General features: G+C 40.1%; 56 protein-coding genes (1 of these 56 running past the window's edge). 16 read left to right on the top strand and 40 right to left on the bottom strand.

Translation table 11 applies throughout. The features are described 5' to 3' along the window. The 31 genes from BN161_RS13850 to BN161_RS13700 all read right to left on the bottom strand — a co-directional run. Positions 1 to 637, bottom strand: partial view of a YebC/PmpR family DNA-binding transcriptional regulator gene (locus BN161_RS13850; protein ID WP_007217994.1) — the 5' portion only. It extends 101 nt beyond the left edge of the window; only the first 637 of its 738 coding nucleotides appear in the window; its start codon is at positions 635 to 637; its stop codon lies beyond the left edge, outside the window. 46 nt (positions 638 to 683) lie between these two features. After that, positions 684 to 3101: a phenylalanine--tRNA ligase subunit beta gene (pheT, locus tag BN161_RS13845; protein WP_244436499.1), complete on the bottom strand. Its 2418-nt coding sequence runs from the start codon at positions 3099 to 3101 to the stop codon at positions 684 to 686. 209 nt (positions 3102 to 3310) lie between these two features. Beyond that, complete coding sequence (dnaB, locus tag BN161_RS13840; protein ID WP_044267185.1) at positions 3311 to 4870, bottom strand: replicative DNA helicase; 1560 nt, start codon at positions 4868 to 4870, stop codon at positions 3311 to 3313. 166 nt (positions 4871 to 5036) lie between these two features. Then, a complete protein-coding gene (locus BN161_RS13835) occupies positions 5037 to 6203 on the bottom strand; it encodes a DegT/DnrJ/EryC1/StrS family aminotransferase (RefSeq protein WP_044267183.1) in 1167 nt (388 codons plus the stop codon). A 204-nt stretch (positions 6204 to 6407) separates the two neighbouring features. After that, complete coding sequence (locus BN161_RS13830) at positions 6408 to 7028, bottom strand: MBL fold metallo-hydrolase (protein WP_044267180.1); 621 nt, start codon at positions 7026 to 7028, stop codon at positions 6408 to 6410. After that, positions 7029 to 7637, bottom strand: coding sequence for a sugar transferase (locus BN161_RS13825; RefSeq protein WP_044267178.1), 609 nt, complete (start codon positions 7635 to 7637; stop codon positions 7029 to 7031). It lies immediately after the preceding gene. Positions 7638 to 7640: 3 nt separating this feature from the next. Next, complete coding sequence (locus BN161_RS13820) at positions 7641 to 8519, bottom strand: polysaccharide deacetylase family protein (protein ID WP_044267176.1); 879 nt, start codon at positions 8517 to 8519, stop codon at positions 7641 to 7643. Continuing rightward, positions 8516 to 9667, bottom strand: a complete 1152-nt coding sequence (locus BN161_RS13815) for a carboxylate--amine ligase (protein ID WP_044267174.1) — start codon at positions 9665 to 9667, stop codon at positions 8516 to 8518. The genes BN161_RS13820 and BN161_RS13815 overlap by 4 nt, the downstream gene beginning before the upstream one ends. Next, the gene (locus BN161_RS13810; RefSeq protein ID WP_044267172.1) at positions 9668 to 10456 is read right to left on the bottom strand and encodes an adenine nucleotide alpha hydrolase family protein; all 789 of its coding nucleotides are present in this window, start codon (positions 10454 to 10456) and stop codon (positions 9668 to 9670) included. 337 nt (positions 10457 to 10793) lie between these two features. Further along, positions 10794 to 11144: an acyltransferase gene (locus BN161_RS13805; protein ID WP_209441904.1), complete on the bottom strand. Its 351-nt coding sequence runs from the start codon at positions 11142 to 11144 to the stop codon at positions 10794 to 10796. 138 nt (positions 11145 to 11282) lie between these two features. Next, a complete protein-coding gene (locus tag BN161_RS13800) occupies positions 11283 to 12341 on the bottom strand; it encodes a 3-oxoacyl-ACP synthase III family protein (RefSeq protein WP_044267170.1) in 1059 nt (352 codons plus the stop codon). A gap of 11 nt (positions 12342 to 12352) precedes the next feature. Then, positions 12353 to 12592 (bottom strand): acyl carrier protein, encoded by a 240-nt coding sequence (locus tag BN161_RS13795; RefSeq protein WP_044267168.1) that lies wholly within the window; start codon positions 12590 to 12592, stop codon positions 12353 to 12355. Between the two features lie 14 nt (positions 12593 to 12606). Further along, positions 12607 to 14004 (bottom strand): AMP-binding protein, encoded by a 1398-nt coding sequence (locus tag BN161_RS13790; RefSeq protein ID WP_044267165.1) that lies wholly within the window; start codon positions 14002 to 14004, stop codon positions 12607 to 12609. Between the two features lie 15 nt (positions 14005 to 14019). Further along, positions 14020 to 14778 carry an SDR family NAD(P)-dependent oxidoreductase gene (locus BN161_RS13785; RefSeq protein ID WP_044267164.1) on the bottom strand — a complete coding sequence of 253 codons (759 nt, stop codon included), beginning with the start codon at positions 14776 to 14778 and terminating at the stop codon, positions 14020 to 14022. Between the two features lies 1 nt (position 14779). Further along, a complete protein-coding gene (locus tag BN161_RS13780; protein WP_044267162.1) occupies positions 14780 to 15541 on the bottom strand; it encodes an SDR family NAD(P)-dependent oxidoreductase in 762 nt (253 codons plus the stop codon). A 2-nt stretch (positions 15542 to 15543) separates the two neighbouring features. Next, a complete protein-coding gene (locus tag BN161_RS13775) occupies positions 15544 to 16584 on the bottom strand; it encodes a ketoacyl-ACP synthase III (protein WP_044267160.1) in 1041 nt (346 codons plus the stop codon). Continuing rightward, a complete protein-coding gene (locus BN161_RS13770; RefSeq protein WP_044267158.1) occupies positions 16584 to 16811 on the bottom strand; it encodes an acyl carrier protein in 228 nt (75 codons plus the stop codon). Before BN161_RS13770 ends, BN161_RS13775 begins: the two co-directional genes overlap by 1 nt. A 20-nt stretch (positions 16812 to 16831) precedes the next feature. Further along, positions 16832 to 17458, bottom strand: a complete 627-nt coding sequence (locus tag BN161_RS13765) for an acetyltransferase (RefSeq protein ID WP_044267156.1) — start codon at positions 17456 to 17458, stop codon at positions 16832 to 16834. Further along, positions 17455 to 18531, bottom strand: a complete 1077-nt coding sequence (locus BN161_RS13760; RefSeq protein WP_125910830.1) for a hypothetical protein — start codon at positions 18529 to 18531, stop codon at positions 17455 to 17457. The genes BN161_RS13765 and BN161_RS13760 overlap by 4 nt, the downstream gene beginning before the upstream one ends. Positions 18532 to 18872: 341 nt before the next feature. Next, positions 18873 to 20333 (bottom strand): oligosaccharide flippase family protein, encoded by a 1461-nt coding sequence (locus BN161_RS13755; RefSeq protein ID WP_044267152.1) that lies wholly within the window; start codon positions 20331 to 20333, stop codon positions 18873 to 18875. Beyond that, entirely contained in the window at positions 20320 to 21114 is a 795-nt protein-coding gene (locus BN161_RS29460) for a hypothetical protein (protein ID WP_125910828.1), read from the bottom strand. Before BN161_RS29460 ends, BN161_RS13755 begins: the two co-directional genes overlap by 14 nt. A 541-nt stretch (positions 21115 to 21655) precedes the next feature. Further along, positions 21656 to 22534, bottom strand: a complete 879-nt coding sequence (locus BN161_RS13745; protein WP_125910827.1) for a hypothetical protein — start codon at positions 22532 to 22534, stop codon at positions 21656 to 21658. A gap of 157 nt (positions 22535 to 22691) precedes the next feature. Then, positions 22692 to 23747: an exo-alpha-sialidase gene (locus BN161_RS13740; RefSeq protein ID WP_044267146.1), complete on the bottom strand. Its 1056-nt coding sequence runs from the start codon at positions 23745 to 23747 to the stop codon at positions 22692 to 22694. After that, positions 23725 to 24354 carry a hypothetical protein gene (locus tag BN161_RS13735; RefSeq protein ID WP_044267144.1) on the bottom strand — a complete coding sequence of 210 codons (630 nt, stop codon included), beginning with the start codon at positions 24352 to 24354 and terminating at the stop codon, positions 23725 to 23727. The genes BN161_RS13740 and BN161_RS13735 overlap by 23 nt, the downstream gene beginning before the upstream one ends. Then, the gene (locus BN161_RS13730) at positions 24336 to 24920 is read right to left on the bottom strand and encodes a YdcF family protein (RefSeq protein ID WP_044267142.1); all 585 of its coding nucleotides are present in this window, start codon (positions 24918 to 24920) and stop codon (positions 24336 to 24338) included. The genes BN161_RS13735 and BN161_RS13730 overlap by 19 nt, the downstream gene beginning before the upstream one ends. Beyond that, positions 24920 to 25981 carry an N-acetylneuraminate synthase family protein gene (locus BN161_RS13725; protein WP_044267140.1) on the bottom strand — a complete coding sequence of 354 codons (1062 nt, stop codon included), beginning with the start codon at positions 25979 to 25981 and terminating at the stop codon, positions 24920 to 24922. The genes BN161_RS13730 and BN161_RS13725 overlap by 1 nt, the downstream gene beginning before the upstream one ends. Positions 25982 to 25991: 10 nt before the next feature. Then, on the bottom strand, positions 25992 to 27296 hold the full coding sequence (locus tag BN161_RS13720) for an aminotransferase class III-fold pyridoxal phosphate-dependent enzyme (RefSeq protein ID WP_044267139.1): 1305 nt from the start codon (positions 27294 to 27296) through the stop codon (positions 25992 to 25994). 4 nt (positions 27297 to 27300) lie between these two features. Further along, on the bottom strand, positions 27301 to 28056 hold the full coding sequence (locus BN161_RS13715) for a cytidylyltransferase domain-containing protein (RefSeq protein WP_044267137.1): 756 nt from the start codon (positions 28054 to 28056) through the stop codon (positions 27301 to 27303). After that, positions 28053 to 29075 (bottom strand): UDP-N-acetylglucosamine 4,6-dehydratase (inverting), encoded by a 1023-nt coding sequence (gene pseB / locus BN161_RS13710; RefSeq protein ID WP_044267135.1) that lies wholly within the window; start codon positions 29073 to 29075, stop codon positions 28053 to 28055. Before pseB ends, BN161_RS13715 begins: the two co-directional genes overlap by 4 nt. Positions 29076 to 29203: 128 nt before the next feature. Next, entirely contained in the window at positions 29204 to 29692 is a 489-nt protein-coding gene (locus BN161_RS13705) for a UpxZ family transcription anti-terminator antagonist (protein ID WP_044267133.1), read from the bottom strand. A gap of 62 nt (positions 29693 to 29754) precedes the next feature. Then, a complete protein-coding gene (locus BN161_RS13700; protein ID WP_044267131.1) occupies positions 29755 to 30294 on the bottom strand; it encodes a UpxY family transcription antiterminator in 540 nt (179 codons plus the stop codon). Positions 30295 to 30933: 639 nt separating this feature from the next. Here BN161_RS13700 and BN161_RS13695 point away from each other — a divergent pair. From BN161_RS13695 to ispE, 4 genes are all read left to right on the top strand, one after another. Further along, complete coding sequence (locus BN161_RS13695; RefSeq protein ID WP_044267129.1) at positions 30934 to 31293, top strand: hypothetical protein; 360 nt, start codon at positions 30934 to 30936, stop codon at positions 31291 to 31293. A gap of 180 nt (positions 31294 to 31473) precedes the next feature. Further along, entirely contained in the window at positions 31474 to 31836 is a 363-nt protein-coding gene (locus BN161_RS13690) for an SH3 beta-barrel fold-containing protein (protein WP_044267127.1), read from the top strand. A 31-nt stretch (positions 31837 to 31867) separates the two neighbouring features. Beyond that, entirely contained in the window at positions 31868 to 32566 is a 699-nt protein-coding gene (locus BN161_RS13685) for a DUF4373 domain-containing protein (RefSeq protein ID WP_044267125.1), read from the top strand. 163 nt (positions 32567 to 32729) lie between these two features. Continuing rightward, positions 32730 to 33560 carry a 4-(cytidine 5'-diphospho)-2-C-methyl-D-erythritol kinase gene (gene ispE, locus BN161_RS13680; protein ID WP_044267123.1) on the top strand — a complete coding sequence of 277 codons (831 nt, stop codon included), beginning with the start codon at positions 32730 to 32732 and terminating at the stop codon, positions 33558 to 33560. Positions 33561 to 33866: 306 nt separating this feature from the next. On the opposite strand, the gene galE is transcribed toward ispE, so the two are convergent. The 9 genes from galE to BN161_RS13635 all read right to left on the bottom strand — a co-directional run bounded on the left by galE (position 33867) and on the right by BN161_RS13635 (position 42557). Continuing rightward, a complete protein-coding gene (galE, locus tag BN161_RS13675) occupies positions 33867 to 34901 on the bottom strand; it encodes a UDP-glucose 4-epimerase GalE (RefSeq protein ID WP_007213703.1) in 1035 nt (344 codons plus the stop codon). 149 nt (positions 34902 to 35050) lie between these two features. Next, positions 35051 to 35629 carry an electron transport complex subunit RsxA gene (rsxA, locus tag BN161_RS13670; RefSeq protein WP_007213702.1) on the bottom strand — a complete coding sequence of 193 codons (579 nt, stop codon included), beginning with the start codon at positions 35627 to 35629 and terminating at the stop codon, positions 35051 to 35053. A 78-nt stretch (positions 35630 to 35707) separates the two neighbouring features. Further along, complete coding sequence (gene rsxE / locus BN161_RS13665) at positions 35708 to 36292, bottom strand: electron transport complex subunit RsxE (protein WP_007213701.1); 585 nt, start codon at positions 36290 to 36292, stop codon at positions 35708 to 35710. A gap of 17 nt (positions 36293 to 36309) precedes the next feature. Further along, a complete protein-coding gene (locus BN161_RS13660) occupies positions 36310 to 36972 on the bottom strand; it encodes an RnfABCDGE type electron transport complex subunit G (protein WP_044267121.1) in 663 nt (220 codons plus the stop codon). Beyond that, on the bottom strand, positions 36969 to 37961 hold the full coding sequence (locus BN161_RS13655; RefSeq protein WP_007213699.1) for an RnfABCDGE type electron transport complex subunit D: 993 nt from the start codon (positions 37959 to 37961) through the stop codon (positions 36969 to 36971). The genes BN161_RS13660 and BN161_RS13655 overlap by 4 nt, the downstream gene beginning before the upstream one ends. A 9-nt stretch (positions 37962 to 37970) precedes the next feature. Then, positions 37971 to 39305: an electron transport complex subunit RsxC gene (rsxC, locus tag BN161_RS13650; RefSeq protein WP_007217950.1), complete on the bottom strand. Its 1335-nt coding sequence runs from the start codon at positions 39303 to 39305 to the stop codon at positions 37971 to 37973. Between the two features lie 38 nt (positions 39306 to 39343). Then, positions 39344 to 40321: a Fe-S cluster domain-containing protein gene (locus tag BN161_RS13645; RefSeq protein ID WP_044267119.1), complete on the bottom strand. Its 978-nt coding sequence runs from the start codon at positions 40319 to 40321 to the stop codon at positions 39344 to 39346. Between the two features lie 43 nt (positions 40322 to 40364). Next, complete coding sequence (locus BN161_RS13640) at positions 40365 to 40784, bottom strand: SoxR reducing system RseC family protein (protein ID WP_007217948.1); 420 nt, start codon at positions 40782 to 40784, stop codon at positions 40365 to 40367. Between the two features lie 327 nt (positions 40785 to 41111). Further along, on the bottom strand, positions 41112 to 42557 hold the full coding sequence (locus tag BN161_RS13635) for a DUF3078 domain-containing protein (RefSeq protein ID WP_044267116.1): 1446 nt from the start codon (positions 42555 to 42557) through the stop codon (positions 41112 to 41114). Positions 42558 to 42961: 404 nt separating this feature from the next. Between BN161_RS13635 and BN161_RS13630 the strand changes: the two genes are divergently transcribed. The 12 genes from BN161_RS13630 to BN161_RS13575 all read left to right on the top strand — a co-directional run. Next, positions 42962 to 44593, top strand: a complete 1632-nt coding sequence (locus tag BN161_RS13630; RefSeq protein WP_007213692.1) for a CTP synthase — start codon at positions 42962 to 42964, stop codon at positions 44591 to 44593. A 55-nt stretch (positions 44594 to 44648) separates the two neighbouring features. Further along, positions 44649 to 46499, top strand: coding sequence for a membrane protein insertase YidC (yidC, locus tag BN161_RS13625; RefSeq protein ID WP_044267114.1), 1851 nt, complete (start codon positions 44649 to 44651; stop codon positions 46497 to 46499). Positions 46500 to 46640: 141 nt separating this feature from the next. Then, positions 46641 to 47972: an MATE family efflux transporter gene (locus BN161_RS13620; protein WP_044267112.1), complete on the top strand. Its 1332-nt coding sequence runs from the start codon at positions 46641 to 46643 to the stop codon at positions 47970 to 47972. Positions 47973 to 48015: 43 nt separating this feature from the next. Next, positions 48016 to 50127, top strand: a complete 2112-nt coding sequence (locus tag BN161_RS13615; RefSeq protein WP_044267110.1) for a S9 family peptidase — start codon at positions 48016 to 48018, stop codon at positions 50125 to 50127. A gap of 217 nt (positions 50128 to 50344) precedes the next feature. Then, entirely contained in the window at positions 50345 to 50938 is a 594-nt protein-coding gene (locus BN161_RS13610; RefSeq protein WP_044267108.1) for a DUF3575 domain-containing protein, read from the top strand. 3 nt (positions 50939 to 50941) lie between these two features. Next, positions 50942 to 51856 carry a FimB/Mfa2 family fimbrial subunit gene (locus BN161_RS13605; RefSeq protein WP_044267106.1) on the top strand — a complete coding sequence of 305 codons (915 nt, stop codon included), beginning with the start codon at positions 50942 to 50944 and terminating at the stop codon, positions 51854 to 51856. Positions 51857 to 51883: 27 nt separating this feature from the next. Further along, positions 51884 to 53533 carry a fimbrillin family protein gene (locus BN161_RS13600; RefSeq protein ID WP_081743712.1) on the top strand — a complete coding sequence of 550 codons (1650 nt, stop codon included), beginning with the start codon at positions 51884 to 51886 and terminating at the stop codon, positions 53531 to 53533. Positions 53534 to 53564: 31 nt separating this feature from the next. Further along, positions 53565 to 53894 carry a hypothetical protein gene (locus BN161_RS13595; protein WP_044267103.1) on the top strand — a complete coding sequence of 110 codons (330 nt, stop codon included), beginning with the start codon at positions 53565 to 53567 and terminating at the stop codon, positions 53892 to 53894. Further along, positions 53807 to 54601, top strand: coding sequence for a fimbrillin family protein (locus tag BN161_RS13590; RefSeq protein ID WP_081743711.1), 795 nt, complete (start codon positions 53807 to 53809; stop codon positions 54599 to 54601). The genes BN161_RS13595 and BN161_RS13590 overlap by 88 nt, the downstream gene beginning before the upstream one ends. Positions 54602 to 54638: 37 nt before the next feature. Beyond that, positions 54639 to 55547 carry a fimbrillin family protein gene (locus BN161_RS13585; RefSeq protein ID WP_044267099.1) on the top strand — a complete coding sequence of 303 codons (909 nt, stop codon included), beginning with the start codon at positions 54639 to 54641 and terminating at the stop codon, positions 55545 to 55547. Between the two features lie 48 nt (positions 55548 to 55595). Continuing rightward, positions 55596 to 57092, top strand: coding sequence for a fimbrillin family protein (locus BN161_RS13580; RefSeq protein WP_044267097.1), 1497 nt, complete (start codon positions 55596 to 55598; stop codon positions 57090 to 57092). 223 nt (positions 57093 to 57315) lie between these two features. Further along, the coding region (locus BN161_RS13575; protein ID WP_044267095.1) for a DNA-binding domain-containing protein at positions 57316 to 57671 on the top strand (356 nt) is incomplete at its 3' end.

Raw genomic sequence — 57671 nt, 5'->3', positions numbered from 1 at the left:
CGGGAGTCACCTCTTTCGTATCGTTCGGAATATAAGTAAATTCACCACCGACATCCTCAAAGCCACATTCTTCCAGATGTTTCTGGATAGCTGCATAGCTCTTCGGATCGCCATAGATAGTGATTGTTCCTTCTTCTTCATCCTCTTCGAACTCATCATCTACATCGTAGTCAATCAGATCAAGAATGAGTTCTTCCATATCTATGCCGTCCTTCTTCTTGAAAGTAAACATACACTTATGGTCGAACAGGAAAGCTAATGATCCCATAGTACCCAAGTTTCCGCCAAACTTATTGAATACGGAACGTACATCAGCGACTGTGCGGGTAGTATTGTCAGTCAACGTATCTACGAATACAGCAACACCGTGAGGACCGTATCCTTCATAAGTCATTCCTTTGTAATCGCTCTGGTCCTTACCCATTGCATTCTTGATAGCACGGTCAATGTTATCCTTCGGCATATTCTCACGCTTACAAGTAGCGATAACCGAACGCAAAGTCGGATTATTTTCCGGTTCCGGGCCACCAGCCTTTACTGCAATAGCAATTTGTTTACCCAGTCTTGTAAAGGTCTTTGCCATGTGACCCCATCTTTTCAATTTGGCAGCTTTTCTATATTCAAATGCTCTTCCCATTGGAATTATATTTTAATGTTTAATTATTAATTGTTTTAATTATCAATTAGCGAAGCTTTGCATCCAACTTATCTTCCAGATTCTTCACGAGTTTCGACATGATCTTATCGATCATCTTATCGTTCAGTGTCTGTGCCTCATCTTGCAACAGGAAGCTGACTGCATACGACTTTTTGCCGGCTTCCAGATTCTTACCTTCATAAACATCGAAGAGAGATACATCTTTCAGCAATTTCTTCTCTGTCTCATAAGCAATCTTCTCTATTTCGGCAAACTGCACCTTCTTATCAATCAACAAGGCAAGGTCACGCTTCACAGCCGGAAATTTGGAAACTTCCGTATAGCTGATCTTTACAGAACGGATGGCTTTCATCAGCTCTTTCCAATTCAGGTCAGCGTAATATACTTCATTGTCAATGTCGAAAGCTTTCAGAATCTTCTTTGTTACGATGCCGAATGTAGCAAGACGCTTTCCACCCTTAGTCTGTACAGACAAGGCAGCAGCATAAATATCATCCATCAGGTTACCTACAACCAGATTTCTCATATTCAGCCCTAAACGCAGGAAAATATTCTCCACGTAAGCCTTCAACTCATATACAGAGCTTTCTTCATCAGCATGCGCCCATGAATTGGATACTTTTTTACCTGTTACCCACAATCCGAGATGATAATTCTCTGTATAAGCAGCCAGTGACTTTTCGGGGTTCTTCTTTTCTTCATCGAAATAATAGCAATTTCCGAATTCGAAGAATTTCAGGTCGGCATTCTTACGGTTAGCATTGTGAGAGATACTTTCCAATCCACCGAACAACAAAGTCTGACGCATGGCATTCAGGTCTGTACTCAACGGATTCAGTAGCATCACCAGGTTTTTAGAAGGATAAGTTTCCATACCGTCATAATAGCCGGCACGTGTCAGAGAGTTGTTCAGAATTTCATTGAAACCACAACCAACCAATTGTTCAGCCACCAGGTTCTGCAACTTATTAGACTTATCATGTTCGCCCTTCGTAGTCAAGCTAGACTTCAGCGTAGACGGTATTTCTACATTATTATATCCATAAATACGGAGGATATCTTCAATAACATCACAATCGCGTTGCACGTCTACACGATAAGGGGGAACCGCCAAAGTCAAGCCTTCTGCCGTCTCATTGGTTATTTTCATCTCCAGACTGGTAACAATGCTCTTGATTGTCTCCACGGGAATCACTTTACCTACCAACGAGTGCACCTTCTCATAAGATAACTCTACGATGAAATCCTGAGCAGGAGCAGCACAAACATCCTTTACTTCAGAAGAAATAGTACCACCAGCCAGTTCTTTCACCATCATGGCGGCCAATTTCAAACAGTAAATAGTGATATTGGGGTCAATGCCTCTTTCAAAGCGGAAAGAAGCATCTGTATTCAGTCCGTGACGACGAGCTGTCTTACGAACCCATGTCGGATGGAAATAAGCGCTTTCAATGAAAACATCTTTGGTCGTTTCCGTAGAACCGGAATCCAGACCACCGAATACACCGGCAATACACATCGGTTTTTCCGTGTCACAAATCATCAGGTCGCGATCAGATAATTTACGTTCCACGCCATCCAATGTGACGAACGGAGTACCTTCAGGCATTGTCTTCACCACTACTTCGCCACCTTTAATTTGATCTGCATCAAAGCAGTGCAATGGCTGGCCGAATGCATGGACAATGTAATTTGTGATATCCACTACATTATTGATAGGACGCAGTCCGATGATACGGAGTTTATTCTGCAACCATTCCGGACTTTCTTTTACTGTTACGCCCTTCATCGTTACACCGGCATAGCGAGGACAAGCTTCACTGTTTTCAACTGTAACATTGATATCCAGATCATGATTTTCAATGGCAAAAGCATCTACAGACGGTTTCTTCAGGGAAGTCGGTTTGTTATTTTGCACCAGATAAGCATACAAATCACGGGCTACCCCATAGTGAGAACAAGCATCGGCACGATTCGGAGTGATATCCACTTCCAGCACATAGTCGCTCTTGATATTATAATAATCTTTGGCAAGAGTTCCCGGAACAGCATCAGCCGGCAAAACGATGATCCCTGCATGATCCGTACCAATACCGATTTCATCTTCAGCGCAAATCATACCATTGGACTCAACACCACGGAGTTTTGACTTTTTGATCGTAAAACATTCATCTCCGTCATAGAGTTTTGCACCCAAAGTGGCAATTACCACTTTCTGACCGGCAGCCACATTCGGTGCACCGCATACAATCTGCACAGGTTCTCCCTGTCCCAGATTCACAGTAGTCACGTGCATGTGGTCTGAATTCGGATGAGGAATGCATGTCAACACTTCACCGATTACGAGACCTTCCAGTCCTCCTTTAATCGTTTGCACTTCTTCTACACTTCCTGTTTCCAAGCCAATAGAAGTTAATGCAGCGGCAACTTCTTCCGGTGTCAAATCGAAATCGCCTTACTCCTCCAACCAATTATAAGAGATATTCATATCATTAATTTTTTATTGTTTCCAAAAGTGACCCGCAAAATTACAAAGTTTTTTTGGATGACAGGGAATTATCCATCAAGAAAATAATGAAAACAGCCGAAACTACATGATAAAAAGTAATTCCGGCTGCAATATTAAAATGCTTATGTAATTTTACCATTAATTTAGAATGGCAACGGTCCATCCGATCCCACCCCACCAAACGGATTGTCTGTTTGAGGGGCAAACTCAGCCGGAGGCGGCACACTGCCATCACTTACTGCATTCATTTTAGAACCAAAGGTTGCTCCACCACCTTCTGCCGGATGCGGAATCACCATATCATCTTCCGGATTCTGGAAACGGGTGTACTGACCGATAAAACGCAAACGAACATCACCTACCGCACCATTACGATGCTTGGCAATAATAATTTCTGCCATACCACGTAAATCGGTTCCATCTTGTGAGGTATAAATCTTATAATATTCAGGACGGTGAATAAAACATACCATATCGGCATCCTGCTCAATGGCTCCCGACTCACGCAAGTCACTTAACTGCGGGCGTTTACCTTCTTCACCTTCACGACTTTCCACACCACGATTCAACTGCGACAAAGCAACAATAGGAATATTCAACTCTTTCGCCAACCCCTTCAACGAACGTGAAATCGTACTTACCTCTTCCTGACGGCTACCGAATGACATCCCACTCGCATTCATCAACTGAAGGTAGTCGATAATAATAATCCTTACTCCATGTTCGCGTACCAGGCGACGAGCTTTTGTACGAAGTTCAAACACTGACAATGAAGGTGTATCATCTACATACAGCGGAGCATCCAAAAGGTCACGCAACTTATAATCCAGCTGTTGCCATTCGTAATCCGCCAGTTGTCCGCTCTTAATTTTCTCACTCGGAATTTCGCACGCATTGGAGATCAAACGATTCACCAACTGTACGTTACTCATTTCAAGAGAGAACACAGCTACCGGATTACGATAATTCACTGCAATATTCTTTGCCATAGAAAGTACGAATGCCGTCTTTCCCATTGCCGGACGAGCAGCGATAATAATAAGGTCAGACCTTTGCCAACCGGAAGTCATCTTATCAAGTTTGGTAAAACCGCTCTCCAAACCACTTAAACCATCCGTACGGGCAGCCGCTGTCTGAATTAACTGATACGCTTCGGCAATGACAGGATTAATCTGCGTATAATCCTTCTTCATGTTCTGCTGAGAGATCTCAAACAATCTTCCTTCAGCTTCCTGCATCAAATCATCTACGTCCAGAGTTTCATCGAAAGCTTTACTCTGAACATTGCTGGTAAATGTAATCAATTCACGAGCCAATGCCTTCTGTGCAATGATGCGGGCGTGATATTCAATATGCGCTGAAGAGGCAACCTTACTACTTAACTGAGTAATATAAAACGGACCGCCCACTTCCTCCAAATCACCGCGTTTAGCAAGTTGCTCCTTTACCGTAAGGATATCCACCGGCTTCTGATTCACAGCCAGGTCGGTGATAGCGGAATAAATCAACTGGTGCCGGTGCTCATAAAAAGACTCCGGACGAAGAATTTCACTTACTAACGAATAAGCGTCTTTCTCTATCATCAATGCTCCCAATACAGCCTCTTCCAGTTCCGGCGCTTGTGGCTGGATACGTCCGTAGTCATTTACGGGCTGTATTTTTGCCTTACTATTGCTTCGGGGAGCTTTTCTCTGTTCTGCCATTTTTTAATACTATGAATTATTAAAGGGATGGCAAAGATAATGCTTATTAATCAAAATCATCCCTATTCTACCAAACAAAAAAAGAGCTACTCCTGAAATTCAGAAATAGCTCTTTACATTCTATCAAAGTTATTTTTAAATAGTCATTACCTCTAAATAACAACTATCACCCTTTACAACATGCCTTTATTTGCTCTACAATATAAGCCACATCTTCATCCGTCACCCAAGGACCGGCAGGAATACATAAACCCATATTAAACAAACGTTCAGAAACTCCATTCACATAGCAAGGATTAGTTGCATAGACAGGCTGTAGATGCATAGGTTTCCACAAGGGACGAGTCTCAATTCCTCGCTCATCTAATTTCCGACGGACTTCATCATAGTTAGTGCCAGTCTTCACTGGATCTATCAGAATAGTAGACAGCCAATAATTAGCGTTGAAACGACCATCAGGATTAGATTTCAACGTTATACCGTCCACACCTTCAAAAGCCTTCTCGTAAAGAGCATGTACATGGCGATGATGCGCAATATGCTCATCCAATATGGTCATCTGACCACGACCGATACCAGCACAGATATTACTCATACGATAATTGTAACCGATCTTTTCATGCTGGTAATGAGGGAAAGGCTCACGAGCCTGCGTAGCGTAAAACATCGTTTGCTTCTTGGTGCTTTCATCAGGAACAATCAAAGCCCCGCCACCCGAAGTAGTGATCATCTTATTACCATTGAAAGACAACACGCCAAAGGTACCGAAAGTACCGCACTTCTGACCCTTAAACTCAGAACCCAAAGCTTCCGCAGCATCCTCCAGCACTGGAATATCATATTTAGCGGCTATCGCGCAAATCTCATCAATCCTGGCAGGCATGCCGTAAAGATGAACGGGAAGTATAGCTTTCGGCTTCTTACCTGTCTTCAAGATTCTGTCCTTGATGGCTTCTTCCAGCAAAACAGGGTCCATATTCCAGGTATCCTCCTCACTGTCGATAAACACGGGAGTTGCTCCCTGATAAACCACAGGGTTGGCCGACGCACAGAACGTAAACGACTGGCAGATAACCTCATCACCTACCCCAACACCCAATTGGATTAGTCCCAGATGGATGGCTGCCGTACCTGCTGACAAGGCAACCACATGTTTCCTATCATTGTCATTTGTCAATTGTCCATTGTCAATTAAAAAATCTTCCAAAGATTTTTCAAAGGCATTCACGTTGGGACCCAAAGGAACAACCCAGTTAGTATCGAAAGCTTCTTTTATAAAAGCCTGCTCCTTGCCGCTCATGTGAGCAAGGCAAAGATAAATTCTCTTGTCCATAAAATTATGTGATTATAAAACTATAAATCTAAAAAGAGGGATGGCTATTTCCGCCAAATATAATGAGGCACTATCAACCATCGGATAACTCCTCCCACTTTCATAAAAAAGCGGGAAAAAAGCATAAGCCAATTCGTATATATACCGTTAATTCTGCATGCCTTCATAAGTTCAATGCTATTCCAACATGATCGAAGCGTATCTTCAACCGTTGCCTCCCTGTTCAATACAACCGTTATAATGGATATAAGCATCTCCATGTCCGGGGTACAAGTTACGCCCATCCGCCAAGCGGACAATACGCTCTTTTGATTTTACGGCATCCGTTTTATGGCTGTTCGGAAATGAAGCTATTACTTTCACACCGGGAATATATGAATCGCCTGAAAAAACATCATTACCCAATTTATAAGTTAAGCAACTTTTATCATGTCCCGGCGTCTCCAGTACTTCCAAAACATTTCCAGTCGTAATTTCTATTTTATCACCCTCTCCCAGTATGCTGATATTATTTTCAGTCCATACAATGGGATCATTATGATAACGTGAGAAATTTAACTTGTCGGAGCCTAGAGCTTCCTTCCCAAAAGAGGAAGTATAAATGATGCAATCCGGATATGCTTTTATCAGTTCCCTGATCCCATAAATATGATCATAGTGAGTATGGGTCAGGAATACTGCTTTCACAACTTTTCCATCGTTATCCAGCAACTCCTTTACAGGCTGAACATCACCGATGTCTATTAAAAAAGCCGACAGCCCCTCACTGGTAAGAATATACGTATTTGAAGTAAACACACTGTTTATGATCCGATGGATATACATTTAATTATGTCCATTAAATGGTTCTGTAGTTGCACTTCCTTCCATATTTATTCCTTCACGAATAAATACTTTTTTGATTGTAAGGAAGATTATTTTTATATCCAGCCAGAAAGAGATATGATCCACATACCAAACATCCAGTTCAAATTTCTTAGTCCAGGATATGCTATTCCGACCATTCACTTGTGCCCAACCCGTAATTCCCGGACGAACTTCATGACGGCGGTATTGCTCTTCCGAATATAAAGGAAGATACTTGATTAACAAAGGGCGAGGTCCTACTAATGCCATATCTCCCTTTAGAACGTTGATTAACTGCGGCAGTTCATCTATGGAAAGAGAACGAACTATTTTTCCGACCTTTGTCAGACGAACGTCATCCGGCAACAAATTACCTTCTGCGTCCCGTTCATCCGTCATAGTCTTAAATTTAATGGCCTTAAATATCTGGGCATTTTTCCCGGGACGATCCTGGGTAAAGAAGACACCAGCACCTTTATTAGCAAAATAAAGGAAAATGATAATAATAAGTAAGATTGGCCAAATGATAAGTAAGGCACACAATACAATAAGAAAATCTATCGCACGTTTTAATCCGTTCTCATACATAATCTACAGTTCAATTAACGGTTGTTTATTCCAATCTATCGACTCAGCAGCTTGCTGTACATTACAGAATGAATAATTCCCTAGTAAAGTATCCAATTTATTCAACGCTCCTCCTTTACCAATGTTTGTCTTTACATAACGGGTTATACGGTTCTTTAATGTACCAGGTTCTTTATAGTATTCTTCAAATTCCTGCTTAGTCATGAACTTTGAACTCTGTTCGATTAAATCATTGATATGAAAATAGAACATCACATAATCCATGTGACTAATAAGTTCCTTATGCAACCACAATGGCACTAATCTGAAATAGCCGCCACCCGAAAATGGTACCGCTTTTCCCATTAATCTGGCAGGACAGACTGGCAACTCCTTAATCGTATAATCGTTCTTTTTAACCAACGAAGGTATAGTCGAAGTAAACTGGGGAAATCCTCCCAAATCCCGACTAGCTGGAAAAACAGAACAATCATATTCAATCCCATTTTCTGCCAATATTTCAAATGCCCAGTCATTATCTTTCCCTATTGAGAAAGCCGGTGCACGGAAACTGCTTACTTTTTTGCCAATCAAATTCTCGATTTCTTGCACAGCAATACGTGTATCTTCTGCAAATTCCTGTCTAGTCATCTTGTTTATCCACAGATGCCGATTTGAATGACTACCTACTTCGTGACCATTATCAGAAATTCTTTTCAATACCTCTGGAAACTCTACAGCTAATTGACCCACACAGAAGAATGTTGCTTTGGAATTACTTTTATCAAGTGTATTCAAAATCCAATCAAACAACTTATCATACTGACGATATTTCTCTTTTCGTCCACCCTTAAAGTGCTTTTCAATATACCATTCCTCAATATCAAAAGATAATATTTTCATCGTAGACCTGTTTTTTGTTTCCTAAATGAAGGAGATAACTGTTTCTTTATATTCGCCAATGTTCCATAAATAAATGGCAATGGATCTCTCGATGAAAAATCTTGATAATACATTTTATGACCCCAAAAATGAAACCATGAAGGTTTAGTTCTAAACCTTTCTTTACTATGCAAAAACCATAAAATCTCAAAACCAAGATGACGAAGTTTATATCCTGGCAATGAAATATATTCTTGCATAGAGTTGCCCAATGCATAATCTACATATATTCGAGCATAATCAGTTCCCGATTTTATTGCAGATTTCACACACGCCGGAACGCGAGGGTTTATTTCCATGATTTTCAATATACCATCTTTGGGATCTTCTATTAAATCAAAATCTGCAAAACCAACCCAATGAATATTTTGTAATACCTTATGACAGTATTGAACAACTTTTTCATCTAATATTGTTTCATTACAAGAACTACTTCCTCCATTTTCTGGATAATATCGTTGTTTATGTAGTACCGAAAAATAAAGCAATTCACTTTTGTCATTCACAAATAATTGGACTTTTATTTGTTTTCCGCCAGATTGAATAAATTCTTGCAAATGGCAAGCACCATATTGTTCCTTTATTTGAGAAATTTTTTGATTAAATTCTGTTATTGAATGGACTAAAACCATACCTCTACCTCCCGTAGTTATGTTAGGCTTAATCAAAGCCGGAAAAATTGACTCATCTACATTTTCTTTATCATCTAAATCAATCGTACGCGGATGGGGGATATTATTTTCGGCACAAACATGCATCAATGCATTTTTATCATATCCTAAACAAAAAACGTCGTAATCTGGCGTTACAAAATGAAACCGCTCCTTCAATTTTTCTCTATACTTACTAATAATAGCTGCTGTTCTATCACTCATAGGAAAAAGAACATCAATATTGAAGTTTTTTGCATAATCCAAGATATCCTTCACATAATTGTCTTCAGAAGAGTAATAGATTATATTTTTAAACTTTACATAACGACAACCATAACCATAAGACAGTTTGTGATTATAGAAACCATGAAGTATATATCCTTGCCTACATAAAGTTTCCGCTACAGGAAGCATTTGAGTGCCATCTGCATCTAAAATCAAAATGGAATAATTCATCTATCTGAACACTTTTTTAACCAATGGCCTTATTTTATCAGTCCATAATAAAAATACATATGCAAATCTATTTCTCCAAATTGCAGATTGTGGTAATCGATATGACATTTTTGCAGCGACAACTTGTCTACATGGCGAACAAAAGCCACAAGGTTTGCCATTTATTGGATGGTGGCAGAACCATGTATCTTTCATAACATCATACATCCCCATCTTTTTATACTCTTCAACCTCATCTAATTTTGACATATAAAATAATGGTATTGGATAATAGAAATATTGTAATAGAGTTACTAAATACGGATTTGATTTTTCTAAATTCAGCTGGAAATAGGCAATCTCATCATTTTCTACCTTCTGTAATGCTCCGTACTTACTTATAATAGAAAACATCCGATTATGTGGTTCATATTCCATTCCTATTTCGCATTTTACACCTTCTTTTTTACAAAATGAAGCCAAATATAAATATTGGATAGGAAATCTTTTAAGTCCAAACTCAACAACCGAATGTTCTTTTACCCAGTTATAAGCCTCTATAATATCCTTATCATTATCAATTTGATCCATTTCAATAATTTGAAGTGGATGCAAGGTAGCCTTAGTATCTTCTCTTTGACTGATTTTGGTAGTCATTATATTTATTGCTTGCAACTCCTCATTTATATTATGTCTAAAAGGGAATCGAAAATAATAGGGATAGATATCAACATTCAATTTTGACAACTGGCATATACGGTAGGTAGAATCCAGCCCTCCCGTCCAAAACACATTTACTCTATATTTCATAATAATTTTTACTAAGACACTACAATTCTACTTAAAGCAGAATTCATAATTCTATTCTTGAAATTTATTCTTTTACCCTGTTCTTATTCTTAAAATGATATTAACAACAATATTTTCATGAATATAGAAGAATATTATCTATTATAAAAAATGAAGATAGCATAATGAAAATCTTTTTACTTTATATATTCTCCTATATAGAATCTTACTATAGTAAACATACCCATTTATATAAAGCTAATAATATCATTCTATTTGCACTTCATCTTACAATGACACTCATATCCTCTTCTTCAAAATCTTCTTTTTCATTAACAAGTAAACATCATTTATATTATTAGCTGTTTTTTATTACGCCATATTCTCCGCAATGAATATTCTCTTTGATTATTTTTGCAGGGTTTCCCACTACCATACAATTATTCGGAACATCTTTGGTTACTACCGAACCAGCACCTACCACCACTTCATTACCAATTTTTATTCCAGGCATAATAATAGATCTAACACCAATAAAACAATTATCACCAATATATGTGTCAGTTTTAATGCCACGACTAGCATCATGTGCAAGTACGACCACTCCTCCCGTTAACCTTGTCTTTTTACCAATATGTATTCCCATAGGATTAATGCTTTTATCAAGTGAAGCCTTTCGTGATATTGCGGCTCCCTCTCCTATTTCCATACCATAAAGACTTCTATATTTCCAGGCATGGCACTTTATTAGTATCTCATATATCCACACCCTACATTGACTAAGTATCATATTAATAAAAAAATTATAAGCATGTTATACTTCATATACTTATTTGCGAACTCGACCTTAACAGTTAACTATTTTAGGTACAATCATTGGCTTTATCTTCATCCACATAGTCCCCCATGTTAATCCTAAGCCAAACGAAGACATTAACAATGTAGTCTCTTTCGACATCAAATGTTCCCGAAGTCGCGTCACCATTAATGAAGGGATCGAAGCACCTCCCAAATTTCCAAATTCTTCCAAATTATAAGGCACCTTTTCCTTAGGAAGTTTGAGCTTCTTAACGATACGGTCAACGATCATTTTATTAGCCTGGTGAATTAAGAAGTAATCAATATCCGTATCGCGATTAATTTTATAATCTGCCAAAAATTTCTCTACAGATTTGGGAGGACGAGATATTGCGAATGAGAAAACATTCATTCCATTTATCAGAGTATGGATAGGAGCACGAACAATACCATTACCGAAATCCTCGTATTCAAAAGATTCCGGTGTAGCCGGATGACGAAAACCACCGTGAGGGGTCATCAATGCTTCATATCCCTTACCATAAGTATGAAAATCAACAACAATATCATTAGCCGCCTCGTCATATTCTAAAGCTATTGCCGTACCACAGTCACCAAACAATGGTACGCGACTCTTGTCCTTCATCGACCCCATACGCAATGCCGTATCACCAATCAGTAACAAAGCACGCTTTACATTACCAGTCGTCAACAAATTGCCAGCAACCGTTATTGCATACATGCATCCACAGCATCCCATAGGGATATCCATACAGAAACAGTTCTCCGGCAACGCTAATCTGTCTTGCAATATACAAGAAGTGGGCGGAGTACGATAATCACCTGTTACGGATTCAAACAGCAGAACATCAATACTATCCCTCTCCCATCCCAGTTCTTCAAGTAACTTCTCAGCGGCAGCTTGGCACATGTCCGAAGCACACATATTATCCGGAGCAATACGACGTCTTCTTATGCCGACTGTATTATCAAATACTTCCGCCTCTTCCTGAGAAAAAAAATCAAAATCAGATGTCTTCACCACATTCTCAGGAACAGCCATAGCCACTCCCTTCATGCCGACATTCTTAATTTTCCATCTTGCCATAGTGTAACCCGTTAGAGTTCAACATCATACTTTTTCAAGATTTCACGCCCCCTACCATAGGAAGTGAACTCCATAATATCTTCCGGATCGAACATCACATCAAAAGACTCTTCCAACAAAGCAATGATATTCAACTGGTGAACAGAGTCCCATGATTCAACGTTCTCTTTCGAAAAATCATCATTCAGTACAGAACTATCCACACCAAACACTTCAACAAAAGCATCATTGTATTTTTCAATATTCGTCATTACATTCTCTATTTTTATAAATTCAACTTACTGTATAATATCTTTCCGGCTTCATTCTTAGGAATACTATCTATTATTCTCACCTCAAAAGCCGACGCTACAAGTTTGGTCTTTTCTATCAATATTTCCTTTACCGCAGTCACGTATTGATTATTGGTCAGATAAACAATCATTTTTTCATCCGTACCCACACAGGCACATTCTATCGGGCATTTACCTTTAATAATCTGTTCACACTCATCCAATCCGATACGCATTCCATACAGTTTTAAGAAGCGCCCCATACGACCTACAATATAATAACACCCGTCTTTATCACGATAGGCAAGATCACCCGTACGCATAAAACCGTTACGCTCATCACCCAACAGTAAATCCTCGCGTTTACGAGCATACCCCATCGTTACATTTTTACCGCGATAACACATCTCACCCTCCGTGTTTGGCAATTCTATTACAGAGCCATCACCGTCTATCAATGACAATTCTGCATTCGGAACCGCACGTCCTATACTGCCACACTTTGAAATCGCATACTCCGGTGGAAGATAAGCCATACGGGCAGTACCTTCTGACTGTCCATAAGTAGCAATCCAACGTTTCCCGTTATCACGGCAGTATTCTGCGAATTTCAAATTCAACTGACGCGGCATTTTTCCGCCTCCTTGAGTAAGCAGTGTCAAATCAGGTAAGTCCATACGGAAAAAGCGCATCAGATTTAATATCTCAAAACTATAAGGAACACCTGTAAAACTGGTGGCATGCTGTTCTTTCATAAAAATCCAGAAAGCTTTGTCGGTCATACTTTGATTGGTTATCAACACAGTAGCTCCAACATAAAGATGACTGAATACCACTGACAGCCCCATAGTATAATATAATGGAAGGACAAGCAAAGGACGGTCATTGGAAGTCAGGCCAAAGAAAGTAGAGATATTTAAGGCCGCCGCTTCTATATTACCATATTTATGCCGTACCAACTTGGGACTACCTGTTGAGCCGGAAGTAGGCAAAAGATGAGATAGATCAGGATGCATCGCACAATCTTCCATTCCTGAACGCAAGAGAATATAGCCATAATATTCACAAACCATTTCATAATGCAGGTCAACTGCCATCAATGAAGGCACACAAACATAAGAAGGGCGGTAAATATCAAGTAGATTATGAAGAAGTTCCTTTTCAATATGCGCATTCAATATTAAAGGGACATTGCCGGAATTGATACAACCTATACTCCAGGCTATACCCCCGACATTATTTTCCGTCAATAAGAATAATAAGGAACGACTGGGAAGAATGGTAGATATGTTCTCGGAAAAATCCAACAACTCACCATACTTCAAGGTATTCCCCAAAGCATCAACTGCAGCAAACGCATCCTGCGGTTGCTTATTTAAATTCAATATCATTTGATTTGTTTTATTCTAAATGGAAGCACAGCCATCAACTCCCAATATCTGACCTGAAATATAAGAAGAACGGTCTGAAGCAAGAAAAGCACAAGCATTAGCTACATCTTCAGGAGTTCCCAAGCGTCCCAAAGCGATCTTTTGAATACGAGTATCGATTTTTTCACCACTTTCTTCATAAAGCTCTGAAAAGCGTTCCGTTTTGACAATACCCGGTGCAACAGCATTCACACGAATACCCAGAGGAGCCAATTCTTTAGCTGCAGATTTAGTAAAAGCCATGATTGCTCCTTTGGTTGCAGAGTAAGCAGATTGTCCCGGTGAACCTAGTACTGCCGTTACCGATGCTATATTTACAATAGAACCACTGTGATTGCGAGCCATCAAACGAGAAACCAGCTGAATCATTTCAATTACAGCTATTACATTCACACGGAACATCAGTTCTGTTTCCAGGCGCAATATCATACCGATTTTCTTATTAAATACCACACCCGCATTGTTAATCAGTGCATCAATACGACCTTCTTGTTTGAATACGGACATAAAGGCTGATTTTACAGCTGTAGCATCCGTCACATCAAAATACAAAGGAAGCACACGAGTATTATTATCTTCTGAACAAGCTTTCGCCCATTCATCCATAACTCCTTCAGCACGGTCGCAAGCATAAACTATTGCACCATCCGAAGCAAAACGTTCAGCTATAGATTTACCGATACCTTGTGCAGCACCGGTAATAATACAAACTTTATTATATAAACATCTTTCCATATCAGCTTAATGTCATTCCTCCATCTAATTTAAGAGATGTGCCTGTTACCCATGAAGATGCATCAGACAATAAATATATAATAGCCCAAGCGACCTCTTCAGGTTTTCCATATCTTTTAAGCGGATACCTTAACTTATCCGCCTCATACTGTTCAGGTGTCAATTGTCCCCTATCTAAAATTCGAGTTTCAACCATTGCTGGATTAACACTATTACATCTAATCCCCTTCGCTGCAAGTTCCAAAGCCGATGAACGCATATATGCATCAATACCACATTTCGTCATCGAATAAATAGCATTTCCCATAGAAACACGGTAAACCCCCGCAACAGAAGAAGTAAAAACAATAGAAGCCTGAGACTGTATCTTCTTTTGTTTCAGAATTTGCTTAATCAATAAAACAGGAGCTTTTAAATTAATCTGCTGCATTTCTTCCATTTTTCTAGCAGTAACAAATTGAATCGGAGTTAGTCCAACAATCCCTGCATTACTAACACAGCCATCAATAAGAGGAATCTGGCAAACCAAATCTTTTATACCGTCCTCCGTTGACAAATCTGCCACAATTTGCATATGTACTCTATTTTTAGAGACCTCTAATTCTACAAAAGTTTCTTTTAAGCGTTTCTCATCTCGTCCAGTTATAACTAAAGAGGCACCCATTTTAGCACATTCTATGGCTGTTGCTCTTCCTATACCAGAAGATGCACCAGTGACAAGAATTGTTTTACCTTCTAACGAAAACGGATTATACTGACACATATTTATAATTCTATCAAATTTGACAATACAATTTCTTTTGTTGTAAAGGCAACAGTTCCCCAAGAAAGTCCTACACCAAAACCACAAGCAATCCAATTAGTTTTTTCCTTTTCAACTTTTCCTTTTGTTTGAGTTAGTATTGTTAAAGGAATTGATGCAGAAGAAGTATTTCCAAACTCAGTCAAACTATATGGTACTCTTTCTGAATCGAGTTGTAGTTTTTTTCTTATTTTTTCATTCATCATCAAATTAGCCTGATGTAGTATAAAAAAATCATAATCAGACATTTGTTTTTCACTGAATTCAACAACTTTCTTGATGGACTTTGGAGCAACAGAAATCCCAAAAGCGAAAACATCCATTCCCTTCATTCTTGTTTGCAGACGATGCATTTTTTTTCCATCTATATCTTCCATTTCAAACGATCTTAATGTTACTGGATTTCGACTACCTCCATCAGGTATAATAATAGCATCATATCCACTACCATCAGTTCCAAAATGAAATGAAAACTTGTCACTTTCATTTCCTGTATACTCTAAAGCTGTTACAGTTCCAGCATAACCAAACAATGGGTCAAATTCACAAAGTGCTCTTTTTCTCGCATCACCAACTAACAATAATGCTTTCTTTATGCCACCTTGAGATAATATAGCAGCCACCGAGCTCAATCCATATATCCATCCAGAACATCCAAGAGAGATATCCATCGCATAACATTCCTTACTCAAGCCTAATCGCTCTTGCAAAATGCAAGAAGTTGCTGGAAGAATATAATCAGGATGTTGAGATACAAAAAATAAAGCATCAATATCAGTTTTATTCCATTCCAAATCACTAATCAACTTTTCCGCAGCAGAATAACACAAGTCAGATGCTGTATATTCATTAGAAATATGTGCACTTCTTATGCCAGTCTTTTCTGCAAAATTAGAAGAATCATAATCAGCACTTCTTACACTGTCCTCAACACGTATAACTTGTTTTGGAACACATGCTGAGATACCTGCAATGCGAACTTTAGTTATGTTAAATAACGCCATTACTTTCCTCTCACTATATTAAACAGTTCCTCAATAGTCTCTGCTTGACGCATATCATCCCCCTTCAAAGTAACATCATATTCTTCATCAACCATCGCAATAATTGAAAGTGCCATCAATGAGCTCCATTCATCAAGTTCTCTAAATTTAGTAGAAGCGAAAAACTTATCTACATTTGTTTCATCAAATTGTTCTGCAAACTTTGCAATAAAATCTTGTATTTCCATATATATATTAATTTATAAAATTATAAACGTTTTGCCGGATTACCATACACGGTAGTTCCTGCTTTTACTCTTTTTATAACGAAACTACAAGCCCCCACATGAGCCATATCTTCTACAACAACCCCATGATTTATAACAGCCGATGTATAAATATCTATGCCATTACCTATTTTAGTCCCTCCCACACATGTTACATGTGTATCTATCCTGTTCCAATCCCCAATAATAACATCATGGCCAATTACTGTATGGGATTGAATTAAATTATAGCTTCCTAACACGGCATCTACTCCTATGCTTGTAAAAGCCCCGATAACATTTCCTTTACCCATTTTAACATTACGACAAATGCGCGCAGTATTATGAATTAATGATATAAAATCGCCGCCTTTAGATATAAGCTTTTCGATACACCCTTTACGTGATAATCCTCCAATAGAACAAACAAAAACATCATCCTTTTGAGGTATATAATCTGATATTTTTCCTATTATCGGTGGATAATCATCAAAGCCATTAAGTGCGTCTAAGTTATCATCAATAAATCCTTTAATAATAAAATCAGTTCCATATCCAACACAACTTTCCGCCATTCCACAAAGAGTTCTACCTAACCCACCCGCTGCAATTATTATTAAATTCTTCATTTCATTAAAATTTTATTAAAGATATCAATATCAAACTCTGAATAGAAAAAACTCATATCGATTTCACTTGTACTAAATTCATTCGCAAACGTACCAAAATCCTCCGTTTTTTTCATATAAAAAAACATACCTTGAGGCTCATTTTCAAAATGAATTGTATGGAAGCCATTATATTGTAAACGAGCCGCTTTGACTCCAACAGAAACAGCTTCATATAGTACTGTAGCATTTTCTGCGATAACACCTTCATAAGCCATACAAGTTATTGTAGAATTTATAACATTATCAACTAATACAATATTAGAGAGTTTATTTAATACTTCTTTTTGGCATTGATTTAATTTTTCTAAGGGATGTAGTCGCAAATGAAAAATATATTTTGGATACATTCCTGCTAATTCCATGATAGTATTCACCATCTTCTGACTAATTTCAGGTTCAGAAAGTAATAAATATGTATTTTTCAATATTGTTATATTTCGTTCTTTCAAAAAAGATTTAAATGCGCAACCTATATTTATCATCCTCCCAAGAGGAAGACCAAAGAGACTATCTTTGAGTGAACTTTTCCCAAAAGCCAGAAAGTAATCTGGATAAGCTTCAGGAACATACTCTCCCGAATAAGTGGATGTTTGCCCTACAGTAATACCATGCTGAATTTCATAACAAGGAATTTTCAACATTTTACACGCAGCAATATATTGGTAATGTATTACAGCTACTGGAACAAAGAGACGTTTTACACCTAATCTTTTAATGACTAAACATAAAAAACAAGCTTTTAATAAGGACCTAGTTGTTGTATAATAAATATAAAATCTCTCTTTTAAAGAAATTGGAAATAAGTGGTTAATTTTATTAATTAAACTGCTATAAGTCCTCCAATTGAATACAACAAAAAATGGGAATAACCCACATGATATAAAAGAGCAGAAATTATCAACAAATTCAGTCCACACTATATTTTTAATAAATCTTGGAGAACGATGAATTCCCGAGCGGCCTCTTTCAAAATATACATACTCATCCTTTACTGCTGATAAGAGAATAATCGGTTCAATAAACTTATCCATATATAATCCATTCATTTGTTCCAACCGCATAAAACCCAAAAACAAATTGGGCTTCTTTTCAGAACAGACAAAGAGCTTTAAAACATGCCAAAACGAAATAACAAAAGACTTCATTAACGACCACAAATTAAGTTTAACATGGTTAGACATCGGTGGAACTTTAGCATGAATAAACAAATATTTACTCCTATATTTCCGTTTAATGCAACTCCATAAAGGTATCCCCCATATTTTCTCATTATATATCCTTATTATCTTCTCTTTTTCAAATAGTTCATGTAAAATAGAATTATCCATAAATATAATACTTACAATGTTGATAAACTTATCTATTTAATTCATCAATTTATATCAATAATGTTAGGTCTAAAAATAACCCGCTTTATAGAAATAGTGATCTCCTTAATTGAAGTATAATTCAAGATCACAAAAAATATTATTGGAATGAACATTAATGAGTAACATTGCATTAAAGCGAAAGCTAATGCTATGATAAACGGAATTAGCAACTCCCATTCAAAAGCTTCATTAAAAATGCAAAATACAGAAAACTTCAAATTAAACATTTTATTTGTTAAAATAATACATCCCAATGAAAAAGTATAGTAAACAATCATCATGCTCATTACAGCATAGACAAATGATAATTTAAAAACAGTAGCTATCAAAACAACTATAAATACATTTAATAACAAAGATAAAATAGAAACTTTTGATATTGATTTTTCATAATTTTTCGCCAATAGCAATGTATTATATCCAAAAGCATTTGTACTAATTAATATAGACAATGATGTTATATACATAGCTTGCAACGCCCCCGAATACTGTGAAAAGAAAAAGGTAATCACAGGAAAACAAAGCAATGCAAAATACATCAATAAATGAGATAATTTAATATAGTTATTTCTTACAATTGATATGAGTAGAGAAAATTCTTCTTTTTTTGCTGAATAAAATTTATCAACAAGCTTTGGAAATACAACAAAAGTAAATGCTTCTAAAAGAAGCAATATGGAATGTCCCAAACTATAAGAAAATGAATACAATCCATAATCATCAACACTATAAAAAATACTAATTACTAAAGATGTAGTAGAATGAATCAAATAAAAACAAGAATTATAAACAAAAAGAAAAAAACCCTTTTTAAGTAATTGCTTTATATAAATGATTGGAACTAAAGAAAATTTTGGTAACTGTCCTCTAAAAATAAATATTAATAACGAGAACAAATGAGCAATGAGGTAAGAGTATATAAGAAAATCAAATAAAAGATTATGAGGAGAAACTACTATTGCAATTAACATACAAAACGGTATACTAGATTGATATATTGCTAATTCTAGCAACCTATTTTTAACACGATAAATATTAGAAAATAAAGTATTGACATACTGTATAGCAGCAATAATCGACAAAAATATTATTTTATCTAAAATATGATATTTCGTAAATAAAGTAGGAGCAATATAAAAACTAACAATAAAAAACAAAAAGGAAATTATAACCATTACGGCTATTAAAATATAAGATGCACTTGCGTAATATCGAGTTAGAAGTTTATTATTCTTATTCTGTATAAGAAAGTAACTCACAGAATTGGCTATCCCAAAATTTATAATATTACAGTAGCTCAATAATAGCAAAAAGAACCCCCAAGAACCATAATTAGTAACACCTAATTTTGTAGCAATAACAATTAACAATAAAAATTGCAAAGCATAAACAAAATAACGAGACGATACATATAGTAAAACTCTATTTGATAATACTTTTCTTATTAAATCAATCATTTGCATGTAATACATATGTTTTAGATGTAATAATTTGAAGGAGAAAAATTATGAATATAAAAAAAGACAAAGAATAAGACACCATTGCTATTTTCATTGAGTGCAAGAAAAAATACAAAATCATACACGAAAGCAATACACCATAATTATTTTTACAAAAAAAACTTTTTAGCAACTTCAAATATGCAACTACTAAAAATAAAATATTTAAAAAACAAGGAATATATCCAACATCCTTAGGGTGAGTGGAAATCTCTTTTAGATAACCATTATTTAAAAAATTAGCTCCCAATAATGTTCTCGGCTCAAAAGCATATAATATTGTATTCTCCGAATATTGCATTGAACTTGAGCCATCCAATTTATTCGCAATAAAGAATAATTCAGTGTTCTCCAAACCTATAATAAAAACAACAAATACTAATACATACATAATTGGTATTAGTATAATTCTCCCCTTCTTTGTATATAGACAGAAAGCAAGTAAACAACATGTAAAACACAATATATTTGTAGTAGAGCAGGCTATTAATATGATAAATAACCATATAAGAAATAAGCCTATACGATAAAAGGTTTTTTTTAGATATGCCCATAATAAAAACAGAGCAGGACAAAGCATAAATGTCACGATATGCGGTTCAAAATAAATACCACAAATTGAACCGAATTCGGTAAAGAAAGGCAATTTAAGAGAAAATCCTTTAGGTACTAACAGAATAGACATATAAAAAGGGTAATAATATGTATGCCCTAATGTATTAACATTATCCTCAAATAAGTCCATACGCTCATTAATAAGATTGAAATACGGTGATATTCCAGCTTTTATTAATACAAAAAGAGAAAATATACTAATTATGCATATCACACATATCCAAATATACCCTCTACATAACAGCCAGATTGCTTTTTTCTCTCCTATTTTTATTTCCTTATAGCATATATAACAATTATACAATATAATATAAAATAATGTATTACAAAATAAATACAAAACAGGCATAACAAAAGCAGTATGAGTTATATATGCCGAACAAGCATTGATAAAATTTAAAACAAAATATATAATAAACAAAGGATGCTTAAATGGTATTTTAATACTTTTATTATACCTTACAAACAGATATATAATATTAATCAATGCAAGAATAAGAGTAATAACACTTCGTGAATATTGAAAAAACAAGATATATGGTATTATCGAATATGAATTTGATATATTTAAAAATATAATCAATGAATCAATCAGATATCTATAACTCTTTCTTTTATTTTTCATCAAACAATACAAGTTTACAGCTATTGTATGCCTCAAACATTCACTTTTATTCACGTATCAATGAAGCTATTCTTATCACTGATTTTCGAGTTGTACCAGTATAATAACTCACTAATATACTTTCATCATCTAACAAACAAACAGAAGGATATCCCTTATCTCCAAGCCTTCCTGTATTAAAAACAACTAACCTCTTCGCCATACCTGACACATTCAATGCAAAAAGAGAGACATTTATTGAATCTAGATCCTTTCTTCCAAAATCATACTCTCTTCCTGCTAATAAGATCTTATTTGAAATTGAATCATAGCAAAGTTCTGGAGAAGCAACACTTATCTTCATTAAATCCCATTCAAAGTCATCAAATGGATATTTAGCCCTTCCCCACACCGAATTTGAACCTACAGGAGTATCAATTCGCAAACAGACAAATAAACTATCCTTCAAAAAAAGCAAATCCCCCTCAGAAGCATTTCCCCCAATATGAAATTCTTTCACTGATTTCCAACTTATTCCATCTATAGATGATAATAATACAGGCCATTTTCCGTTTCTATAGCCTATACCATATAATATATCCCGATATTTTCGAATCTTCCATATTCCTATAGGATGATTTACGTCATGGATTATAGGACATAAACTAGTCCATTTCTGGTCTATTAATTTTGAAAAATACCCATTAACAGTATACATATATAAACCACCTTTCCATTCTAAAAGAAAGGGATCTCGCAAATCGATATTTTCATCTGAGAAAACGATCTCAGTTCTCCAATAGCCATCTTCTTTTTTCAGTATTCGTATTTTCCCTTTATTTGTCAATGTTGCATGATGTCCCCAGCCTTCTCTAAATGCTAAATAAAGATTCCCTTTCCATTTCTTTAATGTTGTAAAAGCAACATGGTTGTCTTGATTAAACACACATGTATCGTTTACAATCAAATATGACTCACCTGCCTTCAAAACCGTTCTTGCATCATAAGAACAAAAAATTACTACAAAAAAAAGGATAATGGCAGTAACTAATATTAACCGAATTGATATTTTCACAATAATCTACAAAGTATTATACTTCAAATTACTCTTCACAGAACTCTTTAGGTATCATAGAGACTACTTTTATCACCGATTTATTAGAAGCCCCCATATAATAACTCATTAAAATTTCACCATTATTTAATATACAAAATGAAGGATAACCTTTATCCCCAAGTCTACCTGTATCAAATACATTCATTCTCCTTCTAGTTCTCCCCGTTGTTTCTAATATAAAAAGAGAGACATTTATTGAATCAAGCAAATTCTTTCTAGAAAACGAATACTCACGTCCAGCTAATAATACCTGATTATTAGAATAGAGACATAATTCTGGAGATGCCACAGAGATATCCATCTCAATCCATTCTATCTCAGAAAAAGGATAATAAGATTTCCCAAAATAAGATACATTACCAGCTCCTTCTTGACGAATACACATAAACAAACTATCAGCTTTAAATAGCAAATCTGCTTCTGAACAATTATTTAATGGAATAATAGATATCGTATTCCAATGTATTCCATCCACAGATTGCATTAATCGAGGATTTTCGGTTTCTAAATATCCAACTCCATAATATTTTCCTTTATACTCTCTTATTTTCCATAACCAAATAACATGAGGAACATCATGCACTATATCTACAAAAGTATTATTACTACTCTCTTGAAAAATGCAATACGCTGTACCGCTATGAGCATAACTATTATCCTTTATTTGGTTGTATCCACAATAAATAATCAATTTATTATCTTTTACCAACAAATAAGGATCACGTAAATCCTTATCATTATCAGCTAAAACAGCTATTTTTTCCCATTTACATTTATTCAATCTTAGAAGCACTATTTTCCCATATTCATCCTTGTTTATAGGACGATGATTTATTCCTTCCCGAAAAGCCAAATAATAATCATCTTTATACTTTCTTAGACAAGTAAAAGCAGCATGATTATTATTATCATAAACAACAATATCATCAATAAGCTTAAGGTCTAAATTTTCTGTAAAGCACTCATACCCATCTTTCTTACTGCAAGCTATTAGATTCAAGAGAAGAAGTAATATACTACTAATAAAGAGTAATTGACGCATAACAATTCCTTAAAGCCAAATGCCTATGAATACTAAAACCATTTTTATTCACTCCATCCACATCATGATATTTCCCTACATATATCCTATCACCATTATGATCCGTATCACTACACCATATAAAGTCATGATACCATAGCAAGCCTTTTTGGGCGTAGTAATAAGCAAAAAAGGTATAAACGCATAATATTGCAGAAGGAAAGCTTATATGCTCTTTCAAAAGCTCTGTGGGTTGAACTGCACGTGAATCCTCTATAACATCCTTCTTCAACAAATACCAGCGTAATTCTAAAGTATCATGAATAAACTTCTCATTCATATACCAATCCTGATTATAAAAACAAGGTTCTGAAATATCGGGATTCACCCCAAAACAATCACGAAAATTAGTTATAGAAAGTTTTTTACCATCTAATTCAGGAATACCCAATATTAGAATATAATCCTTTGATTTCTTCTCTAAATCGTCCAACGAATAATGTATATCTGGAATTTGAATGGAAGATAATGAAAGTCCCAACTTTTCCAAAAGAGGTTTCAATTCATCCCAACCGATAAAATGAGAGCCAAATAGTTCTTTCGCCTGTCCTATTGCAATTCTTTCCATTTTTGATAATTTATTGCTTCTCTATATGTAGCCAGATGACCTAATTGAGAATATCTCTCAATGCGGACAAATTCTTGTTCTAAACGTTCAAATCGTATACCCCATTCCGATTTATTGAACCATCTCAAATTTCTTACAGGAGCATTGTAAAGAACAATATCACTTTTCCTATCCAACACTTCACGTAAGAAAGTCAAATAAGCGCGATACTGATGTTCATGACTAGCAACCAAAACCAACCGTTTCCACTCATTTATTATTGCCATTTTCACCACTTCAATAGCTTGTTCTCTTGTATTCAAGGATTTATCTTCATGTATGACAGCATCAACAGGAATCCCTTCCTTTAATATATAAGGTAACACATCTGAAAAGGGAAAACTTCCGTATTCATAATCAGTAATATTGCCACTAAAAACTATTTTAGTGGCAATATTCTGATTATAAAGTTCCACAGCCTTCTGATAACGATTCAAGCCATCCCCTTCCAATAAAATAATTGCATCGGAAGGAAACAATATATCGTTATCAATAATAGCTATAATTTTTTCACGATCTGTTATCATCAAAAATTCTCCCAAAACAAAGGTTGTCCCTTTTCTATATTTACTTTACACTCTTTACCTACTATAACAGATTTAAATTTAGGAGGGATTCCCAATGCAGGACGAAGTACATCAATATCTTCTTCTGTTATCACATGCCCCTTCTTTATATCATTTTTGGCATAAAGACAACGGCGTTGTACAAATACAGTTTCACTTTCTTCTGCAACAACTTCTTTTACAGTACTTCCCATTGCACATTCCACTTCACGAATGGAATCCACCATAAATTTAAAATCCTTCGGTTCCATAGAATGAGGATGATCGGGGCCTTTATCATTCTTGTTCAAAGTAAAGTGTTTCTCAATTACTCTACCACCAATAACAACAGAAGCCAGTGCAACTATATGACCGGGAGCATGATCGGAATAACCAGTCAAGACATCAAATGCAGACTGATAGGTTTTCAACACATTTACATTTGCACTATCTATCTTAGATGGATAATTTGTAATACATTGCATCAATACTAAATCCTTATTTCCTGTTGCCTGAATAGTACGTACAGCTTCATCTATTTCAGCCATTGTTGCGTCACCAGTTGCCAACATAACAGGCTTGCCTTTACGAGCAATATAATCAAGCATTTCAAGCCAAGTTATATCGCCAGAGCCTATTTTTATAAAAGGAACATCCAAATCTATACATAAATCTACAGCTTCCTTAAAATAAGGAGAAGTAGAAAAATCAATTCCTACACTTTTACAGTATTCTGAAACCTCCTTATGCCAAGCTATAGGAAACTCCGCATCTTTAAAAACGTCACTAACGGTACGCCCCCAAGAACCATGTACTCCTTTCAATTGCATACGGGAGAATCCTCCCTCTGATACAATTCGAGGAGTTGAGAACGTTTGAAATTTAGCGCAATCCGCACCAGCTTCCTTCGCTGCATCAATTAGACGCTTTGCTTTATCAAGACTTCCATCAAAGTTCGCACCAATTTCAGCTATAAAATAAGTAGGATGATCCACTCCAATCATCCGACTTCCAATTCTTATGTTTTTATTAAAATCTACCATAAAATAATGTTTAATTAAGACGTTTAAACCCAGATTGACAAATAGGACCATCAAGAGATTTCATAACATCCTTACCATCCTCAAAATCACGAATCTGTGCAAATACCTTATCTAATTCAAAGAAATAATCATCTAATATTTCTTGCGTATGAGCTATACAAGGGTACATACTATTACCAGCAAGATACCCTTTCTTTAACATTTCTTGAGTTATAAATGTCTTATAAGCAAGATGATTCTTACTCCTAAAGTTATATCCAGCAAGAGCTGGGATACCCCATTGTTCGATTTCCAAGCCATACTTATCAGCCAAGACCTGCCAACGTCGCTTATTACTATTTCCAATAGCTGTAATGACTTCCCAAGATTTAACACGCTCCATTACTTTCAGTGTAGCCAACGCTGCTGTAGGACCAATACGTTCTGTCCAAAATGTACTGCTAATCCAAGTTCTTTGTGCTGCACTCATAACATCTTTACGACCAACAACAGCACAAATAGCATATCCATTTCCAATGGTTTTACTATATATTGCCATATCCGGTTCCACACCATATTTTTTGTATAAGCCACCGAATGTTTCACGGAACCCACTTGTACACTCATCAAAAATAAGAATTATACCACGTTCAGTCGCCAAATCACGGACTTTCTGCAGAAAATCATCCTCAGGACCAAAGTTACGACAGACTTCCATTTTAATTGCTGCTAACTCATTATGATTTACGATATCAAGCAATTCCTCAAAATTATTATACCGAAAAGGAATAGTAGACCCACGTAATCCCTTTGGAACACCCGCTGGTGGAATACCAGGAAGTAGATGTCCAGCTAACGCATCACTATCACCCAAATTAACAGAAACATACCAATCATGCCAACCATGATAGCCACAAATAGCAACCTTATCTTTCCCTGTAGCCGCTCTAGCTATGCGTATACATACAGAATTTGCTTCACCACCGCCACGAGTATAACGTACCCCACCGGCCCACGGATCAAGTTCTATAAGTTTTTCTGCCAAATAGACTTCTTCTGGACAATTAAATGTAGTTAAGTTTCCGTCACGAATCACCCTCATAACCGCCTCGTCAACTTCCTCATTTGCATACCCTAAGGTATTCGTACCGATGCCCATCATTGAGCAATCGATATACTCTTTTCCATCAAGATCCCATACTTGACATCCCTTAGAACGGCTATAGTACGCCGGCCAATTTTCCGGCAAAAACTGTTCCGGTCTTTTTGAAAGCAACATCGTTCCACCAGGAATTATTTGTTTGGCTCTCTTGTATAATTCTTGTCCTTTTCCCATACTATTAATCGTTTAATAATGATTTTGCATATCCTTCATCTCTCATATGACTATTATTCAAGTCTCTGACTCTTTGATTAGAATCCAAATATTTAATATAATCTACCCAACCAGCTTCTTTACCAACATTTTCCAAAAGTTCCTTCACCACCATAAAGTCTTCTTGAGTATCCACAGTAATACGATATTCAGAGCAATCAACCGATGACTCAACATTAACTGATGTAAATATATTTCCCCCATTAAAAGAAGAATTCTTTTTAATATATGGTGTCACATGTTCTCGTTCACTTTTGAGTATCGCCTCATTGTAAGCTCTCTCCAAGGCTGAAAAACGAAAAACTTCTGTATCAATACCATCAGGATAAGTCGGTTTCAAAGTATTTGAAGCATAATCACAACCAGCAGAAATACAAGTAGTAATCACATGATCTATAACCTGTGGATCAATCAAAGGACAATCAGATGTTACTCTCACAACATAATCAGGATTCATATCCTTTACTGCAAAATAAAAACGTTCAAGAACATCATTTATTGAACCTCTATAGCATTCCGTACCATTCCGCTGCGCAATACGTACAATTTCATCAGAGCCTTCCTCGGTAGTTGTCGCAACTACTAATGTTGTGATTTTTGCAGCTCTCAGAATTCTTTGTAGATGTATATCCAAAAGTGTCTCATCACCTACTTTTTTCAAGACTTTAGCAGGTAACCTAGTTGAACCATACCTAGCCTGGGTAACTGCAACTATTTTCATTTCACCACAAAATTTGGATCTACATATTTCTTTATATTTTCACGCATTGTTTCTACCGTTTCCCATTCTGTATTATTATCAGAACTATAATGAAAACCTTCAGGCACGAGTACCGCATTATGATGTTGTATAAACTCTTCTCGTGTATGTCTATAAGATACAGAAGGAAGAATCACATAATATTCACCCAAATCAATAGTATCAAGAGCATCAGTAATAGTAATCATCTCTTCATGTAACTTTTCTCCCGGACGAATGCCTATTTCTACTTGAGGGAGATTAGGTGCAATAGCAGTAGCAATATCTTTAATATGATAAGAAGGTATTTTCGGAATAAAAATCTCACCACCTAAATGATGACCTATTGCATACATAACCAATGCCACACCAGCTTCCAATGATATATTGAAGCGAGTCATACGCATATCTGTAATAGGCAATTCTTGTGCACCATTATCACGTTTATTTATAAAAAAAGGTATTACAGATCCACGAGATCCCATCACATTACCATAACGAACCACAGAAAATTTAATATCTTTGGAACCACTGATATTATTAGCTGCTGTAAATAGTTTATCTGATGTTAATTTCGTTGCACCGTATAGATTAATAGGTGCACATGCTTTATCCGTAGAAAGTGCAACTACATGCTTCACACCTGTTGCCAATGCTGCTTTAATTACATTTTGTGCACCATGCACATTAGTTTTAATACATTCTTCCGGATTGTACTCAGCAGTATCAACCTGCTTAATAGCAGCAGCATGAATTATCACATCCACCCCTTCACAGGCACGTACCAAACGCTCTAAATCACGGACATCACCAATGAAATATCTCATTTGAGGATATTTCTGCTCCGAATACTTCTGTTTTAATTCAAATTGTTTCAATTCATCTCTAGAGTAGATAATGATTTTCTTCACTTGTGGATAATCACGAAGGATGGTCTCCACAAATTTCTTACCGAAAGAACCTGTTCCTCCAGTTATCAATACAGATTTATTATTTAACATATTAACATAAAATATTATTATTCAGATAAATATATAGACTATCAATAGATGTCATAAAGACATTATTTAAATAAAACGATAAGTCCCATAAAAATTCACAGAAGGCACTTGAAGATAATAAATACTAGTTAATCTTCTAATTCTTCCCAAGGATAGGGATTATCAATTACATTCTGAAATTCATCAATAGCTTCCTGCTGTTCGGAAGTAAGTGATGCCGAATCCCACGAAGCAATGATAGTACGGCCTTCATCCGCCAAAGGTCCATCAAACACCTCACCATAGCAGGCAGTGAGCAGACGAAGTTTCAGCAACGAAGCAGGAAGAACATCAAGAATATCCCAACAACGATCCAAGACCTCCTGGATATGTTTCTGTTTTTCACCATGATCCACAAATGAGGCACCGTAACCCATCAGAAGAGCAAGACAAACATTAGCCTGTTCTTCCACAGTAGAACCTTTGACACCGGAATTATACAAAGCCGTAGTAAGACGATAAACTTCACCGTTACGGCGGGAAAGGTCATCGCTATAAACCGGATTCCCGTCCATACCTAAATACATCAGATCGTGCGCTGCACGCTGAAGAGCAAGTGTTTCTTCAGAAAGAGACATAATGATTTATGATTTATAATTTATGATTTATCAACTATTCAATGACAACAGCCGATCGTCAATTATTTGATTACTTCTATAAGATCCGGATGAATGGTAGCAAGCGCAACGACAATAACACCTTGTATCTCTATAACCACACGACGATCACGTGCGCCTTTTACTTTCAGGAAAATACCTTCCTGACCCTCGAAGTCACCTCCCGTAATACGAACTTTTGTACCTTTGGACAAATTCAGTTCATCAGGTTGAAAGTACATGAGATGATCATTATAGGTACCGGCAACGGCAATAAAACGCTGCATCTCACTATCGGAAATAATAATCTTCTGACCGCTACGGGTATCGGTTATGTATTGTAAATAGGTTACCTGTGATTTGATACGCTTCACCTCAGAGGGACAAGCATGAACAAAAAGTAAATTATGAATGACAGGAACCAGAACGCGAACTTTCTTACCTTTCTTTATGCAGATCTTGTATTGCATGGGAACGAAACAACCCATTTTCTCCTTTTCAAGCAGACGCATAGCATCAGGCTCTCTACGGTAAGTGGCACGCATGGCATACCATATTGGGCTTTCTTTTTCTACTTCTTCCATTCTATGATTATTTCAGAAAAGTGCGTTCCTCTGGGGCTTTGAATTTCTTGCATATGCCTGAAATTCAATCATTTGCGAACACTTTATGTAAAATACGACAAGCTTTGTGCTCCTCTTGTCAACGAGTTTTCTACAGCAGTTCAATACCTTATAGGTAAAAAGCTATAAACGAACAGATTACAACAAAAAAGTATTTTTTAATCGTTCGTTTAATGGGCGTCAAGATTTTAAAAAAGACAAAGAAAGAAAAAGAATAAAATGGGTAAATATTAACAGATATTTTCAGTCTCCATTTATCGTTTATAATCAAATAGTTAGCTTCATTTTTACCCTATTTAAAGAAGTTTTTTTATCAAACATTTTGTCATTCGAAAAAACACCTTTATCTTTGCGCCCATTAAACGAACGTTTTTTGAACACTTTTCAAAATAAAGTATATATATCTAGTATACAATTATTTACTACTAACAAAGGAATGTATTTATTGTATTTTCCCCTACTCCATCATCACCTCTAATTTCAATTTCCTATTTTTGCGACATTTTTAACTGTGAATATCAGTTAAATAAACAATTAAAATTTATAGTAGTATGAAAGATTTTAAAAAAAGAGGTTCAAAATGAATCTGATCCCAAAGAAATGTCTCATCAGGTTGATAATCAGAGTACAAGCTGTATCAGAATAGTAAGTAAAATCAGTATAGTCAATGAGGATTTATTGGCTGAACGGTATTATGCAGGCATAAAAACTCACCTGTGTGTAGGAGCTCTAAGAAGCTTCAAATTGGGCTATTATAAGGGCCAAAATATTGATACCGTAAGCGATTTGGGAATGCATTTATACGAATCGGGAGACGCCTTAAAACACGAGAAAGGAGAAGATACCTTCATGGAAATGAGCAGCTTTATGACAGAACTAAGAAAGATGTGGGCCGTGATACAAAAGGAAGATACCGAGCACATAGACCCATACGGATATGATGTAAAAATAAATCAGTGATAGTTTACTCCAAAGAAAGGGCATAACTTTGCCCCCGTCAATTTGACTGTGGTAGGGCTACACCCTTTCACCAGGATGGTGTAGCCCTAACCACAAAAGGGTGTAGCCATCCAGAGCAAAGGGTGTAGCCATCGCAGAAGATTGATTATTAATCATTTATAAACTACTAAATTCATTAAAATGAAGAAACAAACGTTGGGGCACCAACCGAATCATGTAACGAAAAACGAAAGAGTGGAAAATCTATGGAAGAAACTTATCAGGCAGGAAACTGATTTATCAGATGAAACCATCGCATGGATGACAAGACGAATACTATTGTTGACAGAATACATGCAATATGGATGTGCACTGATAGCCTATCGTAAACAGAATGGAGAATTTTACATGGCAAAAGCAACACTTGTATATTATGAAACCTGTTTCCATCGAAAATACGACATTGAACGCATCCAGAGCCATGTGGTATACTGGGATATAGAACAGCAGGGATGGAGAACATTCCAGATAGAGAATTTTCTGGAGTGGAAACCGATGATTTAAATAAAGAATGAAAAATTAAGAATGAAGAATTATGGATTCATATCTATTGCATGACGCCAATGCAAGCAGTAATTTTAAAATAATGATGATGATACAGAAAGAAGGAATGAAAGGATACGGCATCTACTGGATGATACTGGAGTTTCTTAGAGTACAGAACGGATATAAGGCAGACATAAGAATACTACCCGTACTGGCAAGAAAAATGAGAGTGACAGTAGCAACCTTGAAGAGAATCATCTTCGATTCAGGACTATTTGAGGTGAACGGCACAACCTTTTCATCGCCCGGACTCACACGGCGCATGGGACCACTGGAAGCCAAGCGCGAAGCGAACAGAGAGTCAGGCAGACGTGGAGGACTGGCTAACCAACAGAGAATCAGAGAAGGCATAGCAAGCAACGCTTTACCTATCAATCAGACTAATGATATAAATAACTCCCCCTCTATATCTCCCCAAGGGGAGACGGGAAAGAATGAGGAGATTCTTCTTGTTCCACCGGAGTATGCACTCAACAAAAATACGCATAATTATGAAGGGCTAATGGAAGAGTTGCAACGCCAAAAAGTAACGGTCATCAAGGAAATTAATGCCATCCTTAGACTCACGGATTTCGGAAAGCTGAAAGGAAAGATATGGAAAATACTCTATGACATCAACAACTCGCCGCAGATGAAAGCAAGGATTGTGATGCCGGGAAAATATATTCTGAAGCTACTCCAAAACTAAAAACGATCGGACGAATAAGTCAAAGAGGTATTTCTCCCTCCAAAGTAAGCCTCTTTGACTTAATTCCACTATTTGCTTTCCGTTCTAAACAAATACTCTCTCTATTTGCTTTTCACTCTAAACAAATTCGTATATTTGCTACACATAAATCGCTTTAAAAATCATGATAACATTTCCGAATGCCAAAATAAACCTGGGACTGAACATTGTAGAAAAACGTCCCGACGGGTACCATAATCTGGAAACAGTATTCTATCCTGTTCCCCTGGAAGACGCGCTGGAAGTCAACGTGCTAAACGAAGGTAGCGAGAAGTTTCGTCTGCATCAGGCAGGATTAGAAATCGAAGGAGAAGTTGAAAATAACTTAGTGGTGAAAGCTTATAAGCTTCTGGATGAGAAGTTCAATCTGCCACCCGTGGATATTCACCTGTTCAAGCATATTCCTTCCGGTGCCGGGTTAGGCGGTGGATCATCCGATGCAGCTTACATGCTGAAATTATTGAATGAGAAATTCAGTCTGGAACTAACGGATGAAACCTTAGAAGAATATGCCGCAAAACTGGGGGCAGACTGTGCCTTTTTCATCCGGAATACCCCAACATACGCCGAAGGAATAGGGAACGTCTTCTCCCCTATCTCTTTATCCCTAAAAGAGTATCAGATTGTTTTAGTCAAACCGGATATATTTGTTTCCACCCGGGAAGCATTTGCAAAGATAAAACCGCATCGGCAAGATATCCCATTGAAAGAAGTGTTGAAACATCCCATAGAAGAATGGAAGGAACTTATGGTAAATGACTTCGAAGAAAGCGTATTTCCTCAATTTCCAGCCATCAAGGCGATTAAGGAAAAGCTGTATAAGCAAGGGGCCGTATACGCTGCCATGACAGGCTCCGGTTCATCCGTATTCGGGTTATTCAAACCGGAAGATAATAAACCTGCAAAAGAGTTTTTTGGAGAAAACGCATTTGTTTATCGAGGAACATTAAAATAGCAGGCGAATATTTTTTTATGTATATAATATGAAAGAGGCTAAATCCAAGCCTCTTTTTTTGTTCACCAGTGAACAAAAAAATAAGCCCTGTCTCCCGACAAGGCTTATTCACAACACAAACACAAAATAAAACACGACAAAACTACTATGCAATCTTACCTGTCTATGCCGGGGAGGCATAAGTACTAGTTACGGATATTCACATATACATAAACAGCGTCAGGCTGATTTGCAACATATAAACAAATGCGGGGAAGCATTTGTTCATGCCCTATTTGTTAATAAAAACAAAAATCTCTTTAATGCTTATTGAATACCTCTTTCGCGAAGCTTCAACTGCCAGTTCCAAGCAGAGAGCAACGTATCTTCGATGGTTTCAACAGCTGTCCAACCCAACTCTTCATTTGCGAATTTAGGATCGGCCCATACCTTTTCAATATCTCCCGCACGACGACCAACAATCTGATAATTCAGTTTCACGCCGGTTGCCTTTTCGAAAGCATTAATTAATTCCAATACTGAAAGACCGCGGCCCGTTCCAATGTTGAACACTTCCACTTTCTCTTTTTGTTTATTTTCCAAGATGCGGCGGATAGCAATCACATGTGCTTTTGCTAAATCGACTACATTAATGAAGTCGCGTATGCAAGAGCCGTCGGGCGTATCATAATCATCACCGAACACACTCAGTTTCTCACGGATACCGATAGCGGTCTGGGTCAGATAAGGTATCAAGTTTTGAGGCACACCATTAGGCAATTCACCAAGCAATGCTGTAGGATGCGCACCAATCGGATTGAAATAGCGCAGCAATATTGCATTGATAGGAGCACCTGAAGCCACAGTATCACGAACAATCTCTTCATTGATCTGCTTTGTATTACCATAAGGAGATTCAGCTTTCTTAATCGGCGCTTTCTCCGTCACCGGTAATTCATCCGGTTGACCATATACAGTACAAGAAGACGAGAATACGATACCTTCCACTCCATGCTTCGGCATCAGTTCAAGTAGGTTTATCAATGAAACCAGATTGTTGCGGTAATAAAGCAACGGCTTCTGAACCGATTCGCCTACAGCCTTACTAGCTGCAAAGTGGATGATGGCTTTAATGCCTTTATATTTAGTAAACACAGCGTCAAGACCGGCGAAATCCAAACAATCCAACTTCTCGAATGCCGGACGAATACCCGATACTTTTTCGATGTTATCAACTACATCGGCGCTAGAGTTTGACAAATTATCTATTATCACGACTTCGAAACCTGCGTTCTGAAGTTCTACTACAGTGTGTGAACCAATGTATCCTGTTCCACCTGTAACCAAAATTCTTTCTTTCATCAGTGATTTATTCTATTAGGTTATCATCGTTGTGGCGGCAAATTTACGGATTTTTTTTTATATAAAATAAAAAAAGAGATTTTTTTTGTATAAAAAAGAAAGGGGTAGAATTTCTTCTACCCCTAACCTATTAGTTAATGTTCTATTTTTCAGATTTTCACAACACCGGAGAAACCCATAAATGCCATAGCCAAAAGACCGGCAGTAATCAGAGCGATCGGAGTCCCCTTCATTCCTTTCGGGATATTTACCAAACTCATCTGTTCGCGCAAACCCGCAAAAAGAGTCAGCGCCAGGCCAAAACCGATAGCTGTAGAAAATGCATAAACCACACCGGTCAACAGATCATAATCTTTCTGAATTACAAGGATGGCAACACCAAGAATACAACAGTTAGTTGTGATCAGAGGCAAAAACACACCCAGTGCCTGATACAAAGAAGGCGATACTTTTTTCAAAATAATCTCTACCATCTGAACCAGTGCAGCAATCACCAAAATAAAAGTAATAGTCTGTAAATACCCCAGGTCAAAAGCATCAAGCACAAATTTCTGAATAAGAAATGTCACTATAGTTGCAATCGTAAGCACAAATGCCACGGCAGCCGACATACCCAATGCAGTTTCCACCTTCTTGGATACACCTAAAAACGGACAGATACCCAAAAACTGCGACAATACGATGTTATTGACAAAGATTGCCGAAATAAATATCAATATATATTCCATACTTTCCAAAATTAAGAATTAAAAATTAAAAACTAAAAGCAGTTACTACTCTCATCCTTAATTTCTAATTTTCCATTATTAATTCTTTTTCAAGCCGTTTATCAATGCAATCAGATACCCCAGTGCGATGAAAGCTCCCGGTGCAAGTACAAATATCAACATACCGTATTCTTCAGGAAGGATAGTCAAATCGAATATCTTACCGGTTCCCAGAAATTCACGTACGGCACCCAGCAAAGTAAGGGCCAAAGTAAAGCCAAGGCCCATTCCTAAACCATCAAAGAAAGAAGCTACCGGAGTGTTTTTGGCAGCAAAAGCTTCTGCGCGTCCCAACACAATACAGTTTACCACAATCAACGGAATAAACAAGCCCAGCGTAGCATATAGAGCAGGAACATAAGCTTGCATGACCATTTGCAGTAAAGTCACAAAAGAAGCAATAACCACAATGAACGACGGAATACGTACCATATCAGGAATTACATTCTTGATCGCCGAGATTACAACATTAGAACAAATCAGCACAAACATCGTTGCCAGTCCCATACCCATACCATTGATAGCGGAAGAGGTGGTACCCAGCGTAGGACACATACCAAGCAGGAGTACAAACGTAGGATTCTCTTTAATAATCCCGTTCATCATAACTTTAAAATTATTCATATCTTCTACTCCTTTCTTTATTTAGCGCTGATAGAGTCCGCAACTTCAGTGGCGGCATTTTCAGCAGGTTCAACAACTTTTTGCGTAGCGCCCGTAGCGGCATCCGATTCACTCTGACCGGCATAAGCTGCATAAGCAGCATTCACAGCATTCAGGAAAGCTCGTGAAGTAATGGTAGAAGCTGTAATGGCATCTACCTGGCCTCCATCTTTGCTTACAGACAACGGAGTCTTACCCGGGTTCATACCTTTGATACTTCCTTTATTTCCTTCTTTAAACCAATCGGCAGCTTTGGAACCCAATCCCGGAGTTTCCACATGCGACAATAGGGAATAATCTATAATGTTTCCTTCCGCATCAAAGCCGACCAAGACTTTCAGCTCACCGCCGAATGCCATTGAACTTGCTTCTACGGCAGCACCAATAAACTCTCCACCTTTCGTAGCAGGATACACAGCATAATCTACGCCATTCACAGCCTGCATCTTCTTTTCTGCAATCGGATCATTATCGAAACCGGGAACCACTGCACTGACAGCATCGCTCAATGTCTTTGCATTGGCTTGTGCTATAGGTTCTTTCGTCAATTCATTCACATATGCCAGCAAAGCCACAGAGATGGCAGTAACGCCCGTGAGTACCAGCAACATATTCTTCAAGGATGATTCTAACTTTTTCATTTCTTCTTCGCTACCTCCCCAAAGCGTTTAGGTTTACAATATGTATTAATCAGCGGAGTAAAGGCATTCATAATCAAAATAGCGAATGACATACCTTCGGGATAAGCACCGAACAGACGGATAATCACTGTCAGTAACCCGATACATACACCATAAATCAGCATCCCCTTCTTGCTCATCGGAGAAGTGACGTAGTCAGTAGCCATAAAAATAGCACCCAGCATCAAACCACCTGTAAGCAGCTGAAGCACGGGAGATACATACAGTTCCGGATCTACCAGATGCATAATACCCGAGAACACAAATACTGTAGCCAATATAGAAATAGGAATATGCCAGGTAATAATTTTCTTCCAAAGCATATAAGCTAATCCCAACAGTAACGCCAACGCACTGACTTCACCCAGACAACCGCCATTATTACCAATCAGCAAATCGAAAGAGGAAGGCAGATCTTTCAGAGCCTCTATATTTCCACCGGCAATCTGCTTCATCAGATTAAGCGGAGTAGCAGCCGTCGTAGCATCGGTGTAAGAAGTCAACTGTCCCACTACCGGCCAACTCGTCATTTGCACAGGGAAAGAGAGCAACAGGAACACACGTCCTGCCAATGCAGGGTTGAACGGATTGTTACCCAATCCTCCAAAAGACATCTTACCTACGCCTATGGCGAACAATGCACCCAGAATAATAATCCAGATAGGCAGATTGGAAGGTAAATTGAATGCCAGCAACACACCTGTGATTACAGCAGAACCGTCACAGATTGTTGTGGTTTCTTTCTTCATCAGGAATTTACCAATAGCCCATTCGAAGAACAAACAGGCAGCTACCGATGTAGCCGTGACAATCAGTGCACCCAGTCCGAAGAAATAAAGCGATACAAGAAATGCAGGAATCAATGCAATAAGCACACCATACATGTTCTTTTTCACGCTGTCACCACCATGGACGTGGGGTGAAAGTGATATTACTAATTTATTTTCCATACTTCGTTATTATTTAGCTTGACGTGCACGGATGATCGCTCCTACCTTGCCTTTACCCAAGCGGCAGTAGTCCAGCAACGGACGGTTGGCAGGACAGGTAAACTGACAAGAACCGCACTCGATACAATCCATAATTCTTTCTTTTTCCATTCTCTCGAATTCTGCATGTTCGGCAAGTGCCGACAGCAAATAAGGTTCCAATCCCATCGGACAGGCACCCACACACTTTGCACAACGGATGCAAGGCTGAATCTCCCCACGTTTGGCTTCCTTTTGGTTCATTATCAGAATGCCGGAACTGCCTTTAGCGGTAGGAACCTCCGTGTTGATCAATGCCTTACCCATCATTGGGCCACCACCGATAATCTTACCTGTATCTTCGGGCAGACCACCGCAAGCATCAATCAATTGCTTCATCGGCGTGCCAATACGTGCCAGAAAGTTAGACGGTTTTGCTACTGACTTACCAGTAACGGTAATCACGCGCTCAAACAACGGCTTATTTTTCTGTACGGCCTGATACACCGCAAATGCAGTACCTACATTCTGTACCACGGCCCCTGTAGAAATTGGTAAAGCACCACTCGCTACCTGACGACTGGTAATAGCATCTATCAACTGCTTTTCACCTCCTTGTGGATATTGCACCTTCAAGGCTACTACCTCGATACCTGCATAGCTGGATGCCACCTTCGCCATCAACTGAATAGCATCGGGCTTATTGTTCTCAATACCGATAAATGCCTTGTTCACCTTCACAGCTTTCATCAGAATAGATACACCTACCATAATTTCCTCGGCATGTTCCAGCATCAACTGGTGGTCAGCTGTCAGATAGGGTTCACACTCCACAGCGTTGATTATCACACACTCTGCTTTGAATGCAGGCGGCGGACAGAGTTTCACCTGAGTAGGGAAACATGCACCACCCAAACCTACAATACCGGCATTGGCTATCTTTTTTACTATTTCCTCGGATGTAAGGTTACATTCCCTCACCAACGTTTCGGTGCGGTCAATACTTTCTTCCCATTCATCACCGTCCACATCAATAAAGATGGCAGGTTTCGGATAACCACTGGCATCGATAACCGTATCGATTTTAGCAACCTTGCCGCTGACAGACGAGTGGATGGCCGCGGATACAAAACCACCGGGTTCGGCAATCTTTGTGCCGACTTTCACCACATCCCCTTTAGCTACAATCGGCTTTGCAGGCGCGCCAATGTGCTGACCCAGCAAAATCACAGCTTTGGCAGGAACTTCCGCCTTTATAATGGGCTGATGTGCTGAAAGTTTATTTTCGTGTGGATGAACACCACCGATTGAAAATGTCTTCAACATACAATTCTGTATTTTAGTCGTTTATTACTTCTTTATTATTAAGCCTCTGCCTTTGGAGTTTCAACCTGAGGAGTCTCAACAGCTTTAGGGGTCTCTACAGTTTTAGGAGCCTCTGCAACCTTAGGCGTTTCTGTAGCTTTCGGTGCAACGGCTACCTTAGGAGCAGCAACCGAAACAGCACCTTCCGCCTTCGGCTTACGCGGCGGGAAATTGAGTGCGATAATCGTGTTCTGCGGACAAGCCTCTTCGCACTTACGACATGATTTACATTTGTTCGGGTCGATGTAGGCCAGATTATTTTCAAGTGTAATCGCTTCGAACGGACAAACCTTCACACACTTGCCACAACCAATACAAGCAACTGTACAAGCTTTACGCGCTATGCCGCCTTTGTCTTTGTTCACACACTGCACATAGATACGGCGTGATTTCTTGCCTTGCGGACGAATCTCGATAATGTTCTTCGGACAAGCCTTGACACAAGCTCCACAAGCCGTACATTTTGCTTCATCCACTTCCGGAAGTCCCGTTTCAGGGTTCATGTGGATAGCATCAAACTGACAAGCTTCCACACAGTCACCACACCCCAGACATCCGAAACTACAACCGGTTTCGCCACCATAAAGAGAGGCTGCAATAACACAACTCTTCGCACCGTCGTACATATTCGTACGGGGACGGTTGGCACAGGTTCCATTACATCTCACAACTGCCACCATCGGTTCGGCAGCAACGGCATCCAAACCTAGGATTTCCGCAATTTGCGTCATAACAGGTTGTCCGCCTACCGGACAAAACTTGCCCTCCAGCGAACCTGCCTTTACACAGGCATCGGCAAAACCGCTACAACCCGGATAACCACATCCACCGCAATTTGCTTGAGGCAACACCTCTCCTACCTGTGCAATTCGCGGATCTTCATACACGGCGAATTTCTTGGAAGCGATGTATAATATAGCGGCCGAAACCAGCGCTATAGCTCCCAATGAAATCACTGCAATCAGAATTACATTCATAAATTAGTTATTTATTTAATTATTTGTTTTAATGTTCCAAGAGTTAGTCAATTGGCCTTATTGAAAAAGAAAATTTCTTTCCCATACGTGTTTTATTTAGCCACAATATATAATAATAAGGAATAAGAAGAGCTAACGAACAAAGTGCAGAGAGAAGTTCGTCACTCCAGATAGCCATAAATACAAAGAGAGAAATCACCAGAATACAGAAAGGTACTATAAAGGCCCACAGCACCGCCATCATTCCCATAGAGAGTTCGCCAAAAACGATTACCCGGTCACCCACCTGATAGGAAGACGCATCGCTGGTAGTTACATCGATTATTTTTTCTTTGGTATCAGCCGAGGCACAATGTCCCTTCGCACTACATGCCGCACAAGCTGACGTTTGGACAATTCTCACCTTTATATGAGAACTGTTTATGTTTTCCACAATACCTTGATGTTTTATAATATCTGCCATTTTGCAAACTGTGCATTACAAATTGCGGCAAATTTACGCATTATTTGTGAACTGCAAGGCTTTCACCCGCTTTTTTTATGTGTACGCCAACGTACTTTTCCCCGTTTTAACTATTTTTCTTCACTTTTTCCACAGAACAAGCAAGAAAACCTGTTTTATAACACAGACTAAGGTATCACTTTGCACCATTGATAAGTATAAGATAACAAAATGATACTATGAATAATTCCACTTCACGCTTTCCTGCATCTTTTCATTTTTATGTGAATCCGATATTATAGCATAGCCGAAAGATCCTTACTTGTATTACATATCAGCTTTATGTGATTACCATTTATAATTAATACCGAAGCTCAATAATTCTTTTACCTGAAAATAGCTATCACCTGAAGTAGGCTTGCTACTATCGTCAAAACGGGCATGTATATAAAGTTTGGTCGACAAATAACGGTTCAACACAAAGTTGAATGTATTTTCCCATTCAATACGCACCCATTCATAACTTGTCAGATAGTCCAAACGAGAATCTAACGTAATGGATGGAATGATTTGCCAGAACAAAGTGGGTTGTACCTGCGAACCAAAATTATGACGCACCGTCTTACCCTTCTCCAAACCAAAATCCACTTCATTCACTTCCTTATTACCCACATAACGCATAGTCCACGTCAACGGAGCTATAAAAACAGACAAATTAAACTTTTTCTTCTTCAACTTATAGTCCATACCGACACTGGCAGACCAGTCTGCCGGAGCCAGGAATGCCGATACCAAAGGCTCTTTATTGGCTTTATATCCATGACAGAACTGTGTCTTGAATTCCGTAGAAATCGTATAGTACCAATTAGACGCTGCCTGAACACCTAACTTACTGTATATACGGAGTTGGTCTGTATTGACCAAATAATCATGAAATTCATCAGAGGGTGCTGAAGAGAATCCTAATTTGGCATCCAACAAACTTTCCCATTGAATCTTTTCACGGTCATTGTAATTAGCAAACAGTTGTAAGTTGGCTAGTACAGAATTCGTACTCTCACCCCCTTTATACCAGTTATCCGAAATATAATTCTGAGTAATCTGCAAAGAACCATTCCCGCCTGTTACCCACCAGTTAGGTTTACGGATAACCACTTCCGCATCTTCTTTCACTTCCGCCATGCTTTCCTGAGTGAATAATTTCATCACAGAAGGTTTTGAAGATGCTTCTTTTTCAATATTATCCTTGAATACCTTTACCTGCATGATATTATCTTCCCATGCCACGATCTTATGTAGATCATCATTAACATAAAGATAGAGCAAAGCACGATCCACTGTTTCATTCGCGCGTTCCTTTGAGGTAAAGCGGGCTTCATCAAATGGTAAAAGTTCTTTCACTGGCAATTCAACCGTATCAAAAGGTTCAAATTTCCAATTCAATGTAGAAACACGCTTTATAGGAGAATTATAATATGTAAATGGCTTAAGAAACAGACGGTAGTAATCGGGATTATCAGGAATGTAACGCTCAGGAGTAGACGGATCATTCAGATAGTTTAATACTCCAAAATACTTCTCATGCAGTATAGATACTGTATCCAGCTTGAGAGTATCATTCGCCGGTTTCAACTTTAAGACAAAATATTGCTTCATCACATCCGACAAGGTATCCACTTGTGCGGCAGCCGGTTCCTCTCCGGCCTTTAAGACAGTCTTTACTGAATTCTGCGCCGCTATCGACGAAGAAAAAAGCGCAGCAACTGCCCATAAAGATAAGTATCTATTCTTCATAACGCCCTAAAATCTATGTTTTGACTGCAAAAGTAATTTAAAATGTTTAGAAAACATAGAAAAGAGTAAAGAAAAGATTAGCAATAGCCGGTACTTAGGATGGCAAGTTCATATCAGCTCCGTATCAGCCCCGTACCAAGTCCGTATCAAGTCCAAACATATATATACGGAGATGACACGGAGATAACACGGAGGTGATACGGAGATAACACGGAGATAGTACGGAGATGATAAGGACTTAATAACATTGCAGCATCACTTTTTTTAGAATTGTTTCGCCGAAACTTTATGTACTTCCTCTTTTTTTTGTAATTTTGCGCTTTTTAAGTCTCACCTGTAGACAGGTAGGTATACAAATGTGTACATCGACCAAACAAAAACAATAATATTAAAACAGTATAGCTGTGGGAGAAACAAAGTATATTTTCGTCACCGGTGGCGTTGCCTCATCATTAGGTAAAGGTATCATCGCCTCATCCATTGGTAAATTGCTACAAGCAAGAGGTTACAAAGTAACCATTCAGAAGTTTGACCCGTATATCAATATTGACCCGGGCACTTTAAACCCCTACGAACACGGAGAATGTTATGTGACTGTAGACGGACATGAAGCTGACCTCGACTTAGGTCATTACGAACGTTTTCTTGGGATCCAGACTACTAAAGCCAATAACATCACAACCGGACGTATCTATAAAAGCGTTATTGACAAAGAGCGCCGTGGTGATTATTTAGGCAAGACCATCCAAGTTATCCCTCACATCACGGACGAAATTAAACGAAACGTGAAGTTACTGGGTAACAAATATAAATTCGATTTTGTAATTACAGAAATCGGTGGTACAGTGGGTGATATCGAATCATTGCCGTATCTGGAAAGTATCCGTCAGTTGAAGTGGGAATTGGGACGTGACGCTTTGTGCGTGCACCTTACTTATGTACCTTACCTCACGGCAGCCGGTGAATTGAAAACCAAGCCGACACAACACTCCGTAAAAGAATTGCAGAGTGCAGGTATACAGCCGGATATATTGGTATTGCGTACAGAACACGAATTAGGCACCAACCTGCGTAAAAAAGTAGCATTATTCTGTAATGTGGATGAAAACGCAGTAGTACAGAGCATCGATGCTCCTACCATCTACGAAGTGCCTATTCTGATGCAGGCTCAGAAACTGGATGAAACGATATTGAAGAAAATGGGACTGCCCGTAGGAGACACACCGGGACTAGGTCCGTGGCGTGCTTTCCTCGAACGTCGCCATAAAGCGGAAAATACAGAACCGCTGCACATTGCATTAGTCGGCAAATATGATTTGCAGGATGCTTACAAATCCATTCGCGAAGCCTTGTCACAAGCTGGTACATACAATGACCGCAAGGTATCTGTAGACTTTGTGAACAGTGAAAAGCTGACAGAAGAAAATGTAGCGGAAGCACTGAAAGGCATGGCAGGTGTATTGATAGGTCCGGGATTCGGTGAACGTGGTATTTCCGGTAAGTTCGTGGCTATCAAATACGCACGCACACATGATATTCCGACTTTCGGTATTTGCTTGGGAATGCAGTGTATCGCCATTGAATTCGCACGCAACGTACTGGGATATACCGATGCAGATTCACGCGAAATGAACGAAAAGACTCCGCATAATGTCATCGACATTATGGAAGAGCAGAAATCCATCACAAACATGGGTGGAACAATGCGTCTGGGAGCCTACGAATGTATCTTGCAGAAAGGTAGCAAGGCATATGAGGCTTATGGAACAGAGCACATCCAGGAGCGCCACCGCCATCGCTATGAATTCAACAACCAGTATAAAGCAGAGTACGAAGCTGCCGGCATGAAATGCGTAGGCATCAATCCGGAATCTGATTTGGTGGAAATCGTAGAAATACCGAAGTTGAAGTGGTTTGTCGGAACTCAGTTCCATCCGGAGTACAGCAGTACGGTACTGAATCCCCATCCGTTGTTCGTGGCTTTCATCAAAGCATCTGTCGAAAGTTTCGAGGAGAAGGAGAAAGCAAAGAAATAAGATTATTTCAATCTTCAGATAGTAAATTGTAAATAGATAAATTGTAAATAAATTCATGGATAAAAACACCATTACAGGTCTTGTTTTAATAGCAATTTTGTTAGTCGGCTTCAGTTTTCTGAGTCGCCCCAGTAAAGAGCAATTGGAAGCACAGCAGCGTTATTATGATTCCATTGCGCTGGTACAGCAACGTGAAGAAGCACTGAAAGCCAAAGCGGATGCAGCATTGGCCAATGAAAAAGATGTGGAAACAATAGATTCTACTTCCCTCTTCTTCAATGCTCTCCAAGGAACAGATTCGCTTATTACGATTCAGAACGACGTGGCTGAGTTGACCCTCAGCACCAAAGGCGGTTCCATATTCTCCGCTGTATTGAAAGAGTATATGGAACAGGACAAGAAAACTCCTGTAACCCTATTCACCGGAAACGATGTTTCCATGAATTTCCTTTTCTATAATAAAAAGGAAACAATACAGACCAAGGACTATTACTTCACCACTGTGAACCGTACGGACAGCACCGTAACAATGCGTTTATCAGCTGACAGTGCAAGTTATATAGACTTCAAGTATGCATTGCATCCCAATACCTACCTGGTAGACTTCAGCATCGATGCTAAAGGTATGGCAGATAAATTGGCAGCAAGCAATAACTATGTAGACATCGAATGGGCACAACGCGCCCGCCAGATCGAAAAAGGTTATGTATATGAGAACCGTTTGTCTGAACTGACTTATAAAATGCTGGGAAATGGCACAGACTACTTGTCAGCTAATAAGGATGATGAAAAAGAAGTGCCCGAACGTCTGGACTGGATTGCTTTCAAAAATCAATTCTTCTCCTCGGTATTCATTGCAGACGCTGACTTTGAGAAAACGAAGTTAGTCTCCAAAATGGAAAGAGAAGGCAGCGGATATATCAAAGACTACTCCGCCGAGATGAGTACAAGCTTTGACCCGACAGGCAAACAGCCTACACAAATGTTCTTCTACTTCGGTCCGAACCATTACAAGACGCTGACTGCGCTGGATAAGGGACGTGAAGAGAAATGGGAACTGAACCGTTTGGTTTATCTGGGTTGGCCGTTGATTCGCTGGGTCAACAAATGGTTTACCATCAACATCTTCGATTGGTTGTCCGGTTGGGGTCTGAGCATGGGTATCGTATTGTTACTGATGACGTTGATTGTAAAAGCAGTCGTATTCCCCGCTACCTGGAAAACGTATATTTCATCTGCCAAGATGCGTGTATTGAAACCGAAAATAGACGAGATCAACAAGAAGTATCCCAAACAGGAGGATGCGATGAAGAAACAGCAGGAAGTCATGGGAATGTACAGCCAATATGGTGTCAGTCCGATGGGTGGCTGTTTGCCGATGCTGGTACAGTTCCCGGTTCTGATTGCATTGTTCATGTTCGTGCCAAGTGCTATCGAATTGCGTCAGCAGAGCTTCTTGTGGGCTGATGACCTTTCAACGTACGATGCTTTCATCAACTTCCCGTTCAATATCCCGTTCCTGGGCAGCCACCTCAGCTTGTTCTGTCTGTTGATGACAATTGTGAACGTTTTAAATTCCAAGTTCATGATGCAGCAGCAAGATACCGGTGCTAACCCGCAAATGGCGGCAATGAAGTGGATGACGTATCTCATGCCGATTATGATGTTGTTCATTTTGAACAGTTATCCTTCAGGTCTGAACTATTACTACTTCATATCGACATTGATTAGTGTGGTGACTACTCTCATTCTGCGTAAGACTACGAATGAAGAGAAACTTCTTGCCCAATTGGAAGCCCGAAAGAAAGATCCGAAGAAAGCTAAGAAAACCGGCTTTGCCGCCCGCCTGGAGGCAATGCAGAAACAACAGGAACAGTTGTTGAAAGAGAGACAGAATAAAAAGTAAGTCTCCGCTTTTCATCACTTGATAATAAAAGCCGGGCAATTAATATGATTGTCCGGCTTTCTTTCTCTAATAACGTTTGAAACACAAAGATATAAGGGGACTCCCTGCCTCTGTGTTCATCTCTTAATAATTAAAATAAAAATGAAAACTAAATACACGAACAAACAAATCTGGTTAATCTCCTATCCCATCCTCATCAGTCTGCTGATGGAACAAATGATAGGTATGACGGACACCGCCTTCCTGGGACGGGTAGGCGAAGTAGAACTGGGAGCATCGGCCATTGCAGGTGTCTTCTATATGGTAATATTCATGGCAGCTTTCGGTTTCAGTATCGGAGCGCAGATACTCATTGCCCGGCGCAACGGTGAAAAGCAATACCGGGAAATAGGCGACCTTTTCTATCAAGGAATTTACTTTCAGATAGGACTGGCGGCAGTAATGTTCCTGCTCTCCTACTTCCTTTCACCAATGATACTGAAGCGAATCGTTTCTTCCGAACACATCTATGAGGCTGCCATCAGTTATCTGAACTGGCGGGTTTTCGGAGCCTTCTTCTCATTCAGTGCAGTCATTTTCCGTGCTTTCTTCCTGGGAACTACGCAAACCAAGACACTGACACTCAATTCCATAGTCATGGTATTGAGTAACGTAGTTTTCAACTATATACTGATTTTCGGTAAATTCGGCTTTCCCGCGCTCGGCATTGCAGGTGCGGCCATCGGTTCATCACTTGCAGAGCTGGTTTCACTGATATTCTTTATCCTCTACACCCGTTACCGCATTGACTGCCGTAAGTTTGGACTGGACCGTATTCCGAAGTTCCGCCCGAAGATACTGAAACGAATGCTGAACATTTCCTTCTGGACCATGATACAGAATGTCTTTTCCTTGTCCACCTGGTTCTTGTTCTTCCTCTATGTGGAGCATTTGGGAGAACGGTCGCTCGCCATCACGAACATTGTCCGGAGCATATCCGGCATTCTGTTCATGGTAATGATGGCATTTGCCTCAACCTGTGGTTCATTGGTCAGCAATCTCATCGGTGCAGGAGACAAAGACTGCGTGGCAGGCACTATCCGGCAGCATATACGCATTGCATACCTGTTCACATTGCCGCTAGCACTGTTTTTTGCACTGTTCCCAAAACTTATACTGGGAATCTATACGGATATACCCGATTTACAGGATGCAGCCGTACATTCACTTTGGGTAATGTGCTCGGCATATCTGCTTCTCGTACCTGCCAATGTATATTTCCAGGCAGTATCAGGAACGGGAAACACGCGCACGGCTCTGGTCATGGAACTGATAACGCTCGTCTTCTATGTTGCCTACATCACATACATCATTCTTTACTTGAAACTTGATGTAGCTCTGTGTTGGACATCAGAAATGGTATATTCCATCTGTATTCTGATACTCTGCTGGTGGTATATTAAAAAGGGACGATGGCAAGAAAAACGCATATAATTTGTATATTTGCTGCAAAATAACCGTAACGAACAATCTACGTATGAAACAAGTAAATTTATTGCTTATGTCAGCAGCTATGACATTGGCTGCCTGCGGCGGGACGAAAGACGCAGGACAAGCCGGAACACCGCTCATCGAGCGGTCGGACATCCAAATTGAAGGCAAGCGGATGACTCCCGAAGCACTTTGGGCTATGGGGCGCATCGGAGGTGTTGCCGTATCGCCCGATGAAAAACAAATTGTTTACACGGTAGCTTATTACAGTATACCGGAGAACAAGAGTAACCGCGAAGTCTTCGTGATGAACGCAGACGGAACAGACAACAAGCAAATTACCCGTACCCCGTGGCAGGAGAACGAAGTGACCTGGATAAAGGACGGCACAAAGCTGGCTTTTCTCTCCAATGAAGGTGGCAGCAGCCAGTTATGGGAAATGAACCCGGACGGCAGCGGACGCAAACAGTTGACGCAATATGACGGCGACCTTGAAGGCTATTCGTTCTCTCCCGATGGCAAGAAGCTGCTCTTCATCGCTCAGGTGAAGACCAGACAAAGCACTGCGGATAAACACCCCGACTTACCCAAAGCCACAGGCATCATCGTCACCGACCTGATGTACAAGCATTGGGATGAATGGGTAACCGGCGCTCCGCATCCTTTCGTAGCTGACTTTGATGGAAACGGCATCAGTAATATAAAGGATATACTGGAGGGGGAACCCTATGAAAGCCCGATGAGACCTTGGGGCGGCATCGAACAACTGGCATGGAGCCCCGCCGGAGACAAAGTAGCTTATACCTGCCGCAAGAAGACCGGCCTGGCTTATGCCATCTCTACCAACTCGGATATCTACATCTACGACCTTGCTACCGGGAAAACAGATAACATCACTGAAGAGAACAAAGGTTACGACACCAACCCGCAATATTCTCCCGACGGCAAATACATTGCCTGGCAGAGCATGGAGCGTGACGGATATGAAGCGGACCTGAACCGCCTCTTTATTATGAATCTGGAAACTGGTGAGAAACGTTTCGTCAGCAAAGCATTCGAGTCAAATGTAGACGGTTTCTTATGGAACAAGGATTCCAAGAGCATCTATTTCATCGGAGTATGGCATGGTGAAACACAGATTTATAACATCGACCTCGCTGCAAACGATAAGGTTACGCAACTGACGGACGGTGTATACGACTATGCCTCCCTCGCCTTTGCAGGTGATAAGGTGATTGCCAAACGTCACTCCATGAGTATGGGAGATGAGATTTATGCTGTATCTACTACCCGTAACGGTGACGCATTTGCCGAAGTAAAGCAGTTGACTTTCGAAAACAAGCAGATTTACGACCAACTGGAAATGGGTAAGGTCGAAGCCCGCTGGATGAAGACCACGGACGGCAAACAGATGTTGACGTGGGTAATCTATCCTCCGCAATTCGATCCGAATAAGAAATACCCCACGTTGTTGTTCTGCGAAGGTGGCCCGCAAAGTCCCGTCAGCCAGTTCTGGAGTTACCGTTGGAATTTCCAGATTATGGCTGCCAACGATTACATCATTGTAGCTCCCAATCGTCGTGGCCTTCCGGGCTTTGGTGTGGAATGGAACGAGGCAATCAGCGGTGATTACGGTGGCCAGTGCATGAAGGATTACTTCACGGCTATCGACGAAATGGCTAAAGAACCGTTTGTAGACAATGACCGCCTCGGTTGCGTAGGTGCCAGCTTCGGCGGCTTCTCCGTTTACTGGCTTGCCGGACATCATGACAAGCGCTTCAAAGCATTCATTGCTCACGACGGCATCTTCAATATGGAAATGCAATATCTGGAGACGGAAGAGAAATGGTTTGCCAATTGGGATATGGGCGGCGCCTACTGGGAAAAACAGAATCCGGTGGCTCAACGCACATTTGCCAACTCTCCGCACCTGTTTGTAGATAAGTGGGACACACCTATTCTCTGCATCCACGGTGAAAAGGATTACCGCATCCTTGCCAACCAGGCCATGGCTGCTTTTGATGCCGCAGCAATGCGCGGTGTTCCTGCCGAACTGCTGATTTATCCGGATGAAAACCATTGGGTACTGAAACCACAGAATGGTGTTCTCTGGCAGCGTACATTCTTTGAATGGCTGGATAAGTGGGTGAAGAAGTAAAATAATAACTTATCAGTAGGCAAAAGCCGTCTCTCCTCAAAATGAGGAAGAGGCGGCTTTTACTTTTCACCCCACTCACAACACCATCTCGATACGATTTATGACAAAACAGGACTGCCTTCGTGACAAAACAGGATGGCTATATCCAAAGAAACAACCTGTTTTTTAAGTATTATCTTCAACTTTGCAGCATCTATAAACAACATTACGAAGCAGTATGAAAACATTGCGATACTTCACATTCATTTTCCTCACATTTCTGTTGCTCAATAACAGAAACGCACAGGCACAGGAAGACGCTTCCCACATTGCCCTCAGCAGCAACCTGCTTTCATGGGCAACGCTTGCCCCCGATTTAGGTATAGAAGTATATATAGGAAAGAAGTTCTCTATAGCCGCCGATGGCAGTTACGGAATGTGGAACCACTCCCATAGCAGTAATAGTATACGCACATGGAGCATAGGTGGAGAAGCACGCTACTGGCTGCAATCCCGACAATATGGTTTTCGTCGCACCTACATCGGTTTATCTGTGCGGAGCGGAGAATACGACCTCTATAACTCAAAAGACGGACGCTGGGGCGAAGCCCTGCTGGCAGGCTTCACCGTAGGCTACCGCTTCATTCTGCGCGGCAACTGGTTCTTCGATGCCGGATTGGGATTGGGATACATCCACACCCGCTACGACAAGTATTTCTGGAACAAACGTTTCAGAAAATACGAATTCAACAGAGAGCACACCCGGAATGTCTTCGGACTGACTAATCTCCAAGCCAGCCTCATTTATCGTTTTCCCACTAAAAAGAGATAGAGTATGAAAACACAGAATACACATAACATCTATTTGCATTTCCTACTCGTAACCTTCATTCTATGCGGTTGCGAACATAAAGAACTAAGCACTCACGAGGAACTGTATACAAGCTCCATTCCATTAACTCTGGACTGGCAGGTAGAATCTCCCACCACTTCTACAGTGAAGGTGCACATATGGGGGGCACACACTTCCGCTACTCAAGGAATTATAAGTACAGACACTCTATTCATGCTGGATGCACACTCCACCGCCCAACTCTCTCTACTTGAAGCCAAATACACCATAGTTGCATGGCATGATGCCAGAAACGTCAGTTTCGATGGCACCTATTTCCACCTAAAAGCAGATGAAAAAGGTTTCCTGCCCGAACCTGAAGCCTTCTGTGCCGGCTACGAAACAATTCAGGCCACAGCACAAGAAGAAAAGGCGTTTGCCCTTAAAATGCATCCTTACACACGCAACTTAGCTTTCAGTTTCCAACTGGATGCACAGGCCAAAGGGCGAATAGAAGCCATCACAGCCACCCTCAGCGGCATTGCATCGGCACGGAAACTGGGCGAACGCACTCTCTACGGAACATCCGGTGGAAGCATTGCATTAGCACTGGAGCGAGAGGAAACACCCGAAACCCGCACTGAAGGAACCGTTAAATACTCTTGCCGGAAACGTCTGTTGGGCATTCATCCCGAAGAACGACAGCTATTTGTCATAACCCTACACTACACCAATGGTGAACAAGAGGTAATAGAAGAAGACCTCACCTCTGCCCTGTTTGATTTCAATGCTAACGGAAACGAAGAAAAAGACCGGATTCTTTCCGCCACTATAAACTTTGCGGGTCAAAGCAATATGTCCGCTACCATTGAGGACTGGGAACTGGGAGCAGACACAGATCTAGATGCAAACAATTAGTGATTAATACCAAGTAAACTCAAGGATATGAAAAAGTACTATCTACACATGGTGGCCTTTCTACTGTATTTCGCATTGTTTGCAGCATGCAGTGGAGAGCAGATACCCGAACAAGCGCAGGACGGACAGACTCCCGTTACGCTGACGGCAGACATAAGTGACCTGGCCGCTACCCGTATCGTAAACGGAAAATGGGAGGCAGGTGATGCTATAGGCCTTTGTATGAACTTTGCCAACAGCACCCAAACGGCAAACGAGGTCTTCAACTATTGCTACAAGGTGGTCGCAGCAAGCGCCAACGGGCAACTAAAGCCTGCCGAAGATACCGGCACCGCCTACTTCCCCGCCGATGGCAGCAAAGTTGACTTTCTGGCCTACCACCCCTACCGGGCAGGTAGCCTGTCGGAAACGTTCACCTTGCCCGTTGATGTCAGTGCACAGCCTGCCACCGACTTGCTGACTACCCGCACTAACGGGCACGACCGCAGCCAACCCAACGTCGCCCTGAGCTTCAAACACAGATTAGTGAAGCTGCTGTTCACCCTCACAGGTAGTGGCATTGTCACAAACGACCAACTGGCAGGCGCCACGCTCACAATCAAGGGAATGAATACGAAAGCAGAGTGCCTATTGATTGACGGTAGCATTACAAATACATCTGCCACACAAGACATCAACGTGCCTCTGAACGCCACAGGCACGGCAGCCGAAGCAATAGTCTTGCCACGTGAAGCAGCCGAAGGAGTTAGTTATGTGGTGACACTTGCCAATGGCAACATCTATACCGCCTATATGAGCGCTTCGCAACAGCTGAAAGCCGGAACAAAAAATACCTTCCGGCTGACTCTCCGCCCCGTACCAGTCACTGTGTCGGCAAGCGTAGAACCGTGGAATGATGGAGAAAACACCTCTCTCACCTCATCCGTAGTAGTGGTGACTACCTCGCCCGATGCTTCCACAAACATTGCCGAAGGCACCCTCATGGGGATTCGCGGAAAAGGGGAACGCGGCACAGCCACCACGTGCTATACCTATAACGACAATAGCTGGAGTGCCGGAGATGTCCCCCTCTGGTGGGACACACTGGGTAACAGCACCAGCCTTTACGCTTGGATGCCCGCCTCTGCCGATAATCTGCCCGATGACGAAAACGTCCTCTCATGGAGCATCGACACCAACCAGAGCAAAGGACGCACAGCCAGCGACCTCCTGCTGAGCCACAACATACAGGCGCTTGATGCCGGACAGCCTGCCGCGCTCAATTTCCAACACGTTTTGAGTGCGGTTACATTAACCCTGCTGCCCGGCGAAGGTTTCACTGCCGATGACATGAAGCGCGCCACGCTCTTGCTGAACAGTTTCCCCACACAAATATCCGCCAGCATCGCCACCTCCGAACTGACTGACGCAAAAACACCTGAAGACATCAGCCCCATGAAAGAAGACCATGTTTTCCGCGCCGTACTCATCCCCACAACGAAAGAAGAAGGCGCACTCATTGCCACCGTCAGCCTTGACGGAGGAACATACCCCTGCCGGGCAATGACAGGCGGTTTCACCTTTGCCACAGGCAAGCACCATGCGCTAAAACTAACGCTGAACAAAACAGGAGTCAGCATCAGCGGCAGCGTGTCCGAGTGGGAAGAAGGAAACAATGGAGACTTTACAATACAATAACGTCAAGACAATAAAGTATTAATATTAAAAAATGAAGAAAAAAATGAAGAAGATTATGATTCTTGCAGCTATTGCCGCCACACTGGCATCCTGCACCAACGATGAAAAAATGATGATTGACACCCGCGACCCAAACGTGATTTACATGACAGCAGGAGTTAATGCAGTAGCTACGACTACACGCGCAGCGGTAACTACCTTTCCAAATGGTGCAGGCGGAAGCGCGCAGATTGCCGTACTGGCAAAGTACACAGAAACAGATTTGGCTGAAGACTGGCAGACTTTGTATATCGACCACGTGCCGGCGGCGGTAAGGACAGTTACGCCTTTACATGGACTACTGCGCAATACTGGCCTGTAGGCGGCGAAGAGCTGCAATTCATGGCATACAGCCCGGTGGCCAACACTGTTACCGTAAAGAAGAATGCTACTGATAAAAAGCAATTGGATATTTCCTTATCCGACGCCGCAGCCGGACACACGGCAATGGCCGACGTGATTGTGTCCACCAAAGATGCAGCAGACTCCGGTAAGGATATCAAGGGGCACAAGGAAGAAAGCGCGCAAACGCCTACAAGCATCAATTTCCACTTCACCCATATACTTAGCCAGTTGGCAGTACAAGTAAAAGGGCTGCACAGCAATGCCGATGCCTATATTACCAAAGTAGAAGTAAAAGCTACGCATATAGCTAAGACTTACGACCTGACCACAAGCGGATGGAGCGGCAATGCCGATGAATCAGGCATCACCTACACTTACAATAACGGTGGCAACGGATGGCAACTAAGCACCACTGCTGCCACTACAGTAAATGGCGAAACTCCTATCCTGCTATTCCCCGGCACACAGGCCAGTACAGTGGCCACCGTGTACGTAAAAGATGGTGCCGCCGGGCAAGAAACCAAATTGCCAGCAGTAACATTAAGCGATGTAAATAGTGCCAGTCTGGAAACCGGACAGAAGACTACGCTCGTTATTACCGTAGAAGGGGTAAGCATTGCCGGTTTAACCGGATCAGTGACTGCCTGGACCGATAAAGGCACTTACAACGCCACAATCCAGTAACCCTCTCTACACACATCCCTAATACCCCTAACCAGTTATGAAACGAACCATCACTCACTTACTGCAAGCAGCAGCCGTCCTCGCTCTGACGGCTGCCTGCCAGGCAGACTTACCGCCAGAGCAAGACGGGTCCCTTGTGCCGGATCCTAACGCACCAATAGAGTTGAGTGGAAATGCGCCTATAGAAACAACTGCCAATGCAGCTGTGACCCGGACAGATAACAGCCAACTCCCATTCAAACTTTATGCCGTGCCCGATGGAAGCGCTACCTGGCCTGCCACTCCCTACATCAATGCAGGAGCAGCCAACCTGGCAAGCGGCTCCGGTAATTCACGAAGCATCTCCACCACCAGCACCTATTACTGGCCGGTAGGCAACCGGACGCTCCGTTTTATAGGAGTGATGAAGGCAGATGGAACAAACATCGCCCTAAGCAATGGCACGGTTGCCCTTGCTGCCGGAGAGGGGAATGGCAAAGACATCCTGCTAAGCAACAATGCCACAGGGAATAAGAGCGCATCTTCCGTAAGCATGCCCTTCAACCGGCTGATGGCGAGGCTCATCGTGAAACCGGGATCGGCAAACAAGCAGGTGGTGACATGCAACATTGCCGGAGGAAGCACCGGAGCAAGCTACAATGTATTGTCATCCGGCATCAGCGGCAAAAGCGGTACGTATACTATCAACTATAGCACCAACGATGGGGAAAAGGTGTATTACCTCATCCCCGGAACCAGCATTTCGCAACTCACCAGCGTAGTTGCAGGAAGCACTTCAAAGGGAACGGTGAACTTGACTGATGCAAGCGGAACCGCAACCTCCTTCACCACCGCAGCCGGAGATAGCTATACGATAGAAGTAACCGCCGAATTCGCCACGCTGACAATAAAAACAGCATCCGGCTCTATTGGCTGGGAGAGCGGCGGTGATATCACCTTGAGTTAATGATGAACAATGATACATCACTCCTTTTCCATAAAAAAACATTGAATTATGAAACGATATGTATGCTATTTATTTTCTTTGCTTTCACTCGCTATTGCAGCCACCTCCTGCAGTACCGACGACGCTTATATAGACACTCCCACTACTAAGCCGGATACCAAAGGCCTGCGTATCTCTGTCAGCCGGACGCCTTTTGCATCGGACAGCAAAGACAAAGACACACGCACAGCCCACGACACCGACTTTAGCGCCACCTTTAAAACAGGAGACCGAATAGGCATTATTGGAAAAAACAACAGCGGCCAAGTTGTGTTCGATAATTACGGGTATGAATTTGACGGTACAAACTGGAAACCTGTTGATGCCGCTAAAGCATGCTATGTACAGCCCAACATGACCTATATCGCCTACTATCCTTACAGTGCAAGCATGAATGGGAAGAAAAGCGAAAGCGAAATTCTGAACAACTTCACTGTGCCGACAGACCAAAAGACTCAAAAGGATGAAAATGATTTGATGGCAGCCACTATAATAGCCACAGGTGAGCCCGCAACGCTTACTTTTACCATGAAACACCTGCTGTGCCTGCTGGATTTGCCAACGCCTACTTATCAATACCAATACGATGGTGTCTTTGTTATCGCTCAAATAGACATGAGGGAGGCCGATATTGCAAAGAATACCATTACCTATGGCGACATAGAATATCTCATTAGCTATGATAGCAAATATCTATTGGTAAAGCCCAGTAATGGAACAGTATCTCTGAGTGCCGAAACTGAGCCAAACGGAGACCGAGGTTCTTTAAAATGCAGATATAAAGGAAGTAGTAGTTTTACGGCGAACAAACGCTATAAAATTAATCGAGTTTATTTTACTATTATTCATAAAAATTCGAATCTTTTTAAGGTAGGAGACATCTTTTATAGCCTTGATTCTAATAATAAGCGGGGATTTCCTTATCCCAAGGAGTGGACCTGTAAGCCGAAAAGCTCTACAAGAGTGGGGACAGTGGTGAAAATAGGCACAGATTTTGATTTTACTTTTAAGTATAGGGATGAGAATAATCAAATAAAGCAAAAGCAATGTAATATAAAAGGCCCAGAAAAGTATTACGAATACGGTGTAAGCTATACGGTAACAGGATATGTAGTTTCAGACACAAAAGTAAAGGGTGCTTTGTTTGATAATTATCCAAATTATGGTGTTCCTATAACAGAAGACCCAGTTAAAGAGTTACATGGATATGATTACATGCAGGCGGGATATTACAGTAAACCAGACAATCCTTCCCCCATATGGACAAATTCTTTATCAAAGATGCCTAGGATAGCTGGTGCCACTAAGTGGTTTATTCCCGGAGTAATAGAAATGTCCGCAATACCATTTGATGGAAACGATTATCGAACATGCGATAGAATCGACGATATTGGTTATATGTATTATAGAAGAGATATATCCGATCCGATATATGGTGATCAATATCTTACAGTCGGCATAATGGATGATAGCGCGACCATGACAGTCTTCATGCTCGCCTTCTAGCCCACCCCAAGCAACCGATATCATTACCTAGTTAACAATCTAAAAAAAGAAAGAATATGATAATTGATGATAGAACTCGTGGGATCCTCTATGCCGTGGTATTTTTAACGATAGCCATTGGCGGCATCATCTTGCTATTGGTAACGGCAAGTTCCCTATAAGAGGGATAAGTGTTTATTCTCCAAAAATAAAAATATTAATTGTTTAACGAAAAAACAGAACAATGGCTAAAGAACCAACCCAAAAAGCGAAGCTCGCCCTGAAAGCGCTGGAGCTGACGATGACAACAGACGTGAAGAATGATTACTACCTGACGCCCAAACTGCAGAAATGCCTCAAAATGGAGGATCTGGCGCGCGAAGTGGCCGCCATGAGCACCCGCCAGGAAGACGTGGACGAGATAACCAGAATAGGAAACCTGCTGATGCGCCGCGCCGTGTGGTTCCTCTCCTCGGGCTGCAGCCTGAGCACCGCGCTGGGCTACTTCCGCCCCACCGTGCAGGGCGTGCTGCTGGAGCAGGAACTCGTCTCCGCCCCCAACCGCGACAAGCTGAAGCTGGGCATCAGCTACTCCATGAG

The organism is Bacteroides timonensis (genome assembly GCF_000513195.1).
GTDB lineage: Bacteria > Bacteroidota > Bacteroidia > Bacteroidales > Bacteroidaceae > Bacteroides > Bacteroides timonensis.
The sequence above is the reverse complement of the archived record's forward strand: the minus strand, read 5'-3'. Positions and strand labels throughout refer to the sequence as shown.

Excerpts from the sequence above, each read along its gene's own strand:
- dnaB (WP_044267185.1), bottom strand. The coding sequence starts at position 4,870 with ATGGCAGAACAGAGAAAAGCTCCCCGAAGCAATAGTAAGGCAAAAATA.
- BN161_RS13835 (WP_044267183.1), bottom strand. The coding sequence starts at position 6,203 with ATGGACAAGAGAATTTATCTTTGCCTTGCTCACATGAGCGGCAAGGAG.
- BN161_RS13830 (WP_044267180.1), bottom strand. The coding sequence starts at position 7,028 with ATGTATATCCATCGGATCATAAACAGTGTGTTTACTTCAAATACGTAT.
- BN161_RS13825 (WP_044267178.1), bottom strand. The coding sequence starts at position 7,637 with ATGTATGAGAACGGATTAAAACGTGCGATAGATTTTCTTATTGTATTG.
- BN161_RS13820 (WP_044267176.1), bottom strand. The coding sequence starts at position 8,519 with ATGAAAATATTATCTTTTGATATTGAGGAATGGTATATTGAAAAGCAC.
- BN161_RS13815 (WP_044267174.1), bottom strand. The coding sequence starts at position 9,667 with ATGAATTATTCCATTTTGATTTTAGATGCAGATGGCACTCAAATGCTT.
- BN161_RS13810 (WP_044267172.1), bottom strand. The coding sequence starts at position 10,456 with ATGAAATATAGAGTAAATGTGTTTTGGACGGGAGGGCTGGATTCTACC.
- BN161_RS13805 (WP_209441904.1), bottom strand. The coding sequence starts at position 11,144 with ATGGAAATAGGAGAGGGAGCCGCAATATCACGAAAGGCTTCACTTGAT.
- BN161_RS13800 (WP_044267170.1), bottom strand. The coding sequence starts at position 12,341 with ATGGCAAGATGGAAAATTAAGAATGTCGGCATGAAGGGAGTGGCTATG.
- BN161_RS13795 (WP_044267168.1), bottom strand. The coding sequence starts at position 12,592 with ATGACGAATATTGAAAAATACAATGATGCTTTTGTTGAAGTGTTTGGT.
- BN161_RS13790 (WP_044267165.1), bottom strand. The coding sequence starts at position 14,004 with ATGATATTGAATTTAAATAAGCAACCGCAGGATGCGTTTGCTGCAGTT.
- BN161_RS13785 (WP_044267164.1), bottom strand. The coding sequence starts at position 14,778 with ATGGAAAGATGTTTATATAATAAAGTTTGTATTATTACCGGTGCTGCA.
- BN161_RS13780 (WP_044267162.1), bottom strand. The coding sequence starts at position 15,541 with ATGTGTCAGTATAATCCGTTTTCGTTAGAAGGTAAAACAATTCTTGTC.
- BN161_RS13775 (WP_044267160.1), bottom strand. The coding sequence starts at position 16,584 with ATGGCGTTATTTAACATAACTAAAGTTCGCATTGCAGGTATCTCAGCA.
- BN161_RS13770 (WP_044267158.1), bottom strand. The coding sequence starts at position 16,811 with ATGGAAATACAAGATTTTATTGCAAAGTTTGCAGAACAATTTGATGAA.
- BN161_RS13765 (WP_044267156.1), bottom strand. The coding sequence starts at position 17,458 with ATGAAGAATTTAATAATAATTGCAGCGGGTGGGTTAGGTAGAACTCTT.
- BN161_RS13760 (WP_125910830.1), bottom strand. The coding sequence starts at position 18,531 with ATGGATAAGTTTATTGAACCGATTATTCTCTTATCAGCAGTAAAGGAT.
- BN161_RS13755 (WP_044267152.1), bottom strand. The coding sequence starts at position 20,333 with ATGCAAATGATTGATTTAATAAGAAAAGTATTATCAAATAGAGTTTTA.
- BN161_RS29460 (WP_125910828.1), bottom strand. The coding sequence starts at position 21,114 with ATGGACTTATTTGAGGATAATGTTAATACATTAGGGCATACATATTAT.
- BN161_RS13740 (WP_044267146.1), bottom strand. The coding sequence starts at position 23,747 with ATGCGTCAATTACTCTTTATTAGTAGTATATTACTTCTTCTCTTGAAT.
- BN161_RS13735 (WP_044267144.1), bottom strand. The coding sequence starts at position 24,354 with ATGGAAAGAATTGCAATAGGACAGGCGAAAGAACTATTTGGCTCTCAT.
- BN161_RS13730 (WP_044267142.1), bottom strand. The coding sequence starts at position 24,920 with ATGATAACAGATCGTGAAAAAATTATAGCTATTATTGATAACGATATA.
- BN161_RS13725 (WP_044267140.1), bottom strand. The coding sequence starts at position 25,981 with ATGGTAGATTTTAATAAAAACATAAGAATTGGAAGTCGGATGATTGGA.
- BN161_RS13720 (WP_044267139.1), bottom strand. The coding sequence starts at position 27,296 with ATGGGAAAAGGACAAGAATTATACAAGAGAGCCAAACAAATAATTCCT.
- BN161_RS13715 (WP_044267137.1), bottom strand. The coding sequence starts at position 28,056 with ATGAAAATAGTTGCAGTTACCCAGGCTAGGTATGGTTCAACTAGGTTA.
- pseB (WP_044267135.1), bottom strand. The coding sequence starts at position 29,075 with ATGTTAAATAATAAATCTGTATTGATAACTGGAGGAACAGGTTCTTTC.
- BN161_RS13705 (WP_044267133.1), bottom strand. The coding sequence starts at position 29,692 with ATGTCTCTTTCTGAAGAAACACTTGCTCTTCAGCGTGCAGCGCACGAT.
- BN161_RS13700 (WP_044267131.1), bottom strand. The coding sequence starts at position 30,294 with ATGGAAGAAGTAGAAAAAGAAAGCCCAATATGGTATGCCATGCGTGCC.
- BN161_RS13695 (WP_044267129.1), top strand. The coding sequence starts at position 30,934 with ATGTCTCATCAGGTTGATAATCAGAGTACAAGCTGTATCAGAATAGTA.
- BN161_RS13690 (WP_044267127.1), top strand. The coding sequence starts at position 31,474 with ATGAAGAAACAAACGTTGGGGCACCAACCGAATCATGTAACGAAAAAC.
- BN161_RS13685 (WP_044267125.1), top strand. The coding sequence starts at position 31,868 with ATGGATTCATATCTATTGCATGACGCCAATGCAAGCAGTAATTTTAAA.
- ispE (WP_044267123.1), top strand. The coding sequence starts at position 32,730 with ATGATAACATTTCCGAATGCCAAAATAAACCTGGGACTGAACATTGTA.
- galE (WP_007213703.1), bottom strand. The coding sequence starts at position 34,901 with ATGAAAGAAAGAATTTTGGTTACAGGTGGAACAGGATACATTGGTTCA.
- rsxA (WP_007213702.1), bottom strand. The coding sequence starts at position 35,629 with ATGGAATATATATTGATATTTATTTCGGCAATCTTTGTCAATAACATC.
- rsxE (WP_007213701.1), bottom strand. The coding sequence starts at position 36,292 with ATGAATAATTTTAAAGTTATGATGAACGGGATTATTAAAGAGAATCCT.
- BN161_RS13660 (WP_044267121.1), bottom strand. The coding sequence starts at position 36,972 with ATGAAAAAGTTAGAATCATCCTTGAAGAATATGTTGCTGGTACTCACG.
- BN161_RS13655 (WP_007213699.1), bottom strand. The coding sequence starts at position 37,961 with ATGGAAAATAAATTAGTAATATCACTTTCACCCCACGTCCATGGTGGT.
- rsxC (WP_007217950.1), bottom strand. The coding sequence starts at position 39,305 with ATGTTGAAGACATTTTCAATCGGTGGTGTTCATCCACACGAAAATAAA.
- BN161_RS13645 (WP_044267119.1), bottom strand. The coding sequence starts at position 40,321 with ATGAATGTAATTCTGATTGCAGTGATTTCATTGGGAGCTATAGCGCTG.
- BN161_RS13640 (WP_007217948.1), bottom strand. The coding sequence starts at position 40,784 with ATGGCAGATATTATAAAACATCAAGGTATTGTGGAAAACATAAACAGT.
- BN161_RS13635 (WP_044267116.1), bottom strand. The coding sequence starts at position 42,557 with ATGAAGAATAGATACTTATCTTTATGGGCAGTTGCTGCGCTTTTTTCT.
- yidC (WP_044267114.1), top strand. The coding sequence starts at position 44,649 with ATGGATAAAAACACCATTACAGGTCTTGTTTTAATAGCAATTTTGTTA.
- BN161_RS13620 (WP_044267112.1), top strand. The coding sequence starts at position 46,641 with ATGAAAACTAAATACACGAACAAACAAATCTGGTTAATCTCCTATCCC.
- BN161_RS13615 (WP_044267110.1), top strand. The coding sequence starts at position 48,016 with ATGAAACAAGTAAATTTATTGCTTATGTCAGCAGCTATGACATTGGCT.
- BN161_RS13610 (WP_044267108.1), top strand. The coding sequence starts at position 50,345 with ATGAAAACATTGCGATACTTCACATTCATTTTCCTCACATTTCTGTTG.
- BN161_RS13605 (WP_044267106.1), top strand. The coding sequence starts at position 50,942 with ATGAAAACACAGAATACACATAACATCTATTTGCATTTCCTACTCGTA.
- BN161_RS13600 (WP_081743712.1), top strand. The coding sequence starts at position 51,884 with ATGAAAAAGTACTATCTACACATGGTGGCCTTTCTACTGTATTTCGCA.
- BN161_RS13595 (WP_044267103.1), top strand. The coding sequence starts at position 53,565 with ATGAAGAAAAAAATGAAGAAGATTATGATTCTTGCAGCTATTGCCGCC.
- BN161_RS13585 (WP_044267099.1), top strand. The coding sequence starts at position 54,639 with ATGAAACGAACCATCACTCACTTACTGCAAGCAGCAGCCGTCCTCGCT.
- BN161_RS13580 (WP_044267097.1), top strand. The coding sequence starts at position 55,596 with ATGAAACGATATGTATGCTATTTATTTTCTTTGCTTTCACTCGCTATT.